Here is a 57,671-nt window from a genome sequence, read left to right as displayed (position 1 = left end):
GCAGGGGAAGCTCGAGTTCAAGGCTAACGGCGGGATCGAGAGTGCGCCCGAAGGCTACTTTCCGTGGTTCGACATCCCTACGCGCAAGACCATCGATACGACGATCGTGTTCGGGCATTGGGCCGCGCTCGGGCTTCAGATCCGCGACAACCTGTGTGCGCTCGACAGCGGATGCGTATGGGGCAACCGGCTCAGCGCGCTGCGTCTTGCGCCCGATCCAGAGCAGCGCGAACTGATCCAGGTCAAATGCGGCGACGGGTGCTAAGGGTGGCGTCGCTATAATCCGATGATGTCGGGCGTCGAACGCGCGCCATCAACGGCCGCCAAGCGTCATTGAGCCTGACCCTGCGACGATGCCCGGGCAGCTCGATGCCGGAATTTCGCCATATACCTAGACCAGGAAAGCGCTTTTGCGATTCATCCCTCAAGAAGCAGAGAGCTGGCTACGCCGCGTGCTCGACGCGAAGCAGGCGCGGTATCTGATCGTCGGCGCCGGCAACACCGCCTTCGGCTACGGCGTCACGGTTGGCCTTTACTATTTGCTGGTACATCGTCTGCATATCGTCGCGATCAGCCTGATCGCCAACGTAATATCGATCACCTTCTCGTTCGTGACGTATAAGGTGTTCGTCTTCAGAACACACGGGAAGTGGCTTCAGGAATACTTGCGCGCGTATGTCGTGTACGGTTTCGCGGCGCTTCTAAGCACCGCGCTTCTATGGCTACTCGTCAATTTTGCCGGCATCCCGATGTGGATTGCGCAAGGCGTAGTCATTCTTCTCGTCGTGATTCTGTCCTACCTGGGACACAACTTTTTTACTTTTTCGCGAAAGCAATAACTAGCGGGACTCACGGTGAGCGGCCCTTCGAAGGCGGCAATCCATCAGGGGCTGCAATACCGGTGGGACAAACCGAAGCGCGCGATGCAAACGCGATCGCACGAGCACTCCGAATAGTCCTCGCACAGCGGCTGAACGACGGTGTGCAAATTCGGTGTCGAACACCATCCGTTCGGCAGTTTCCACCAGTAGCTTCGAATTAAATTCCACGCGAAAGCCCGGCAGGCCTCGAGCAATTGAAGCGACCTGGGCGACAGTGATCCAATTTAGAGACTTCCAGGTACCCGTCGGGTCAGGCATGTTCCCAGCGTTAAAAATCCTCCGATGCATGACCTTCTCAGTCAACTTCTTCGAGAACAGCGTCGGAATGTTGAAATGCGGCTCGTAGGGAAAAAGATAGTTTGCACACGTGAATCGATAGCTTGCTCCATCATCGAGACTGCGGCCTATGTTGCGCATCACGCTTGCCACATCGTTCACGTGTTCCATGACGTTTACTGAGAACGCGTATGCAAAGCGCCCAGCCTCGGAAAAAGCTTCGGCCGTCGAGTCAACAATTCTCGGGAGGCACTCTGACGCCTCCGCGAGTTCCATGACCACTTGGCGCATTCGATCGAAATGCGAAAAGCCAACGCCGATAGGCTCCAACGCGGTAACGGTGAACCCCTCTCTGACCAGCTGGCAGCTAAGCAACAGCGACCCGGCACCGACTTCAAGCACTTGAGCTGCCGCCTGTAGTTGCGCAAGGTCGGCCGCAATATAGCGTCGGCCAAAAATCGCCTCGGCAGCGTAGGTCTCGAACAGGGGCAGCAGGTCCGGGGCGTCGCCGGTAAACTTCGTTCGAACCTCGCCCAGCCAACTTTCGAAAGAAAGCGAAGCTAAATTCTCACTCATTGACACTCACCCCGACTGCTGTCGCCTCGCCCAGCTCCCGCACCGCCGACTCCGGATCTCGCCCCTCTCGCATCGCCGTCAACGCCGCGCCAATCACCCCTTCCACCTTCGCCGACAACGCTCTTCGCTCCGTCCCCGGCGCAATCCCTTCACCGACATACAGATGCACCTGCAGCGGCTTCGCATCAAGCATCGCGTTGAGCGTATCGAGCAGACTCATATCACCGATATAAGCCGGCGCGAGCGTGTGCTTGCCCTGCGCATCGAGATACACCATCGCAACAGGCTGCACCGGCGCACCCGCCGACACTGCAGCCTGAAACAGATTCGAATGGAACGGCAACAACCCGCTGCCATCCCCCGTGGTCCCCTCAGGGAACACAAACACGTTCTTGCCCGCGGTCATCTGTGCCGCGAGCTGATGCATGATCCGCCGCGCATCGCCGCGCTTCTCGCGCTCGATAAAGATCGTGTCGATCGTTTTCGCCAGCCAGCCAATCACCGGCCACTTTGCGATCTCCGACTTCGCGACAAACGGTGTCGGCCGCCACGCATTCACGACGTAAATATCGATCCACGACACATGATTCCCGACAACGAGCGCGCCCGTATCGATGGTGTGCTCATTGCCATGCACGACGATCTTCATGCCGCACAGCGCAAGCAACTGCTGTGACCACTTGCGGATCATCGCCTGCTTCTTGGCCGCATTCGCAGCCTGGAAGATCGTGGCGGCAAGCAGCACGCCCTTGCCGATATGCAGAAAAATGCGCGCCTTGCGCAGACTGTGACTCATACGATCAAAACGGTGGCAGGCCTGACGAGGGGGTTCGGATAGACCAAGGGCGCCGAGACCGGTCGAAACCGGCATCAGGGCGCCCTTTGGACGGTGCGTGGCGGAACACTTTACACGATCATGCCCGCGTCGCCATCGACCACGGTGCCAACGGCACCATGGCGTGCCACGCTCGCCACAGCGCTGCGCGCTTCAAGATGGGTGTCCGTATGCGGGCTGTAAGGCAACGCATAGGCAGGACGACGGCCGTCAGCCTGGAGGCTGCGGCGATGCTGCGCCTGCACGTTGGTCCGCCCTGCACGCGAAATCACCACGAGTGCGGGGTTGCGCGGGTGCCGGACTCGCGAACCTTCATTCGCTGAAGCGTCAGTCGCCGAAACCTCGCTCGTCGCGCCTGCGGGCGCAGCGGTGCCCGCAGCAATCTTCAACACGTACCACAACCGAGCCATTTCTTTACGGATCGTCATCTTCATTTGGCCTCGTATGCGATGTGGCCGGCCACGATCGTGGTTTTCACGCGCGCCGGCAGTTCATATCCCAGGAACGGAGTGTTGTGCCCCTGGCTCTTCAGCACCCGAGGCTCGACCATCCACTGTACTGCGGGGTCGACAATGGCTATGTCGGCTACCGCACCCGCCAAAATTCTTCCCGCCTGCAAGCCGAGCACATCGGCCGATGCGGTCGTCGCCTTGGCCAGGGCCTTGGCAAGCGGCACTCTCGACTCGTTGGCCCACTTCACAATCAACGACATCAGCAACTCAAGCCCGGTCGCGCCCGGCGATGCCTCGGCGAACGGCAACAGCTTCTCGTCATCGTCGACGGGCGTGTGATCGGAGCAGATCGCATCGATGGTGCCATCGAGCAGGCCCGCACGAATCGCGTCGCGATCGCGCTGGGTCCGCAGCGGCGGATCGAGGCGCATCTGCGAATCGAAGTAACCGATATCCATATCGGTCAGATGCAGGTGATTGATCGTGACGTCGCTCGTGATCCGCAGCCCTTCCTTGCGCGCTTCACGCACGAGATCGATGCCGGGAGCCGACGACAGATGCGACAGGTGCACGCGCGCGCCGGTCATGCGCACGAGCTCGATGATGGTGTGCAGTGCGACTGTTTCGGCCGCAGCAGGCACGCCCGGCAAACCGAGACGCGATGCGATCGGACCGCTCGCGGCCACGCCGCCTGCCGACAGATACGCATCTTGCGGGCGCAGCCAGACGGTAAAGCCGTGGGTCGTCGCGTATTGCAACGCACGCAGTAACACTTGGGTGTCGATCACCGGAGTATCGGCCTGCGAAAACCCGATGCAGCCCGACTCGGTCAGCTCGACCATCTCGGTGATGACCTTGCCCTTGAGGCCGATCGTCAGTGCGCCCAGCGGATACACATGCGCCTGGTTCAGGTTGCGCGCACGGAACTTGAGCATTTCGACGAGGCCCGGCTCGTCGAGCACAGGGTCGGTGTCGGGCGGGCAGACCAGGCTCGTCACGCCGCCTGCGAGTGCGGCGTTCATCTCCGACTCGAGCGTGGCCTTGTATTCGTAGCCGGGTTCGCGCAGGCGCGCCGACAGGTCGACCAGACCCGGCACGACGATCAAGCCGCTCGCGTCGATCGTCCGGTTAGCGTTGAAATCGGCAGGCGCGGTACCGATCGCGCAGACCTTGCCTGCAGCGATAAATACGTCGGCCACCTGCTCGGTGCCGGCGGCCGGATCGATGACGCGGCCGCCCTTGATATGAATCTTCATTGCGTGTGTTCTCTCGCGCCTCAGTCGTTGTTTGCCGCAACGATGCCCATCACGGCCATACGCACGGCAATGCCGAAGGTCACCTGGTTCAGGATCACCGACTGCGGACCGTCGGCCACGGCGGAATCGATCTCGACGCCACGGTTCATCGGACCGGGGTGCATCACGATTGCGTCGGGCTTGGCAAGCGCCAGGCGCTCGGGGGTCAGGCCATAGCTCTTGAAATACTCTTGCGCCGAAGGCAGCAGCGCGCCGCTCATGCGCTCGTTCTGCAGGCGCAGGCACATCACGACGTCGACGCCCTTCAGGCCTTCTTCGATATTGTTGAACACGCGCACACCCATCTGCTCGAGACCGCCGGGCAACAGCGTTGCCGGACCGATCGCACGCACTTCGGGCACGCCGAGCGTGGTCAGCGCGTGAATATCGGAGCGCGCGACACGCGAGTGCAGGATGTCGCCCACAATAGCCACGGTCAGCTGGCGGAAGTCTTTCTTGAAGTGCCGGATCGTGTACATATCGAGCAGGCCCTGCGTCGGGTGCGCGTGGCGCCCGTCACCGGCATTGATCACGTGCACGTGCGGTGCGCAATGCTGGGCGATCAGGTAGGGCGCACCGCTCGAGGCATGGCGCACGACAAACAGGTCGGCATGCATGGCCGACAGGTTGTTGATCGTGTCGAGCAACGACTCGCCCTTGCTTGTCGACGACGCATTGATGTTCAGATTGATCACGTCGGCCGACAGGCGCTTCGCGGCAATCTCGAACGTCGTGCGCGTACGCGTCGAGTTCTCGAAGAACAGATTGAAGACGGACTTGCCGCGCAGCAGCGGGACTTTCTTGACCTCACGATCCGTCACGCTGACGAACTGGTCGGCGGTGTCGAGGATCTGCGTGACGATGGCGCGCGGCAGGCCTTCGATGGTCAGCAAATGCTTGAGCTCGCCATTGCGCGTGAGCTGCGGGTTGGCTCGAAGAAAGCCCGGTCGACCGACCTGGATGCCGGCTCCCGTAATGGGTCCCGTAGCGGGTTGTGCGCTCGCGCCCGGCGCGGGCTGGGATGCGGTACTCATGACGATTCCTGCTCGAATGAGGGGGTGTGCCTGCGCGACGCGTCAGGCACGGGTTGCTTCAGTGCCGAACGTCAGACGGCCGGCCGGACCGGCCTCGTCGCGCTCGAGCACCAGGGTTGTGCCTGCCGGCACGCTGTCGACGACGGTGCCGACAAATCGTGCGGAGTAAGGCAATTCGCGGCCGCCCCGATCGACGAGCACGGCGAGTTCGACTGCCGCCGGGCGGCCGAAGTCGTACAGCTCGTTGATCGCGGCGCGGATGGTACGGCCGGTGTTCAGCACGTCGTCGACGAGGACGACGCGCCGGCCTTCGATCGCAAACGGCAACTGCGTCGAGCGCGCTTCGGCCTGCAGGCCGCGTCGCGAATAGTCGTCGCGGTGCAGTGCCACGCTGATCGTGCCGAACTGGGTCACGCCCAGGTCAGCGGCAAGGCGCTCGGCGATCCATGCGCCACCGGTGTGAATGCCCGCCAGCACGGGGCTGTCGGCCTGGGTCCAGTCAGGATAGGCAGCGCGAATCTGCTCGCGCAGCGCCGCGTAGAGCGCTTCTGCGTCAAACGAGGTCATGGCTGGTCGAAAAACTGTTGGAGGATGATGCGGGCGGCTTCGGCGTCGATATCTTGATCGCGCCCGAGCGCATCCGCGGCGGCAGCCGACGAATACCGTTCGTCGACCCACGTGACCGGCAGGGAAAACCGGCCGTTGAGCTGATTGCCAAATCGCTTGCACAACTGCGTGCGCTCGTGCGCCGTGCCGTCGGGGTGCAGCGGCAGGCCGACAACCAGCGCCTGCGGCTTCCACTCGTCGATCAGTTTGCCGACGGCTTCGAATCGGTACTCTTTGTTGCGGTTCTGGATGATCGTCAGCGCACGCGCCTGCCCGAGCAGGGTATTGCCCACGGCCACACCGATCCGCTTCTCGCCGTAATCGAAGGCGAGCAGCGTCGCGGCATCGCTCACGTGTGCCCTCGCATGCGATCTGTAACCAGCGCAGTCGCAGCGGCGGGCATTGCCGCAATCGCCCGATCAGGCATGACCCGCTTCACCGGACAACATCGAGGGGCTGATGCCGAGCAGCGACAGGGCCGCCGACAGACGATCTTCGGCAGGCACGTCGAAGATGACCGACGGATCGGCGGCGACGCTGAGCCAGCCGTTCTTCGCGAGTTCTTCCTCGAGCTGGCCGGCGCCCCAGCCTGCATGGCCGAGGGTCAGCAGGAAACGGCTCGGGCCCGTGCCGCTTGCAACGGCTTCGAGCACGTCTTTGGACGTGGTCATCTCGAGGCCGCCAGGCACGGACATCGACGACGTGTACGTGGTGCCCTCGATGGGCTCGTGCAGCACAAAGCCGCGCTCGGTCTGCACGGGGCCACCGAAGTAGACGGGCAGATGCAGCAACGGCTCGATTTCGAGCTTGAGGTCGATACGGTTGAACAGCGACTGAAGGTCGATGTCGGTAGGACGATTGATCACGAGACCCAGCGCGCCGCGCTCGCTGTGGTCGCAGAGATAGACGACCGTTCCTGAAAACGTCGGATCCACCATGTTCGGCATGGCGATCAGGAACTGATTCGTAAGATTGATGCGCTCTGAGGTCTTGGACATAATCCAGATTTTAGCAAACAGACGACATGTCCGATTTCACCTGCGGGCTCGTATGGTTCAGGCGCGATCTGCGAGTCGCAGATCATGCTGCACTTTATCACGCACTGAGCCGCTGCCAGCGGGTGGTATGTGCTTTCGTCTTCGACACGACCATTCTCGATCCGTTGCCTCCGGACGACCGGCGTGTCCCCTTTATCCACTCAAGTGTCGTCGAACTCGATTCCACATTACGGGAGTCGGGCGGCGGACTCACGGTCCTCCACGGCGACCCGGTTTCGCTGATCCCCGCGCTGGCCAAGGATATTGGCGCCGAGGCGGTCTTTGCGAATCACGACTACGAGCCAGCGGCGATCGAGCGTGACGAGCGTGTCAGCGAAGCGCTGACCGTACAGTCGATTGCGTTCTTCAGCTTCAAGGATCAGGTCATCTTCGAGAAAGATGAGCTGCTGACAGGGCAAAAACGACCTTACACGGTGTTCACGCCCTATAAACGTGCATGGCTCGCGGCGGTCACGCCCGGCGCGCTCGCGCCTTACGCGGTCGACGACTATCTTCATACGCTTGCGCGGCCGCCGATGCTCGGCGGGCACTGGTTCGATCCGGATGGGCCATTGGCGCAGCGCTCGCGTCATGTCGATCCGGAACGGGACGATCATGCGAGTCATGGCGACCCTGCCGGCGCGGCGCGCAATGCACATACCCGTTCTTCGGACGCAGTTGGCCGCTCACACACGAACGACGATCCGCATGGCGCTCGCAGCGGACGCGCGCGCGCGAGTGCGCACTCGCATCACACGAACGCCCTCCCCGACCAGTCGCGCACGCCGGGCATCCCGTCGCTCGCCGATCTCGGCTTTGCCGATGCACAAGCGCCCGCCCTGCCCGCGGGCAGCACGGGCGCCTACCAATTGCTCGACGATTTCCGTAACCGGATCGACGACTACCAGGCGCAGCGCGATTTCCCGGCGATCAAGGGGCCGAGCTATCTGTCGGTCCATTTGCGCTTCGGCACGATTTCGATCCGCGCGCTCGCACGAGAGGCGCATGACGCGATGCGGCTGGGTAACAAAGGCGCGGAGACCTGGCTGTCGGAGCTGATCTGGCGCGACTTCTACTTTCAGATCCTGTATCACGCCCCGCGCGTGGGGATGCCGGGGGCGCATGAGGCGTTCCGGCCGGCTTTCGACGCGATCGAGTGGGAAACCGGACCCGCGGCGGACGCAAACTTTGCGGCGTGGTGTGAAGGCCGCACCGGCTATCCGCTCGTCGATGCGGCCATGCGGCAGATCAATGCGAGCGGCTATATGCATAACCGCTTACGCATGGTCGTCGCGAGTTTCCTCGTCAAGGACCTCGGGCTCGACTGGCGGCTCGGTGAGGCGTATTTCGAAGCGAAGCTCAACGACTTCGATTTGTCAGCCAACAACGGTGGCTGGCAATGGGCGGCCTCGACTGGCTGCGATGCGCAACCGTGGTTCCGCATCTTCAATCCCGTCACGCAATCGGAGAAGTTCGATCCGCGCGGCAAATTCATTCGTCACTACGTCCCCGAGGTCGCGAAGCTGTCGGACAAGGATATTCATGCGCCATGGCGTGCAAAACCTGAGGCGTTGAGCGCGGCCGGTATTTCACTGGGCAGCGACTATCCGTTGCCGGTTGTCGATCACGACGTGGCCCGCAAGCGCACGCTTGAGCGCTTTAGTGTCGTCAAGGACGCGGGCGTCGATGCGAAGCGGCCTGAGAGGGATGAGGACGATTGATGGGTCCGATTGCCGGGTAGTTGCGTGTTCGACGCGTAGCGTGGGCTGAGCGTGGTCTTTTTGCTCTTCGTGTCAGACTTGGGCTCGAGTTCTCGCTCGGGCCTGGACGCAAACTTTTTCCCACTCATTGACTAAAACAAACCGGTACGGCCCTTGCCGAGGGCTGCCACCCCTCACCTCACCCCACTTCCCCGCCCAAACAACCCACTTTTTCGCGGAATTGCGTCTGCAGTTTTGCAATGAAAGTGGCGCGATTACCGCTCCAATTCGCATCAATCGCTTTCAAGCCCCGCCAGGCAAGGCTTCCCGCGAACGTTCCGATCTCGGGGACCGTATTCGACGCGCCACACCCAATATCGGGTGCACTGCAATTCGCTTACGACGCGCGTAATTTATGCGCTCATAGCGACGTCACTAACCGGCGTTTTGAACGGGTGCTCGGTCGGCACAAAGCCGCAGCCCGGTGGGTCCACCGTCGCTCGGACTGTCGCAGCTCGGTCTGTTGTGGGCCGTAGCGCGGCCTGGTGGGAAGCGGGACCGAAGGGGAAGAAACGATGCGCTGGGTCGTGCTCGTCATCTTTATCGTTTGCGGGTTGTATGTGCATTGGCGCGGGAAGGTCCGGCACGGCTTCTTTCGCCAGCTGACAGACCACTCGGCCCTGATGGCCCCGATCAACTGTTTTGCGTATCTCTTCTCGCGGGTCCCGACGACGCCTTATCTCTCGCTCTCGCATTTCGAGGAACTGTCGCTGCTGCGTGAGAACTGGGAGATGATCCGCGACGAAGCGCTCGCACTGCGTGATGCGAGTCAGATCCGCGCGGCCGCCGGCTATAACGACATCGGCTTCAATTCGTTCTTCCGCAACGGATGGAAGCGCTTTTATCTGAAGTGGTACAACGACGCGCACCCTTCCGCGGCTGCGCTATGCCCTCGCACCACGGCGTTGCTGCGTACCTTGCCTTCCGTCAAAGCAGCGATGTTTGCGCAGCTGCCGCCGGGCGGCAAGCTCAATCCGCATCGTGATCCGTATGCGGGATCGTTACGCTATCACCTCGGTCTCTCGACGCCGAACGATGACGGATGCTGGATCGAGGTGGATGGCACGCGCTACTCGTGGCGCGACGGGCAGGAAGTGATGTTCGACGAGACGTATCTGCACCGCGCCGCCAACGAAACCCAGACGGACCGGATCATCCTGTTCTGCGATATCGAACGCCCGATGAAATTCCGCTGGGCCGCATGGATCACGCACGGCGTTGGTGTGACGTTGATGAGAGCCGCGACTTCACCGAACGATGTCGGCGATCGCACCGGTGGCCTCAATCACGCGTTCCGCTATCTCTACGCAATCCGGCGCGTGGGCAAACGCCTGAAGGCGTGGAATCGCAAGGTCTACTACGTCGTGAAGTGGATGCTGTTCGGCGGCATCGCGGCGCTGATCTTTATTCATTGAGCGGCGCCATACGTCGAAGCAACGACAAAGGTAGGCGCGGCAGCAAGCTTGCGCGCGCCCTTTTCTCATCAATTCGCAGCCCGCCGATTCGACTTGGTCTGATCGTAGTGCGCGCGCTTCGACTCATACATCGCCAGGTCGGCACGCTTGAGCGTTTCCTCAAGCCGCTCCTTGCCGTCGCATGTCGCCGATCCCATCGAGAAGCTCAGCTTCGTGCCCGTGTAGAACTGGTTGTTGAGCTCGATGAGCTTTTCGATCTGTTCGACCATCTGCTCGCCGCCGCGCGCATCGACGCCCGGCAACAGCACGGCGAACTCATCGCCACCGATACGCGCCGCGTGATAACGCTTGTCGACGGCCTTGGTCAGCACCTCGCCCGCGCGCCGCAACAACTCGTCCCCTGCGGCATGACCAAGCTGGTCGTTGACCTTCTTGAGGTCATTGACGTCGATCATGATCGCCGTGACCGGGAACGGACCCTTGCGTTGCAGACGGTTGAGTTCGTCGACATAGAACGACCGATTCTTGAGCTTGGTCAGCACGTCGTGCTTGCCAAGGAACTCGAGGTAAGCCTCGGCCTTCTTGCGCGCAGTGATGTCGGTCAATGCAAGCAACACGAGATCCCAATGCCCCTCGTGCCCCGGAAATACCGAGAACTGCAGGTGGATATTGACGACTTCGCCATCGAGCGCGTAGTTGACGACTTCACGCGTATGAAACAGCTTGCCGTCCCAGAGATCGATCAGCTGTTCACGGAAGTGATGACGCATCTCGCCGCGAAACACCTCGGACAGCCGGCCCAGCAGCTCGGCCTTGTTCGGGGCCTTGAACATCTCGAGCGTATGGTGATTGACGTCGAGCACCTGGATCTCGGCCATGCAACGCTCGACGAATTCCGGGTGAACATCGGTGAACGTGCGCAAATCAGTGATGCCCCGATCGCGCAGTTCTTCGAGCAGGTCTTTGACGGCTTCGAAATCCTCGACCCACAGCGACACAGGCGCGTATTCGAAAATGCCGCGCGCATACGCCTCGCTCATCGCGGTGCGGCGACGTGCATCTTCAAGCTCGGTGATGTCGTCTACGGCGACCAGCACGCGATCCCACTTGTCTTCATGGCCGGGCAGGATCACGCCCTTGAGCAGGATATCGAGCCGCCGCCCGTCGAGCGCGTAGTTCACGCTCTTGCTCTGGAACGAAGGGCCGCCCTCCCACATCTGCACGAGTTCGTCGACATGCGCCTCAAGCATATCGTCGCGCAGCACATGATCGAGACGCGAAACGAGTTCGTCCTGGGACGTCGCGGCATAGAGCGAGAGCGTGCGCTGATTGACCTTGAGCACGCGAATGCAGGCCGAACACTCGGCCACGCGCCGCGTATCGTCTTCGAGAAAGCGACGCAGATCGGTCACGCCGTCGGCGCGCCAGCGCTCGAACAACGCGCGCAGCTCGCTATAGTCTTCGAGCCACAACGACGTCGGAGTGACGTCGAAAAAGTCGATGAGCTTGACGCCCATCGTGTCCATATTGCCTACGCTGCCGGTATCGCCTGACTGCATTGAGTGTCTCTTCGAGTGCGATGATCTGATACGTCTATTTGTTGTTTGTCGTGCCTCTACAGCAGCAACGGCGGCAGTCTGACAGCCGTCGTCAACCGACGCTGCAGCCTGCACGGCGCGCCCGGCAGCTCATCCTTCATTGGAACGCTCGCGGGTTTTGATGCCGTTTTTGTACCGCAATACATCGGATAACGACCTGTGACTCGCCAAACTCAGACCGGCGGACGGGACAAGTCGATCTTGCTCAAAGGCTGTTCCGAAGTGTGCCCCGATAACGCCTGATCGATCAATTCGAATCATTCAATTCGAATCGATCAGCTCCTGGAGCGTTGCGATCGATTGATCGAGCGGCAATGGCGGAATGCCGGCGGCGATCCGAAGCAGCGCGCCGCGCAGTGCATCGGTGCCCAGCGTCAAGGCGGTGTCGCCGATGCGGGAAGCCAGGATCGACTCGCGCGCTTCGGCCAGCGCCCGAGCTCGCATACGCCACGACAGCGCAAGCGCATCGGCCAGCAGGCCGACCTGCCCCAGGCCTAAAGCCGCCGACGCCGCGGCCATCCGGAACGCCGCCTCTGAAGCCTGGGCAGCATCCGAGGTGCGCATTGATGACAGGCGGCTTGCATCGCCGAGCGCGGCCATCGACGCGTCGGCCGTTGCCAGAAAGTCTTCGTACGCCCCTGCCGCGACAACGAGCGGGCCGATAAACCGTGAACGGTCCACGGCAAGCGCCTCGCCGGTCAATCCGCGCGCGATGCGCGACTGGATCTCGTCGCGCGTCGCGGCTTGCTCCCAAAGGGTTTCAGGTGAATCGACTGGCGACGGCGGACGGCCGACCGCAACGCCATAGTCGCGCAGCAAGCCGTCGTATTCGACAGGCCGTTCAGGCGTATCAGACGGCGGGATCGATGCGCGCCAGAGCAGTGCCACCGCGCTGCGCACCAGTTCGCGAGGCGCACGCGTCGCACCGCCTGCCTGATCGGCCAGCAGCATATTGAAGCCGGCCAGCAAACGACGGTCGTCGGGCAACTGGGGACCGTGCTCGCGCAGCAAATGCATGCAAGCACCCGCCAGACGCCAGATATCGAGCGGATCGGCACCCGCGAGCGCCGAGGCGCACCATTCGAGTTCGATCAACGCGGCTTCGCGGACAAGACGTTCGACACCGCCGCGCAAGGCGCCAAGCAAGGCCGTCTCGTAGCGCGTTCGAACCGCGCTCAAGTCCTTGTCGGACACGGCCGCGATCGTGGCATACGGCACAACGCGCCCGGCCATCGCAAACGTCTCGTAGCCGACATGTACGCCCTCGCCCTCAGCAGCGACGCGCAACGAGCGATATCGCTCAAAGAGACTCGCGGAACGTGTGAGCGCCGGCAAATTGCGCATTGCAACAGCGTGCGCAAGATCGGCGAGTGCGCCGTCGTAGAGGCGGCTCTGAATATGGGCGATCGGCGAACACGCGTCGATCGCTTCGGTGAACAGCACGGCCGGCATCCAGCCTGCCGAACGAAACGCGGCAGCCGCGCGGTGCACCCCGCTGAACGGGTCCGCGCCGGTGCGCACGGCCGCACGTGCGTCGGCGATCGCCTGCTCGGCATCCGGCAGTGCGCCCCCTAAAGGATTGAAGCCTATTTCGAATCGGATCGAGTGAGCATCCATCCAGGTCAGAGGGCCGCGGGCCGGTCGGTACGACTCAGGGAGTACGACTCAATGCGCTCAGTGAAATCTGACGCTCAGATCTGGACCATCTCGAAGTCTTCCTTACGCGCGCCGCATTCCGGGCAGGTCCAGTTGACGGGCACGTCTTCCCAACGCGTGCCGGCCACGATGCCCTCATCCGGCAGGCCGGCTTCTTCGTCGTAGATCCAGCCGCAAATCAGGCACATCCAGCTTTTGTATTCCATTCCTGTTGTCGCGTCCTTAGAAAGCGATCCGGAGCGGCAATCGGCCGTCCGGTCCGGTACGTGCCAAGGCGGTCGCAAGACACGTGCACGCCCCACCGCAACCTGCCGCAAGCAAGCTCAAACGCGCGAATTCGCCGCGCCGCCAGGCGTTTATTGTGGGCTGTCGGCCGAGGCCGATCCGTTACAATGCGAAGGCTTGATGTTACCGGTTTGCCGGAGGGCTGCCTAGCGCGCTTCCTCCGGCATTTGGCCTCTTATTGATCCGAATCACAGACTACATGGCCAACGACGCTCCGCCGATCGTGCTTTGCTTCGGCGTCTCCGATCCCACTTCCGCTTCCGGCATCCAGGCCGACCTGCTGACGCTCGCTAGTATGGGGTGCCACGGCGTCACCGTGCTCACCGGCTATGCCGTGCGCGATTCCGCAGGCGTTGATGAAATCACGGCGCTCGATCCCGATGCGGTCGCCAATCAGGCGCGTATGTTGCTCGAAGACATGCCCATCGCGGCCTTCAAGGTTGGCGCTACATTGCGTGCCGAGATCGCGAGCGCCATTGCCGAAGTTGTCGCTGACTACGACGACGTGCCGCTGATTCTCTCGCCCGACTTCGCGATCGACGACGAGCATGTGCTCTCCGCCGATGAACTGCGCGAATCGGTTGCCGAATTGCTCGCACCGCAGACGACGCTGCTCGTCGCCGATGCAAGCGCCATCGCGCAGCTTGCCCAGCCTGACCCCGATGCGGAATCACCGTCGCATGAGGACGCGATTGGTCATCTGCTGTCGCATGGATGCGAGTTCGTGCTGGCAACGGACACGTCGACGAACCAGATGATCAACACGCTTTACGGCGAAGACGGCCAGATTCGTCAGGACGCGTGGGAACGCATCCCGAACCGCGTGCTGGGCGTCAACGACACGCTGGCGGCCGCCGTGTGCGCCTTGCTCGCAAACGGCATCGAAGCCCCGGAAGCTGTGCGCGAGGCCCAGGAGTATCTGTTCCAGGCCTCGAAAAACGCGTTCCGCCCGGGCATGGGCGGCTACGTCCCCGATCGCTTCTTCTGGGCCAAGGCCGACGAGATGAAGGAAGAAGGCGAGAGCGACGATGCGGAAGGCGGTCACGAGCCGGATCCGGATCTTCGCGGACCCGAGCGCGATATCGGCAGCGGCGACGCGCTGCATTAAGGATTCGCCCTGTGGAAGTTCGCACTACGGGGTGCGAACTTCCACTTCCTGTCCGCTGCGCCGCACCTCGCACGCCGCGCCTTTCCATACCCGATTTCCGCTTTTCCCCACCGTTTTCCCGTACGTCTTTCGCTGGCCTCTTCCGCTGGCCTCTTTCAGTGCCTGATTTCGCGCACTGGTTTCGCTCTCTTCTTTCCGATAACTCTCCTGCCGCCGGAATATTTTCCGCTGACAGGTGTTGTCGTTCGTATCGGGGACAACGCCCTCTATGCGTTTATTCGGTGGGGAGAAGCGGTATGGCAATGGTGGTGGGAAGGCATGTGGCCTGGCGTTGGCAAGGCATGAAGGAGTGTTGCTGGCTGACCTGCATCGAGATGGTGATGCAGTACAAGTACGGCACGATCTACGGGATCGACGACCAGGGACAGCCGCGTCCGGCGCACAGCGCGCACGCCATGGCCGAATTCCGGAGAAACAGGGGCAGTCACATCGGCGCTCATGCTGATCACTACGGCCTGCGTGAGAATCACGCGCTGAATTCACCGGTCGCAGGCGTTGGCGAATGGCGCAACGCACTGTCGCGCGGCCCGGTGATTGCCGAAGGCAACTACGGCTGGTCACGCTTCGGGATCGGCTCGCATGTCATCGTGATCGTGGGTTTGAGCGGGTCTGACAATCTCATCTTCAAGAACCCGAATATCCACGGTGTGCTGCCACATCCGCGCAGCAAAGACAGCTACTTCACGATCGCAGACGCTTATCGCCTCGCCCATACGAATGCCGGTCAAGGACCGTTCTGGCAGCTTGACGAGGATCTGCCCGTTACCGGCATTCCAGCGACAGCGCCACGGGTGACGGTGCCCAACGCAGGCGCGGGGAGCCAACAATGGTCGCAGACATTGCAGAACACGGTTCGGCGAATCTGAGGGAACCAGGGTGCAGAAAGGACAAAGGACGACAAGACGCAAAAAACCCGCGTTTCCGCGGGTTTTTCGCTTTTGGCGATCCGTGAAGATCGCCGAGATGCTGCAGGGGTGAAGGCAGGTCGCCCTGCCTTCGGTCATGCATTGGCTTGCGCCAATTACATGTCCATGCCCATGCCGCCCATGCCGCCGGGCATGCCACCACCTGCCGGTGCGTCTTCCTTCGGCAGTTCAGCAACAGCGCAGTCCGTCGTCAGCAGCAGGCCAGCAACCGAAGCTGCGTTCTGCAGTGCCGTACGCGTGACCTTCGTCGGGTCCACAACACCGGCTTCGACCAGATCGACGTACTCGCCCGTTGCAGCGTTGTAGCCCAGGTTGCCCTTACCTTCGAGCACGCGCGCCACGACGACGCTAGCTTCTTCGCCACCGTTCGTCACGATCTGACGCAGCGGCTCTTCCATCGCGCGCAGCACGATCTTGATGCCAGCGTCCTGATCGGGGTTTGCACCCTTCACAGCCGACACTGCAGCACGTGCGCGGATCAGTGCAACACCGCCGCCAGGAACAATGCCTTCTTCCACAGCTGCGCGCGTTGCGTGCAGCGCGTCTTCGACACGTGCCTTCTTTTCCTTCATTTCGACTTCGGTCGCAGCACCGACCTTGATCACTGCAACGCCGCCGGCCAGCTTGGCCACGCGCTCTTGCAGCTTTTCACGGTCGTAGTCCGACGTCGCTTCTTCGATCTGCTTGCGGATCTGGCCAACGCGAGCCTGGATGTTCGTGGCTTCGCCCTTGCCGTCGATGATCGTCGTGTTTTCCTTGCCCACTTCGATACGGACTGCCTGGCCCAGTTCGGCCAGCGTTGCCTTCTCGAGCGTCAGGCCGGTTTCTTCAGCGATGACTTGACCACCGGTCAGGATCGCGATGTCTTCGAGCATCGCCTTGCGACGGTCGCCGAAGCCCGGAGCCTTGACGGCCGTGGTCTTCAGGATGCCGCGGATGTTGTTGACGACCAGCGTTGCGAGCGCTTCGCCTTCGACGTCTTCAGCGATGATCAGCAGCGGACGGCCAGCCTTCGCGACTTGTTCGAGCACCGGCAGCAGATCACGGATGTTCGAGATCTTCTTGTCGTGCAGCAGCACGAACGGGCTTTCCAGAACGGCGACTTGCTTGTCCGGGTTGTTGATGAAGTACGGCGACAGGTAGCCGCGGTCGAATTGCATGCCTTCGACGACGTCGAGTTCGTCGCTCAGCGATTTGCCGTCTTCAACCGTGATGACGCCTTCCTTGCCGACCTTGTCCATCGCTTCAGCGATACGATCGCCGATCGACGAGTCGCTGTTGGCCGAGATCGAGCCGACTTGCGCGATTTCCTTGTTCGTCGTGCAGGGCTTGCTGATCTTGCGCAGTTCTTCCACTGCAGCTGCGACGGCCTTGTCGATGCCGCGCTTCAGATCCATCGGGTTCATGCCCGATGCAACGTACTTCATGCCTTCGCGGACGATCGACTGGGCCAGAACCGTTGCCGTCGTCGTGCCGTCACCGGCGTTGTCGCTGGTCTTGGAAGCAACTTCCTTGACCATTTGCGCGCCCATGTTCTGGAGCTTGTCCTTGAGCTCGATTTCCTTCGCGACCGAGACACCGTCCTTGGTGACCGTCGGGCCGCCGAAGCTGCGTTCGAGCACAACGTTGCGACCCTTCGGGCCCAGCGTGACCTTGACTGCGTTGGCGAGAATGTTCACGCCTTCGACCATCTTTGCGCGGGCGATATCGCCGAACACGACGTCTTTAGCTGCCATTTGAGGCTCCTTGAAACTATTTGATTCGGGAATGAAGCGAGTGCCCGCTTACGTCGGACACGAGGCTTTGTAACCTTCTGAGCAAGTAGCCTGAGGCTTACTTTTGCACGACGGCCATGATGTCTTCTTCGCGCATCACGAGCAGTTCGTTGCCGTCGACCTTGACGGTCTGGCCTGCGTACTTGCCGAAGAGCACCTTGTCGCCGACCTTGACGTCGAGCGCAATCGGAGCGCCCTTGTCATCGCGCTTGCCCGGGCCGACGGCCAGGACTTCGCCCTGATCCGGCTTTTCAGCAGCGGCTTCGGGGATAACGATGCCCGAGGCGGTCTTCGTTTCTTGGTCCAGGCGCTTGACGATGACGCGATCGTGCAACGGACGAAGGTTCATACACACTCCTATTTGAGTTCGAAACAGAAACGCTTGATTGGGCCAACCAGCCGGGGGGCCAGTCGCCGGAAACCGGATGCGCAAGCCCGTGGTGTTAGCACTCCGGGCTGACGAGTGCTAAGTATAGGGACGGGGTGGGGGGTTTTCAAGTGGAAGTACGTCTTCCACTCAGCACCCAAGCCGTTCTGCGCCCCGTCCGATGCCCCTTCATGCGCCGCGAGGTCCGAAATGTAGATCTAGACACGCAAAACTGATAGCAGAAGCCTTGGACCAGCGGATGCGAACGACTCGAGGCATGACAGTGGTCTTCGCTGAGTGCTACTGCTTCGCGGAATCCCGCGTCGGCTCTATTGTTGCCCCGGCACCGTTCATGTTGTCAGCGTTCTGAGCAAACACATCGATCAACGACCTGCAATACACCGATTTAATCCATCGATACCGACTATCCCCATGCCCTAAATAACGACTTAGACGGACTAGCACCTCACGATTAGTCATGCCCTGCGAAAGCAACTCAATGGCTTTATCGCAGGCATATGCATATCGTAAAGTGTGCGGCGAATATTCGCCACGAAATCCGACGGACCGATATATTCGGCGCATCTTATACGCGCTAGTTTTTAAGTCACCGGGAATGCCAACTAATGCGCCATGCAACGTGTAAAACTCCATTGCCGCTGACACGGCTGCTTGAGTTTCAGTGACCCGCGAGAAAATAGGCTCTACTTCGCGATGACGCCCATTTTTTGTACCGCGCGTCACGTACAACGCGGTTACAGGACCTATTTCGAGCGCTCTTACCCAATCAAGAAGGCTCGGACCGCACATCAGAGCTTCCATAGTTCGAAGCCCGAGCAAACGAGAAAGCTTCGCGACGTGGTAAAGCCCCTCATTGGCTATTCGAAGCGCGTTCATTCGACTGATGTACGCGCTATCGCTAATTGGCTGGCGCTTGCCGGTTCGATCTCGAGGTGGTATTGATAAATCAGCGTTCGAGAAATCTTGTGTATCCCTGCCTGCATTGCGCAGGACTACCCTCAATGCAGACGCAATGTTGTGCAAGTGCCCCGGGGTATCCCCCTTCACAACGCGAACGCGGAAATACTCTTTTGCACACTGCTGATCCACATCTTTGATCCGATCCGGCAAAGAGCCGACCACTTGCAAATATGTTAGTAACGGTTGAATCAATTGATGGCGATTTTGCTGATGCCGCCGGCTGCCGCCACATCGCCGACTGATTACAACAGCCTCGTGCCTGAGTTTAGCTTTCTTTCCCATTCGTCTGCCTCGTTTTGATTTTCGTTGCACTGCCGTTTGAGAAACCTCGGATATCTGGGACAACTGCTACCGATCTTTTCTACTACCGCGTTTCTTTGTTACTTGGCACTTGCACGAGCGCGAATGAGCGAGTTGGGCACGTGGGTATGGTTGAGGTTTCGAATCGAGCGTTTGCGCGAAAGGACCCACATGATTTAAAGAAGACTAGATTTTTTTGGAAAAGTATGTGGCGGCAACATGCCTGCGCCACGAGAGGCCGAATGCAAAAAAAAGCATTGGTAGAAGATTGGTAGAAGACCGGTCGATGCTCTCGAGTGCGTTAAACCTGCGTCGGGAAACGCATCGCAAGATATGCGACGTCGCTTCAACAAACGACGCCGATATATAAAGCAAGACTTTTCACGGGTTCAATGTGGCCCGAACAAATTCCAAGCCATTGGACTACGTATCAATCGGATGCGATGGCGTGTGACGTGAGAGCTTGCTACGAATCTTGCCTAACACGCACCCCGCGGGGGTGACGCGTCATTGCGAAAGAAAGCGCTCCAGAACGCTCTCCCAAAAAACGAGGCGCTCCGCCATCACTTGCAATATTCGACGCTCGATCGGGCGCGAAAAAGGCTCAGGTTGGTGCCTCAAAAGCAGCACTCGTTAAAGCGAACAGCTAGGACAATAAATTGTCGAGTCGATGCGTCAGAGACGCGCAGGTGCAGTCACCATAGCGGGCGCGGCACCTCTAATCAATCGATTTTTTTGGATTTTAGCTAAAAGCCGACCATCCCCGAAAAGAGCGCATTTTTTCTCTTCTTATCGCGAATAGTTCCGTATTCTGATACGAGTTTGTGACCGGGACCTCGAACGTATCTGCAGATGCTGAACTCCGACATCGCTCTCGCGCACGGCGAGGGCTCGCAATCGTCGTGCGCGAGAACGGATCAATGATCCGTTGGTACGCCAGAATTTTCCGCCACGGCGTTCTATTGTTTTTCCAGGCTCCGATACGATCGGGCAGCGGGCACCAGGTCGACGGGGTTCTTTGGACGCAGATTTCGGACGCGGGCATTTCGTGGACGGACGGGTACATTGCCAACGCTACGGGGGTGAACAAACTGCGGCCCCACTTGCAACGTGCTGACCTTGCTCCCGCGCCTGTCCTGCCAATCCTTCCGTCGTCGCGGCGGTGCCCGCGAGCCCGTTCGAAATGATCCCTAACGCGCGACGCCGAATAAAATCCAATACACCCGATATTTCATACAATCAAATAGAAAGAAGCATGTTGCGGTTGAAACTACTAGAGACGCTCATTTTAATCGGAATCAATTTCGGCAAATCTCCATTCCAATTTGCGTCACATATAAAACCTTCAACGAGGTATTCGGCATTTCCGCGGATAAACAGGCACTATGTCGCTGCAAGGCGTTTTCCAGATTGTCGGTTTGAATGCCACATATCGACGGAAAGGCGAGCTTTACGACGCTCACGCCTATAAGGGCGACTGAGACCCTTTGTCGATTTTATCAACCGTCGCGACGCATTTCAGGGCACTCCCCTTTTTATTTTAAACCTTTTACGCGCAGGCCGATGCTCTGCTTCCCGGAAGCAAATTCATTTGCGCATGATGCGATGCCGATGCGCGGTTTGATCTTTCGCGCGGTTTTCATAAAAAATATTCAGCGTTCCGCGCTGACATGCCGATTGAAGCAGATGCCCTGGAAAACGCGAACTATATCTACCCAGACAATATCAAACCGATGGGTCGGCTCAGTTCGCTCAACTCTCTCGAACGCGAAGTAATGCTGAAGTCGGACCGTGAGCTCTATTACTACGCCGAACACCACGAGCAGCTGTAGCGCGCACGGAGTCAGCAAATCATCTGGCACTTTTCGGAGCGTCCAAATGACTTGCTGGTTATCGACCTCACGACGGAGTTCGACACGCGCAAAGTCGCCGAATCCCTCAATTTGCCCGAGTCTCTCGTGACGCGGATTCCACACGCAAACAAGACGTGAACGCCGTTTGCAAACCCACCATACGCAAGCACATCGGGTGATCGAGGGCTCGTCTCCCGAGAGGGCAGACCTGCCCATTTCGGGGCACGTCCCGAACGCAAACGGCGGCCTCAGCGTTCGATGTTCGTGTAGGCCGCCCTCCCTGATCTCCCGCGGCCCGGTCGAACCGGGCACTCACGTCAGCCCCGCCGACCGCCGTTCGCGCAACGGCCGTCACGGCCGACTTCATACAGTGTCGACACGATTTGTTCAACTACAACGGTGGACAAAATATCATCCTTTGTTCACGTTGAACTCGTCATTCCGAAACCTATACTCAGAAAGCAGCCTATTTTTCGAGGATGCACCAGGCGTGCCATGCGACTCATATAGCCGTCATAAGCCGTTTCAGTACGGCTACGCGTTCGCGCGCCCGTTCGTAGACTCACCACCACAACGAAGACCCTCGCGGTCTCTTTTTTGCGTCACACGATTTTTTGTCGTAGACAAACAAATATCAGGAGACGTTATGAAAGCCCTTCACCATGTCATTCTCGTGGCTCTCGGTTTACTGGCCTTATTCGGCCTGGCCTCGTGCGGCGGCGACGACACGCCGCTTACGTTCAACGCCAGCCTGCGTGTCGTGCATGCGTCGCCAAACGCGCCCAATGTCGATGTGCTTGTCGACAACAAGGTCGTGCTGACCAACGTGCCGTACTCCGCCGTGTCGTCGTATCTGACCGTCACAGCGGCCACGCATGAGATCAAGGTCAACGCGACCGGAACATCGACGACGGTGATCGACGTCACGCCCACGCTGGCGAAGGGCGCCGCGTACACCGTGCTCGCCGTCGGCTTCCTGAACAGCATCCAAGCCTTGATCGCGACCGATGATCTGACGGCACCGACTTCGGGCAACGCAAAGCTGCGCGTCATTCACGCAGCACCCGATGCCGGCAATGTCGACGTCCTCGTCAACGACAAGGTTGTCCTGTCCAACGTCCCGTTCCAGGCGATCTCCCAGTACCTGACCGTGCCGGCGGGCACCTATGACATCAAGGTCAATGCGACGGGGACTTCGACGACGGCCATCGAGACATCCGCCACGGTGGCGTCGGGCGGGATTTACACGGCTGTTGCGATCGGGTCTGTGGCCACTGCGTCGACCAATCCGCTTGCGCTGAAGATCCTGACGGATCTGTAGTTGTCGCGCCGTAACGGAATGAACGCGTAGCGCTGCGAGTCCGGGCAGCGTTCCCGGGCGAGATAAGTGTGCTGCAACGTTGCGAGCGTGGCGGCTGCGTAATGCGGATAGCCACGCGCCCCCTGCATCCATTCGGCCAGATGCTTCGTATCTGAATTCAGAAGCGACATGGAGCCGATATGCATCTCGCATCGACCCTTGCTGTCAGTTTTGCTGCGGTGGTGGTGACGTTCACCGCCACCTGGCTCGTTCAGCTGCGCACGCGCAACGCAGGCGTGATCGATCCCGTCTGGGCGGCGGCGCTCGGCGGTCTCGCCTTGCTCGCGGCCGCATCGGGCGAAGGTGCGGCCGTCAATCGCCTGTTCGTCGCGCTCGGTGGGGGTGTATGGGCGATACGGCTCGCCAGTCATTTATGGCGGCGCCAACGGGGTCAGCCCGAAGACGCTCGCTATCACGCCTTGCGCGAGCGCTGGGGCGATACATGTGCGCGAAACATGTTCTGGTTTTTCCAGCTGCAGGCACTGACCACCCTGATTCTTTCGATCTCGTTCTTCGTTCCCGCGTATTCCAGGCAGGTGCCGTCCATGCCTGCGCTCGCCGTCGCCATCGCGATCTGGTGCATCGCTGTCGCCGGCGAAGCGTCGTCTGATCGTCAGCTCAGGCGCTTCCTCGCCGATCCCGCCCATCACGGCGAAGTGTGTCGCATCGGCTGGTGGCGCTATTCGCGTCATCCCAACTACTTCTTCGAATGCCTGCATTGGCTCGCGTATGTGCCGCTGGTGTTCGGCACCTTGCCCGGCTGGCTGACGCTCGTTTCACCTGTCCTGATGGCGTGGCTCCTGATGAAGGTGTCGGGCATTCCGATCCTGGAGGCGCGGCTCGCGCAACGGCGCGCCGGCTACCGCGAATACATGCGCACCACGAGTGCGCTGGTGCCCTGGCCGCCGAAGGCCAGCGCGGACCGTACCCAATCCTGATACGCATGCATCGCCCGCCCACCCCCCATCCATCCCCATCGACCGCTGCGAGACACTCCGCCATGACCGGTACGACCGCACAGCCTACCCGTTCCTCCGCCACCTCCGGCGAGCCGTCCGACCACTGGCTGATCCGATGGTGTGAGCGCGGCTGGCTCCCCGATGCGCTCACTCGTGCCGGCATGCGCACGCTTGTACGACAACGCCTCGCCGAAGAGACTGCGCGATACGGACGCGATCGGTCGCACACCTTTGAAGCGCTGCTTAACGAACTCCGTGCCAGTCCGATCGCCATCGACACCCACGCTGCGAACGCACAGCACTACGAGATTCCCGGCGCGTTCTTCGAAGCCCACCTCGGCCCCCGGCTCAAATACTCGTGCGGATACTATCCGCGCGGCAACGAGACGCTTGCGCAAGCCGAAGACGCCATGCTGTCGCTCTATGCCCAACGCGCCGGGCTTGCAGACGGGCATCGCATACTCGACCTCGGATGCGGTTGGGGTTCGCTGTCGATCTGGCTTGCGGAGAAGTATCCGAACGCGCAGATCGTCGGCGTTTCCAATTCGCAGAGTCAGCGTCGTTTTATCGAGCAGCGGTGCGCCTCGCGCGGGTTGACGCGCGTCCGGATCATCACGGGCAATATCGCCGAGCTCGAACTGCCGCCGGAGATGACGGGATTCGACCGTGTGCTGTCGATCGAAATGTTCGAGCACATGAAGAACTACGGCGCCCTGCTCTCGAAGATCGCGCGATGGATGCAACACGACGGCAAGTTGTTTGTTCATCACTTCGCCCACCATCGGCTTGCCTATCACTTCGCTTCACGTGACACGTCGGACTGGATGTCGCGCCACTTCTTTACGGGCGGCACGATGCCAAGCGCCGACATGCTATCGCGCTTCGATGATGACCTCGTGGTCGAACGCGACTGGTGGGTCGACGGCACGCACTATGCGCGAACGGCGAACCGCTGGCTTGCTTCGCTCGACAGCTCACGCGAAATCGTCATGCCGGTCCTGCACGACATCTATCGTGCCGACGCCCGCGTCGCGTTTCAGCGTTGGCGCATGTTCTACATGGCCGTATCGGAGCTGTTCGGTTACGCGGCCGGGCGGGAATGGGGTGTCGCGCATGTGTTGCTTGGCAAGTCGTTGAAGTACGCGGCTACGGCTGCACGCACAGGCACAAGCACACCCGCTGTCACAAACGCTGCCACTGCTCCTGCCACTGCCGCTGTCGCAACGACAACTACACCCGCATCCACAACCACGCCCTCTGCCGCAGCCACGTCCATAGCCACAACCACAACTGTGGCTTCAACCGCAGCCACAGCCATAGCCCCGGCCACCACCACCACCGGTTCATCGTCCGCGAGGTCCAGCCAATGAACCCGGCACAGCACGCCATGCCGCCGAGCCAGCGCGTTGCCGTGGTGGGTTCGGGCATCGCCGGCCTGGCGAGCGCCTATTTTTTGTCGCGCCGGCATCGCGTCACGCTGTTTGAGTCTGCCGACTATCTCGGCGGCCATACGCATACCGTCGACGTCGAGCTCGAAGGGTCGCGTGCGGCCGTCGATACCGGGTTCCTCGTGTTCAACGATCGGACCTATCCGAATCTTGTTGCCCTGTTCGAAGAACTCGGCGTTGCGGCGTATCGCAGCGACATGTCGTTCTCTGTGTCGGTCGACGGCGGCGCGCTTGAATGGGCCGGCACCAACCTGAACACGGTCTTTGCCCAGCGGCGCAACGTCTTCTCACCGACGTTTCTCGGCATGCTCCGCGACATCCTCCGATTCAACAGCGCTGCTGCGATGCATCTCGACACAGCGACGCGCTCGGGATATTCCGTGGGCGAGCTACTCGCTACGGAGGGATACGGCGTGCCCTTCCAGCAGCACTATCTGCTGCCGATGGCCGCCGCGATCTGGTCGAGCTCGGCCGCCGACATCCTGCGCTTTCCCGCGGTGACGTTTCTGAGGTTTTGCATCAATCACGCTTTGCTGCAAGTCAACGGGCGTCCGCCGTGGAAAACAGTCGTCGGCGGAGGCCGCACGTATGTGGATCGTCTGTCGTCAAAGCTCGACGATATCCGTCTGCGTACTCCCGTGCGAAGTGTGCGGCGCGACGATGAAGGCGTCACTGTCACGACCGACCCTTTCGGCGCGCAGCGTTTCGACGCGGTCGTTCTTGCGAGTCACGCGCCGACAAGTCTTCGGCTGCTCGACGACGCGGACGCGCTCGCGCGCAAGACACTCGGTGCAATCCGCTTTCAGCGCAATGTGGCAGTACTGCACACAGACCCAGCCTTGTTGCCTCGCAGCCGACGCGTATGGTCGGCATGGAACTACCTGAGTCGGCGGGCCACGCACACAGTCGAAAGTGAAAACGAACGAGAAAGCGGTCATGCGCCGGTGTGCGTGAGTTATCTGCTCAATCAGCTTCAGCCACTGCCGTTCCGCACTCCGGTCATCGTCACATTGAATCCGCACGTCGATCCCAGCGATGACACCGTGCTCGGGCGATACGACTACGAACACCCGCTACTCGATCTCAACGCCATCGACGCTCAGCGCATGCTCCCCGAACTGCAGGGTCGTCGTCGCACCTGGTTTGCCGGCGCGTGGACGGGCTACGGATTTCACGAAGACGGACTGAAGTCGGCGCTGCGCGTCGCGGCGGATTTCGGTGTGGCGCCGGAATGGGCCGCGCTATGAACACGCACAACGTTGTTGACGCGAGCGCAGCACGGCTACTGACCGGATATGTGTCGCATGCGCGACTACGCCCCGTGCGTCACGCATTCAGATATCCCGTGTTTCAGGTGCTCTGCGATCTTGGTCGACTCGATGAACTGCCGCGCTGGTGGTTCGGGGTCGATCGCACGCGCTTAGTCTCGATTCACGCGAGCGATTTCGGACCACGCGATGGACGCCCGCTCGATGCATGGATGCGCGAACGTCTTGCCCAAGAAGGCATTCCGGCAAACGGAGCGATCTGGCTGCAGGCCATCCCGCGCATCGCGGGCTATGCGTTCAATCCCGTGTGCTTCTGGTATTGCCACGATACGGAGGGGCGATTGCGCGCCTTGTACGCGGACGTTCGCAACACCTTCGGCGAGCATCACGGTTATCTGCTCAGCGCGCCAGATCATGAGCCCATCACCGACGATAGCGTGCTGATGACCCGCAAGACCTTCCACGTGTCTCCGTTCTGTGACGTCGACGGGCACTATGCGTTTCGCGTCCGACGGGATGGACGCCGGCTCGTGGTGTGCATCGACTACGACGATGCAACGGGTCCCCTTTTGCGCACTGCGATCGGCATGCATATCGAGCCATTCGACGGCCGGCGCGTGTGCCGCGTTCTTCTCACGCAGCCGTTTGTTGCCGTCGGCGTCATGGCAAGAATCCACTGGCAAGCCTTGCGCCTGTGGATCAAGCGCGTGCCGTTTCACGGCACGACACCGCCGTCTGCTGCAAGCGGGAGCACGAGCGCGAGCGGCCGAGATGACGCGTTGCAATTGGCGCGCGACGCTGACGCTGCCCGGCGCGACGCCGTACATCGCGAATCAGACCCGAGCAGTCTCAACACCATCCATCACGATCACGGGGCACGTTCATGACCTTGCTACACGCGTTCGGCTCGCCTTCGGCGATGCCCCTGTCGGCCCGCGTGTTCTTCTCGCTGATGAGCCGTATCCGGCACGGACACGTCACGGTCATGACGCCGGACGGCATGTCATTCGTGTTTGGCGACCCGCATCAGCATCCGTCCGCAACGCTCGAGATCCGCGACTGGCGAGCGTGCGGCGCCATTCTTCGCGCGGGCGACATCGGATTCGCGGAGGCCTATCGCGAAGGGTGGATTGACTCAAACGACCTAGCCGCGGTGCTGATTGTCGCCATCCGCAATATCCGTGAACTCACGCCTGCAGTGACAGGCGCGCGCATTTCGCAGCTTTGGTACGCCCTGCGCCATCGGCTACGGATCAATTCAAAGGCCGGCAGCCGCCGGAACATTCACGCGCACTACGATATCGGCAATGCGTTTTACGCACTTTGGCTCGATCCGACATGGACCTACTCGAGCGCGTGGTTCAACGGCGATGCGACGCTGTCGCTCGAGGCTGCACAAAACGCGAAGTATCAGCGCATCATCGACACGCTCGGGCTGCGTGCAGGCATGCACGTGCTCGAAATCGGCTGTGGATGGGGTGGCTTTGCGGTGCACGCGGCACGTCAGGGCATCTACGTACACGCGCTCACGATCTCAAGCGCGCAGTTCGAATCGGCGTGCGCACGGGTTAGCGCAGAAGGCGTGTCGAAGTTTGTCGAGATCGAGTTGCGGGACTACCGCGATGTTGCCGGCGAGTACGACGCCATCGTGTCGATCGAAATGTTCGAAGCGGTGGGTGAAGCGTATTGGCCTATCTACTTCGGGACGCTAAGCCGCTGCCTTGCTCCTGGGGCCCGCGCGCTGATCCAGTCGATCACGATCGACGAGGCCCAATTCACCGCATATCGACATTCGAGCGACTTTATTCGCGAGTACATCTTCCCGGGAGGGATGTTGCCAAGCCCCGAGCGACTTATCGGCGCAGCGGAGCGCGCCGGCTTATGCGCGGAGACAACGCTGACTTTCGGCGTCGATTACGCACAGACACTGCGTCATTGGCACGCGGCGTTCGAGGCCAGGCTTGATGAAGTGAGAGCACTGGGATTCGACGAAAGGTTCGTGCGGACGTGGCGTCTGTATCTGAAGTATTGCGAAGCGGGGTTTGTCGAAGGACGGACGGACGTGGTGCATTGCGTTGTTCAAAGGCCGGCTCGATGAGTGACATGGCCAGACACTGACCACCCCTTGCCAGCCACCCGTCGCCGGTCAGCCGCCGGCAGCGCCCTACCCTTCGCCCCCAATATCTCCTAAAGTAGTCTGCGACAGCGGCTTCTCGCTTTCTCGTTACGTATCACTGCGAAGTCCCACCGAATCGGTTCCTGATCAACAAGGACGGGCGATGGACCACACCACGTACGAGGTTCATGTCACACAGGCGACTCACGCGGGCATTCCATGGCATGAGTTCATCCCGATCCTGCCGAGCCTGATCTGGCTGCTGATCGTGATCGTGCTGCTGTTCTGGCTCGGCGATTGGGGACTCAAGCAGTTTCTCTCACGGGCGACAAAAATCGGCGTGGCCGGACTTGAAATCGAACTGAGCACCGGCGTGCATGAAGCCGCGCTCGCTCAGGGCGTCGAACTGCCCGAACACGAGCGCGACAGGATCGTCCGGCGCCTTGAAAACGCCAAGCCCTATTTTGAACGGGCGCGCTTCTTATGGATCGACAGCGCGCCGGAGAACAACCGGAACGAAATCCAGGTTCTCATCTCGCTCGGATCCATCGTCGATCTCGCTATCAATGACCACATCGCGCTGCATCAACTGCAGACGGGCGTGTACGACGTCGTCCTGTCGAATATGTCGCGCGGAGGAAACCGTGACGCCGGGCTGGCTCTGATCACCCCGATTCGTACGGCGATGCTCGGGCCGACGCTGATCTTCTATGTCGGTGACCCGACACGCGTGCGGCCGCCAGGGGCATTCGGCATGACCACGGCACCCGACGAGCTGTTCCATCTGATCATCGATGCGCTCGAGCGGCGCAGGGTGTGAGCCATGATCATCCAGAAGTGCGTCAAGGGAATCGGCGGCGGATACGGCGGAATTACGCAGACTGGTGCGTTCGACCTCATACACAGCTCCATTGGCATTGTGGCCAACCGATGGCGAAACGGGCACGGTACATTCTCGACCGCCGACATCGCCGCTCATCTGACCGAGACTAACCTCGATCGTCACATTCACGATTTCCCGGCGTATGGGGGCCGCACGCCGTTTATTTCGCTTGCGAGCGGCGCGGTCAGGCGTGACACCGTCGCGTGGGACAACGAAGACTACTCGGCGATCGACACTGCGCTCGACTTTGCGACGGATAACTGGAGCCGGTCCGGCGCGCTGGTTTATTGCTGGGTGCTGACGGGCGTCAATGCTGCCGTCGAGAACCATATGGTCGCCGAGTCCGTTCGCGATCTGCTGATCTATCGTCGCTGGTCGAGATACCAGCTCGAAGGCGAGGTCACCGCAAAAGGCTGGGTACCGTCGAACCAGATCGAGCGCGTCGAGTGGTGGGACGGATCGATCGACACACGCGATCCCGTGGCGACCCTCTGGAACCCCGGATACACCGAGCCCGCACGGCTCTCCAATTTGAGGGACCTGTTCTGATGGAACCTCCGTTCGGATTCGACCCGGGTAAGTTGCGCAACCGACGCCGTTTCTTGTTGTCACGCGCACGCGCGCACCTCAGCGCTCCAGTCGGCGTGCGCGAGCGCGCGTTCGCGGCGACATTGTTACGGGATGCCGCGTATATGCGCCTGCTTATGGCTCGCGCACAAGATGCCGCAGCGGCGCGGCTAGCTTCAGTCGGGGACCGTTACCTCACTCTTGGCGTGTTTGGCGGTGCCGTGTTGCTTGCGCTCGCGGGCCGCTCAGACGACCTCTATCGTCATGACCGAAGGATGGCGGGACTCGCATCACCTCAGAATGAGCGCATCGACCCGCAGAGCGTAGGGCCCTACCCCTTTCTCTCGTCGTCACTGGCGTCGCCCGTGCAACATCTCGCCATTCTGCAAACACGTTGGCTGGCGCGGAGCCGCCGCGCGTCAACGCGAGATGGGTCCAGCGACACCGGCCGATGGTACGGGCGCCACGAGTTCGTTGAATTCGATCTTCAAAACGACTCCGGCGAATACGCCGCGCCAATCGGACGCGATAACGGCTCGCGCGATTCACCGCCATTCGGCTGGGCCGTCGAAACGATGGGAGGCGGATCCCCTTCGCCCAGACAGCGTCACGTGGTGCTTGAGCCGTCGGGGCTGACCGTCGCGGAGTATTGCCAGATCGCCCAGGCACTGGTCGAGCGCGACCACGATCGCATCGATCTGATCGCGCAAGGGTTTCAGACGATGGTGAACACGCGCCGCCAGCGCCTGATCGAGGCCATGGAAGACACGCATCACTGGCCCATGATGTTGCGCCCTGCAGCGCTCGTCGACATCGACGCCGTCGTGCTGATTGCCTTGTATCTGAACGCCGACCTTCCTCCCGGTCTCTATCCATACCTCTCTGATGACAGCGAGCCGGCGCTGCATGCTCCTCTCTATGTGGCCCAGCTCATGATGGGGGCGCCGCTCGTCCTTTAGCGAGTCGGGTGGCTTCCCTTCACCCCCATCCAAGCTTTTGTTCGCCCCTGAACAAGTCCGCCGAATTTCCTCTACCTACTCTTGCGCTGAAGCGATGCAACAAGGCCTACATGGGGTACGCCATTGACATTCGCCGCTCAGGAGTTTCGGGATGCACCTCACTCTCGTCGGACACGCACAGGGTTGGCTCGACAAAAGCGGCGTCGCGCGCCGCTCGCGCGAGCTTGTCGTCGGCGCGGCTTGTTTAGTCGCATTGCTGCTTTCGGGCCACGCGCACGCCGCGGGTGCACCGGCGCCAGCCGAATGCAAAGCGCTGCAAACCAAGTACCCAGCGCTCAAGGGCAAGACGCTCGTCAACGCAATCAACCCGCACACGCCCGGGTACGAAGCGCTTGACCCCAACGACCCCAGCAAATACATCGGCTTCGATATCGACCTCGGCGAATCCATTGCCAACTGTCTCGGCTTCACGATGACCTATAAGCCGGTCACGTTCGCAGCGCTGCTGACGACGCTGCAAAGCGGCCAGGCCGATATCGTGATTTCCGACATCTATGCGACTGAAGAACGCGCCAAAGCCGCGGACTTCATCACCTATTCGAAGGTGTTCGACGGGGTGCTCGTGGCCAAGGGCAATCCGAAGAAGATCTCGGGCATCAACGCTTCGATGTGCGGCACCACTGCGGCCGAAAACACCGGCTATGTCGAGGTGCCGCTGATTCAGAACCTCGCTCCGCAATGCAAGAGCGCAAGCAAGCCCGAAGCCTCGATACAGCTCTATGACAACAATGCGAACTGCATTCAGGCCATTCTCGCGGGCCGTGCTGACACGTATATCAACGACGTGAACACGGTCGATCAGGCGGTCAAGGCCTATCCCGACAAGCTCGAAAAGGCAACGGCCGTCACGCTGCCCTACTCGATCGGTATCGGCGTACCCAAGGACAAGCCCGAATTCCGCGCCGCCGTCATGGATGCCCTCCTGGCGATCCAGAAAGCCGGCATCCAGAACGACCTGCTGAAGAAGTGGTCCCTGGGCGCGGAAAACCTCGAAACGCCGAAGCTGATCGTCTCGAACTGATCGCCTCGGATTGATTGCCTCGAACTGATTGCCTCGAACTGACGGTGTCGACCTGATGGAATTGTTTCTGCACTATCTCGGGCTGCCGTATCTGCTGCGCGGCATTGGCTTCACGATCGCGGTGACGGTGCTCGGTCTCGCAGGCGGGCTCGTCATCGGGGTCGTCATCGCCGCCATGCAATTGAGCCGGGTCGGCCCGCTTGCTGCGATTGCCCGCAGCTACACAGTGATCTTTCGCGGCACGCCGCTGATCCTGCAGCTCGTCTTTGCGTACGACGCCCTTCCGCATATCGGGCTCAAGCTCAGCGCACTGGGCGCAGCGGGTCTTGCGCTCGCAGCGAACGAAGGGCCTTTTATTGCGGAGATCTTGCGCGCCGGGGTCCTCGGCGTCGATCGCGGACAGTTGCTTGCGGGGCAGGCGCTCGGCATGACGCCGTCCGTGCTGATGCGCCGGGTCATCGCGCCACAAGCCATTCGCACGATGGTGCCGGCGTTGGGCAATGAATCGGTGAGCGCGCTGAAGAATTCGTCGCTCGCGTCGGTCATCGCTGTTGACGAACTCACGTTGCGCAGCACACAGCTCGCCTCGTCGACGTTCGACTTCTTCTCGATCTTCTTCGCTTCAGGGCTGATGTATCTGTTGCTGACCGGCGCCATCGCTGCCATTCAGTTGGCCTTCGAGGCGGCGCTGGATCTTGACCGGAAAAGCTCCGGCCGGCTCTCGAGGTGGGTGCCGTGGCGACGTGTCGCTGCGGCGGCTGAGGTAACGGCCGAAGTAAAAGCTGACGTAGACGTTGACGTAAAGGCCGAAGCGCACACCGAAGTGCGACCGGACGAAGCAATGGAAGGTCTTTCTCCGGGCGCACGCCGTGCCCCGGCGTCACCGCTGCGACCCGACCGCGCGGCCCGCGAGGCCGAACTCTCTCGCCATGCACCTGCCGTGCAGATCACCGGACTGCAGAAGTCGTATGGCAAGCAAACCGTGCTCGAAGGCTTTGACATGACGGTGCGCACCGGTGAGGTGGTCGTGCTGCTCGGTCCAAGCGGCTCCGGCAAGAGCACGCTGTTGCGCTGTATCAATCACCTCGAGCAATGGGACGCGGGCGAGATTCGGGTCGACGGCCGGCGGCTCGGCATTCGCGTCGACGGCAGGCCGATGACCCCGCACGACATCGCTAACGAACGTGCGAGCGTCGGTGTCGGCATGGTGTTTCAGCACTTCAATCTGTTCAGCCACCTGACGGCCTGCGAAAACATTGCGGGGCCATTGCGCTGGGTGTTCGGCGTCGCACCGGCCGAGGCCGACCGGCGCGCGCGAGCGTTGCTCGAACGCGTCGGACTTAGTCATCGCGCCGATGCGTTGCCGCGTCATCTGTCCGGCGGGCAGCAGCAGCGCGTGGCGATCGCGCGTGCCCTCGCACCCAATCCGCGTGTGCTGCTGCTTGACGAGCCGACCTCGGCACTCGATCCGGAACTGGTCGGCGAAGTGCTTGACGTGATCGAGCGTCTCGCGGTCGAAGACGGTCTGACCATGATCATCTCGACGCACCAGTTGCGATTTGCCAATCAGGTCGCGGATCGCGTCGTGTTCATGAGCGGCGGCAAGGTCGTCGAGCAAGGGCATGCGCACGATGTGCTCACGCGGCCACGCCATCCGCTGACGATGCGCTTTCTGAGCGTGATGGGCGCCGACGAACGGCTTGAGGGTTCGACGTGACGGACGCAACAACCGTGACAGGCATGACGGGCATGACGCATCGGCCTGCTCCCGCGTCCTGAGCAAGGCAAATCGGCTCCGTCCGCACACCGTCAGAACGAGCTTGAACATACCTCCCGCCATCCCAACGCCGGGCGGGAGCCTTCGACAAGGTTCCAATCGATATGAAGCACCACACTCTTCCCGTGTCTCCCAAGACCATGCATTGGGGCTACTTCAGCAAGGCTGTCGCACCCACCCTGGTCATCCAGTCTGGCGATCGCGTCACAATCGAAACGCTCACGCACCACGCCAACGACGATCACGAGCGCATGGTCGCGGGCGACCCCGGGGCGGAAAGCGTCTTTCACTGGACACGTGAACACAAAGCCATGTCGCGTCGTGGCGCGGGGTCTGCCGATGCGCCCTTCAAGCTCGGCGCTGGAGAAGGTGTCGGCGTCCATCTGCTCACCGGACCGGTCGCAATCGAAGGCGCGGAACCCGGCGACGTACTCGAAGTGCGGATCCTCGACGTACGTCCGCGTCCGAGCTGCAACGCGTGCTATCAGGGACGCTGCTTCGGATCGAATGTCGCTGCGTCGTGGGGCTTTCAGTATCACGACCTGATCGAAGAACCGAAGCCACGCGAAGTGGTAACAATCTTCGAACTCGACACGCAAGGCGAGCCGTTCGCGCGCGCGGTCTACAACTATGTCTGGACGCCACAGACCGATCCTGACGGCGTCGTCCACAACACGATCGACTATCCGGGCGTCAAGGTCGATCACACACTAGTGAGCAAGCGCGAAGACATACTGACTGACGTCAAGGTGCCTGCTCGTCTGCACTTCGGCACCATGGGCGTCGCGCCCGCCGAAGCAGACTTCGTCAGCTCGATCCCGCCCGGCCACACGGGCGGCAATATCGACGACTGGCGTGTCGGCAAGGGCGCCCGCATGTACTACCCCGTCGCCGTCGACGGTGCCTTGTTTTCGGTGGGTGACCCTCACGCGGCGCAAGGCGACAGTGAGCTCGGCGGAACGGCAATCGAAACGTCATTGACCGGCGACTTCGAATTCGTGCTGCACAAAAAGAACGATCTCGGCGGCACGATCCTCGAAGGCCTTACGCATCCGATGCTCGAGACCGACGATCAGTGGTCAGTCTATGGCTTTACGTTCGCGAACTATCTCGCGGAACTGGGCCCGAACGCACAACTCGAGGTGGCGCAGCACGCGAGTCTCGACAAGGCCATGCGGGACGCCTTTCGCAAGCTGCGCCGCTTTCTGATGACCGTGCACCGGTTAAGCGAGGACGAAGCCATTGCGCTGATGTCCGTCGCCGCGGACTTCGGTGTTACGCAGGTCGTCGACGGTAATTGGGGCGTGCACGGTTCGATACGGAAGAACATGTTCGCCGGGCGGCGCACGGTTTGAGGCCTCCCCGATTCTCCGTGCTCCGCCGCGGTGCATGCCTGAGTGCTACATGTCCAGCGCTCGCGGCGCGCTCGACGCCTGTCGCCCGCGTCGCGCCTCGATACACGGCAACGGTACGGTGTGTGTGCGGTCACCGGCCATGTAATGGCATAAAGGTTGCTTCGAGGGTGCTTCGATGACGGGCCCGGCTCAACGATTTCGCGACGATCGATACCAGGCCCCGCTCGAGGCGCATGGAGACGCACGTGCGTCGTTATCCATGGCCTCGGAGCTGGCGTTGGACTTACTGCGCTTTACCACCGAATCGTATCCGCAGATCGAGCGCCATCGTTCGTGGAGAGACGCGCTCGACCGCATCGGCTTACGCGCCGGAGCGTTCCCGGCCCGTGGCGAACTCAACGGCACGCTGCACTCGCGCACATCGATCGGTGGCTTCGACCTGAGTGTGCTCGCGTCGGTTGCACAGACGCTCGAGCTCAATACGTCGGGTGTCGACAGCTTGCTGATCGTGCTGAATCTCGACGGGGCCGCCACGTTGACTGCCAATGGTCGGCAAGCGCGTGTTGCTGTCCATGATCTCGTCTACTTGCCTTCACGCGAGCATGCGGCGCTGACTTTCTCGACGGATTTCCGCGCATTGGTCATCCGCGTGCCGCGTGAAGCGATCAGCGGGAGGCTACTCGCGCCGGCAGCGATTCGCGCGGGGCACATTGCAGGTGACGCGGGCATCGGTCACGTGTTCGCGGGATTTCTCGCATCGATCGCAGAAAGCATCGAGACGCTATCCGTCACGCATCTGCGACCTCTCGAACTCGCACTCGCCGAGTTCATGGTCGCGAGTCTTTCTGCGCATCAACTCGATGAAAACATCGGCGCGCTGACGACGTCGCAAGCTGCAATCTTTGCGCGCGTCTGTCGTGGCATCGATGCGCAGCTCGGCGATTCGAACCTGAGCGTGGCATCGCTTGCCAAGCAGGAAGGCGTGTCGCCGCGGTATCTGCAGAAGCTGTTCGAGGCGGTCGGACAAAGCTTCTCGACGTATCTGCGCATTCGTCGGCTCGAGCGTTGCCGCGCGGAACTGATCGACCCGCTGTATATGAAGATGTCGATCTCAAACATCTGCTTCCGCTGGGGCTTCAATGATCCGGCGCACTTCAGCCGGGCGTTTCGCGAGCAATACCATACGTCGCCGCGCGCGTTTCGGCACGAAGCGAATCTCGAACTCGCGAGACATCTCGTCAGGCGTATTTCGCGCGGACTGCCTTTCAGTGCTGAGAGCCTGATCGCCCACGCGCAAGGTGCCGCCGCTGTCGGCCGGCCGCCTGCGCGTGCTCCCCTCGACGATGCGGAAACGCTCGTCGAGAAGGCTCCGGCCACAAGCCGCGGGGAAGGCGGAAAATCTGCTGCTCGTCGCGCGGGCAAGCCACGTCATCACCTGCTGCGCGTGTCGGCGAACACGGTCCATTGGGGCTATTTCTCGCATGACCTCAAGCCTGTGCTCGAGGTCGACAGCGGCGATACCGTAACGATCGAGACACTGACCCAACACGCCTCGGACGACTGGGCACGCATGGTCGCCGACGATCCTGGCGCAGAGAGCGTGTTTCACTGGACGGCGGAACGCAAGAACGTCAATCGACGCGGCGCAGGGCCGATCGACGCATCGATCTATGGGCGCGGTGCGGGTGAGGGCTTCGGCGTGCATATCTGCACAGGTCCGGTGGCTGTGCGCGGCGCTGAACCTGGCGACGTGCTCGAAGTCAGGATCCTCGACGTACACCCTCGCCGATGCGCCAATCCGCGCTTCAGCGGGCGGGCGTTCGGCAGTAACGCGGCGGCCTGGTGGGGGTTTCACTATCGGGAGCTACTGACCGAACCCAAGCCGCGCGAAGTCATCACGATTTATGAGCTTGATGCAGAGCGACCGAAAGACGGTCCCGCGTACGCACGAGCGGTCTACAACTACCGCTGGACGCCGCAGCGCGATCCGTTCGGTGTCGTGCATCCGACGATCGACTATCCCGGTGTGCCGGTCGATCATTCAACGGTTGTCGAAAATCACGAGATTCTGAAGAACGTCAGGATTCCGGTGCGACCGCACTTCGGCCTGATTGCAGTCGCGCCCCAGCAAAACGGCCTGATCGACTCGATTCCGCCATCGACATTCGGCGGCAATCTCGACAATTGGCGTGTCGCGCAGGGTGCCAGCGTCTATCTGCCCGTTGGCGTGCCGGGCGCGTTGTTGTCGGTCGGCGACCCGCATGCGTCGCAGGGCGATTCGGAATTGTGCGGCACGGCGATCGAGTGTTCGCTCACGGGCGACTTCCAGTTGATCCTCCATAAGAAGGCATCACTGGATGCTCAGCCGTTCGCCGACCTGACCTATCCGCTCGTCGAGACAGCCGACGAGTGGGTATTGCATGGCTTCAGTCATGCGAACTATCTCGCCGAATTCGGTGCACAGGCGCAAAGCAAGGTCTACGAGAAATCGACGCTCGACCTCGCGATGCGTGATGCATTTATCAAAACGCGACGCTTCCTGATGACGACCAAGGGACTGAGCGAGGATGAAGCGATCTCGCTGATGTCGGTCGCCGTCGACTTCGGCGTCACGCAGGTTGTCGACGGCAACTGGGGGGTGCACGCCATCATTCGCAAAGCACTGTTTGGCACGTAGCGTATCCGGCAGACTGCACCGCAATCGCCGGTGCCCGGATGCGCCCTTCCCGACAATCGACCTCATCCACACGGTACACACTGATGGCATCATCACCGCAATTCAAGATGATCGAAGGCGCGCCGACGCCTGTCGCCCCGTTTTCCCACGCCGCCGAACAGGACGGATGGGTGTTCCTGACCGGGCAAATGCCGACGTGGCCCGACGATGACAGTGCGCCGCTGCCCGAAGGTGTCGCTGCGCAGACTCAGCGCGTGATGGACAACCTCATCATCGTGCTCCAAGGACTTGGACTCGGGCTGGAGAACGTGTTGTCCGCCCGCATCTTCCTGACGGAATTCAAGCGCGACTACGCAGCAATGAACGCCGTCTATGCCGCGTATTTTCCGGCGGGACGTTTGCCAGCGCGCACGTGTATCGGCGTAACTGGGCTGGCGCGCGACGCGCTGGTGGAGATTGACTTCGTCGCCAGGCGGCCGAGCTGAATTCGTTTGCCCGCTCTTCGATAACTCTCGCGACATCGATACCCGCAACAATCCTCCCCTTTCGTCACACGAACTGACACATCTCCGCCTCACACTATCTGTCGAGGCTTTCTGCAGCGCCTGTCTTAGCGATACCCGTCCACAACAAGAGTCTCACTCTTTCAGGAGCGCGCTATGAAATCGGTTGCCTTTTCGAACAACGATATCGCCGTCGTAGCCTGGAGCTTCGACGGTACGATCAAGGACTGTCTGGGCTTTGCGATTTACCGGATCGATACGGCGACCGGCACGCAAACCTGCTTGCCCGCGCTCGCGACGTTCAAGGGCCAGGATCCGACGGCACATCGCACGACCGAGCAGGATCCGGTGCAGAAGTTCTTCTGGAAAGACCTCACGGCCAAACGCGGTGGCTCGTATCAGTACAAGATCGTTCCGATGGGCGGTGCCCCCGGAAGCCTGCAGCCCTTGCTGATCGCTCCGCTCACTTCGAATATCGTCAAGATTTCCCCGGACTACGGAACACTGTCGGCCTACTTCAATCGCGGCATCCTCGCGACACAGGCGACGGCCAGGGCCCTGCATGACGACGATGACCTCACGAAGATGGCGCAGGAAGTGACGCAGCGGATCGCCAACCTCGATGATCCGCTCCGGGCCAATCTTGCCGGCGACATGATTGAAGCGATGACTGCATTGCCGACGGAGGCGGCGCAGCACAACGGCAAGGTGTATTGCGCTCTGTATGAGTTCGAAGACACGCAACTGATCGGCGCACTCACACCGCTCGCGGGCAACGCGAACGTGATCCTGTCCAATATGCCCGGCAAGGTCGATGATGCGAGCACTAACGATGTGTACGCGCCCGAGCGTGCCCAGGCGCATCAGGCAGGCGTCAACGTGACGGACCGTATGATGCCGGGCGGACATATCGGCCATAACAAGTTCACAATTCTCGACGTCAACGGTCCGGCCGCGGTGCAGTTCGGTTCGACGAACTGGACGGATCGCGCTTTGTGCGCGCAGTCGAATAACTCGATCATCGCGCGCTCGCCGAAGATGGCAGCCGCGTACATGGACTACTGGAACCGGCTAAAGGCAGATACAGACGCAGCCGGTGGCAAAGGCAAGCAGGCTGCCACGCTGCGCGATGCCGACGCGAACGGCCCGGTCAGCATTGAGCTTGAAGACGGTAGCGGCACCGTCGATCTCTGGTTCTCTCCGAACACTGAGCATGTCCGCGCAAAAAAGCACGATGGCGAAGCCGTGCCTCCCGATCTCGCCGAAGTGTTTGCGTTGATTGCTGCGGCCAAGCAGGCGATTCTGTTTGTCGCTTTCGAACCCGGTTCGCCGAGCATCATCGAAGAGATCGCCAAGGCGCAGAATGCGAACGCGGACCTGTTTGTGCGCGGTACGGTGACCGTTTCAAAGGCCGCCGACGCCTTCGCCGTCGCCATCAAGAGCGATGCAGCCAAGGGCGATAAAACCGGTTCTGACCTTCCGCAAGAAAAGGTGCCCGAGGACTATCGGGTCATCCCCGCGACAGGCGTCAAGGATCCGATCGGTGTCTGGGAAAGAGAACTCAACAAGATCGGCTTTGCCGTCACGCATAGCAAACTGATTGTGATCGATCCGTTCTCCGATAACTGCGTGGTCGTGACCGGAAGCCACAACCTCGGGTATCAGGCGTCGTACAACAACGACGAAAACATGGCGATCATCAAAGGCCATCGTGCGCTGGCACAGGCTTATGCCGCTAACGCGCTGGACATCTACGATCACTATGCATGGCGCTGGTGGCTCGCGAAGAATGCGAATGACGCCTGGACTTCGCTGGCAAGCGACGATTCATGGCAGGACCACTACTTCGACAAGCAAGGCAACCCGGTGTCGGCGGAGCTGAAGTTCTGGCTGGCTGCTTCGGACTCGCTGGTCGTCGACGCGTGAATCGATCCGGGCTCCCAGGCGTAGAGTCGATCAACGACTGAAGAGAGGATCATCGAACTGTGGTTCGACGGACGAGGTGCGACGGGGATCGGGCGGTAGACGGGGTCGCCGATACGGACGGGTTCGTTCGACAACGCGCATGCGCCGGGTCGGCGCGCTACGCCCTCGCGCCAGGTCTGCTCAAGGTATCGGCATGCGGTCGCGTCGGCCCACGATACGGTGATCGTGATTGGGCTGGCTCGTCCGTGGACGATGACGGTAGCGGCGGGCGGCAACCCCTCCGCTGAACTTGAACCTGAACCTGCACCGGCGTGTGCGGCAGCAGGGCGACCGTTGAACGACGGAGAAACGGGCATCAACGTGGCGTCGCCCGTCAATGAGCCGACGATTTGCTGCCATACCTGCTTGTCGAACGAACCGATGCTCATCAGGAGTCCTCTTGGATAGGTCGAGAAAACCAGCTGACACCCCGCGTGGCGGTGTCGCCGCCTTGCGAGGGGGAATGACACGCAAACGATTCACTACACGCGCCACTTTTAGCGCGACGACGCCCTCAATTTGAGCGCCACGTCCAGCTTCGATACCCAACCGGCGTCGTCGAGTGACGCGCCCAAAATGCTTTCGATCCGGTCAAGCCGGTAATTGAGCGTGTTGGGATGAATACCCAATTCGCTTGCCGTCGATTTGCGGCGCTGTAACTGTGCGAAATACATTTCGAGTGTCGTGAGCAACTCGGGCTCATTCGCCAATTGTTCGATCAGCGACACCAGATAGCGCAGCGCGTTCTTCGTGCCGCGCACGCTCTCTTCGACGATGATGTCCGAGTACATCCGGACCTTGCCTTCGCCCTGGCGGCCGCGACCGAAACTCAAGGCTCGCCCCGATTCGGTCGCAGACATCGCCCAGCCCGAGGCGCCCTCGCCCATCAGGCCCACACCAATGGCACGGATCTCGGGAAGCACTTCAATGACCGCGCCGACTCGCAACGCGACATCGCGATCGCTCATGCCCATCAGATCGCCGCGCCTGCACGGCACCCACAGCATCAGCAAATCGCGATGCCAGCACTCGAAGACGTCGTCGACGGAGAAACGCATACGGCGTGCAATGGTGGCAACCACCCGATCGATCTCGCTGTCGAAACCGACGGACTCGACGTCGATGCCCTCGATATCGATCGCCAGTGCAATGCGCGGCACGGTGGCATCGAGTCCGAGTGCGGCGGTCGTCTTCGTAAAGCCTTCGATATCGTCCGGAAAATTGAACACCATGCTGTGCAACTGGTGCTGTAGCGATTCGCGCCACCGCGCCTGCTTGTACTGTTCTTCCATGTACGCCTGTGAAATCAACTGCGCCATCTCGTCGAAGTACTGCATCAGGTACGGCGAGATTTTGAAGAGCAACTCCTGTTGCAAACCATCGTGGTTGCGCACGTCTTCGATGCACGCACACCAGAGCTCGCGCGAGCCAAGCCGGAATGCACGCAGCAAGGACTGCAGCGGCACGCCCTGATAAATGCGCCGGCGCCCGAATTCCTGAAACGCAGACAGATCGTTCGCCGTGGGCTCGACGCCGGTGAGCAGCGTCTTGAACCAAAGCTCCGCGGAAAACGCAATCGACTCACGCAAGTCGAGCCGTGTCGCGGCATCAAGCGCATCGTAAGGGCCGACGTGCGTCAGCATCTCGAACACGCGGTCGATGATGCGTACGCGCTCGCCCGATATCTTCTCTGTCCATGCGCGCAGTGGCGCGGAAATTTCCGGAACGTTGTTGTTCATGGTCAATGTGTTCGCTGAGTCATCACAGAGCGATCCGCACCTTGTCCGGACATCTCCCCGATGTCGGTTCCGGTCGGCGCAATCATAGGTACAAACAATAAGCTTGAATAGCATTCGGTCTTGTGACGTTGCACAAGGTTTTTGTGGGTTTTTCCACAGGCCGCACCGAATCAGGGCTCATTGCTTCGAGTGTCGCGCGCCCCACGACGGAACGCAGACCGTGAATTGCGCCCCTCGGGCGGTGCAAGTGCCCCCTTATGGCGACCACCCCCAGCCCTGAAGCGTCGGCATCGAATTGTGCTTCTGCACAAAACCGTTGGTCGTTTTTCCAAAAGACATCTGAACGGCTCGTTGATACAGTTCGCCGTCTCGCGATCGGCGCGTGGTCAGGTCGTCAGGTCGGCCGATGGCCAATCTGGTGCACCACTGTGACAACAAGATTGCATCCGTGAGGCATGCAGACTATTGTCAAATCGGTAGCGCACGCTCTAACGCCGAAGACGTCCGGTCACTCTCCAGGCACGCCATGCGCGACTTCAATATGCCACGCACGCGTTATCACGTAGTCATCGCCGCCTTGGCGGCCGCGCTCAACCTGTTCACGAGCGGGTGCGCAAATTCGCCGTCGATCAATGTACTCGGCGCTTACTTCCCGGAATGGATGTTCTGCATCGTCGGCGGCGTGCTGCTTACAGTTGCCCTGCATGCAGCCTTCGGACGGACACGTTTCGCTGTGTGGCTGCGCCCCACTGCCGTGGTATATCCGGCGGCATTGCTGATGTTCGCGCTGCTGATCTGGCTGATTTCCTTTCAACGCTAAGCATTCGACGGATCCGACGCAATGGCCATGGCAAGCGCCAACTCCAGCCCCGCCAAAACCGAGGGCGGCAAACCTCCGAAGAAACTCGTCGCCTTTGCGGTCGTCGTGGTTGCGCTGATTCTGCTGGTCGTCGTGATTCGCATGGTCGATCAAGCACCGCGAACGGATGACGCTTTTGTCTACGCTGACACCGTCGACGTCGTACCGGAGGTCAACGGTCGCATCGTCGATCTGCCGGTGCATGACAATCAGGCGGTCAAACAAGGCGATCTGCTCTTTCAGATCGACCCGCGGCCCTATAACGACGCGCTCACACGCGCCAGAGCGTCACTCGTTGCGCTGAACAAGCAGATCGAACTGACGCAGCGCTCGGTCAACGCCCAGCAATACAACGCGGAAGCCGCGCGCGCGGCGGTCGAACGCGCTCGCGCCGCGTCGGAACAGGCGAATGACACACTGCGCCGCACCGAACCGCTGCTGACCAACGGCTTCGTGTCGGCAGAGGAAGTCGATCGCGCGCGGACGGCAAGCCGCTCCGCACGGGCCGAACTTGCGGCGGCGCAATTGCAGGCGCAGCAAGCAGCAGCGGCCGTCAGCGGTGTCGACGCGCTCGTTGCCCAACGCGCGGTGATTGAAGCCGAGATTGCGACGGCAGAGCTCAATCTGGAGTTCGCGACGGTGCGCGCGCCGTTCGACGGCCGGGTCGTCGCACTCAAGACCGCGACAGGCCAGTTCGCTTCGGCGCTCAAACCCATCTTCACGCTGATCGATACGCGCCATTGGTATGTGGTCGCCAACTTCCGTGAAACGGAACTCAAGGGCATGCTACCCGGCACGCCTGCTACGGTGTATCTGATGAGTGATACGGGGCAGCGATTCAAAGGGCGTATCGACTCAATCGGCTTCGGCATCGCCTCAGACGAAGGCGGCCTCGCGCTTCCGGGCGGCTTGCCGCACATCCAGCGCAGCCTGAACTGGGTGCACGTCTCGCAACGATTCCCCGTCAAGATCCTTGTCGAGAATCCGAATCCGGATTTGTTCCGCGTCGGCACGTCAGCTGTCGTGGTGTTGCATCCCGGGCAAGACGGCCATGACGACCACGATGACCATGACGCCAATCGTCATCCTGAGTGAGCACCTGCGATGAGCACGGTCGATCACGCATCGCCCCGGGGTTTCGATCTCGTTCACTACCTGCGGACGGAACTCGCGCCCTTTCCGGGGCGACTTAACGTTCTCATGCGCTGTGTCGTGGCGAGCGCGATCGTGATCGTCATCGCGCAGACGCTCGAAGTGCCCGAGCTTGCGTTGTCGTTGCTCGTTGTCTTCTATGTGACGCAGTCGAACGTCGTTGTCACGCGCCTCGTCGGTGCGATGTTTATCGTCGGCTCGACCCTTGCGATCGGTACGTCGATTGTGCTGCTCAAGTACACGTATGACGTGCCGCTCGTGCGCATCGTCGTCGCCAGCGGCTTGTTCTTCGCTTCGGTGTACCTGATGCGTGTGCTGAAGATCGGCATCGTGTTTTTTATCGTCGCGATCGTGGTGATCTACTCGCAGACGTTTGTCGATCGCACCGATCAGGCAGAAACACTGGTGCGTGCGGTGCTCTGGGTCTGGGTCGCGGTCAACTATCCGATACTCCTGACGCTGTTGATCAATGCGTGGCTGTTGCCGGTGGAACCCGGTGCTCAACTTCGCGCTGAATTGATCCGGAAACTCAAAGCGGTCGAGATGACACTCGGGCAATGGGCGGGCGAAGCGTCGGCCGAGCCTATTGACGTCACGCCGGCGGCGGCACGGCAGAGTGCCGTAGCGTTACCCAAGCTTTTGAAGTTCCAGGCGATGCGAGAGCATTTGAGTCGCGATGAACAGGCCTATGCGTTGGCGCTTGTTGCAACGGTTTCGCGAATCTATCGGGTCGCCAGTGAGTTGCCGGCAGCGATGTCTTTATCCAGTGCCGAGAACTCACGAGCGATCTTCGAACTCAGGGCGCACTGCGAAGCGCTGATCCAGGCCATCGGTGCGCAACGGCGATATTCAGCGACTCCCGTTGTGCCCGGTACGCTTGCCGCTCCCGGCACGCATGAAGCACACGTCGTACACGACGCCGGCATCACCCCGGTCCTTGCAGAAATGCAAACCGCATTTCGTGCACTCGCCGAATATCGCAGCCTCCCCGAAGAAGTAGCGCGTGAGTCTGCTCGCGAACCCTTCATTGCGCCTGATGCCTGGACCAACCCGGCTTATGCGCGCTTCTCGCTCAAAACGCTGCTGGCTGTCCTGCTCTGCTACGTGTTCTATAACTCAACCGACTGGCAGGGCGCACATACGATCATGCTGACCTGTCTGATCGTCGCCTTGCCCAGTCTCGGCGCATCGGCCGAGCGCGCGTTGCTCCGTGTCGGCGGTGCGGCGATCGGCAGTCTCATCGCGCTGCTTCTCGTGGTGTTCGTCATCCCGCAGCTCGAGAGCATTACCGGTCTGCTACTAGCCGTGCTTCCCGTCATCGCATTCGGCTCATGGATTGCGGCGGGCTCGGAACGCATTGGTTATGCGGGCGTGCAGATCGTGTTCACGTGCTCGCTCGCGTTGTTTGAACATTTCGGTCCGACGATCGACCTTACGGAGATTCGCGATCGCATGATGGGTATCGCGCTGGGTGTCATCGTTGCGACGATCATTCAGATGTCGTTCTGGCGTGAGGGAGAAAGTGACGCGTTGCACGGCAAACTCGCAAAGCTGCAGAAAGCCGTGGGCGCGTTGGTGGATGCCGGTCATGCGACACCGCAAACCGATCCATCGCCGACTGTCGTCGAGTCGCAGGAACATTTGAATGCATGGTCTGCGATTGCGGACTGCGAAGCCACGCTCGCTCGCATTGCATTCGAACCCAGCTGGCAGGAAGGCGAGCAGGATCAGTTGATCCTTGACGCTCAGGCGGTCATTGCTCAAGCCCGCGATCGTCTCACGCCCGCTCCTCAGGGGGCCACATAACAATGAACAAGTCCGACCGTGATTTCCTGCGTGCACTGCGCCTCATCAAACCGTTCGGTCGCGCCGCCGGCGCCTCGTGGCTCGCGTACGAACTGGTGTACGGACTTGTGTATGCGCTCGTGTGTGTTTTTGTCTTTGTCTTTCTCCTCGCCGGCTGCGCGTTGATCCATCACGACAGCGCACCCGACACGCTGATCCCCGCCTCAGACATTCGCGTCGCCGATGACATCCCCAGGGACATCGGCACCTGGCCCGATGCGCAGTGGTGGACGGCATATCACGATCCGCAGCTCGATGCCCTGATCACGCGCGCTCTCGCTGACGCACCCACGATGAAGATTGCACGGATGCGCGTGGCGCAGGCCAAATCGGACGTCGAACTGGTCGAAGCGGGTTCAAACCTGCAGGTGGTCGGTATCGGCCTGGTCGATCGCACGCATGTGTCGGCGCATGGCTTTCTGGGTCCGTTCGCCGAAAACGAACCGGCGGCAGGACTCACCGGCCCGTGGTACACGAGCGGGCTGGTGGGCCTCGGCGCGGACTACAAGATCGATATCTGGGGCGAACAACGCTCGCAGATCGCCGCTGCCGCAGGGGTGCATAACGCGCGTCTCGCGGAAACGGCCGCCGTGGAACTCGAAGTGTCGACGGACGTTGCCCAGCTTTACTACAGTATTCAGACGCGATATCGGCTTATCGATCTGTTACAGCAATCCGAACAGATATCGGCGTTCTCGGTCAAGACGCATCAGGCTCGATCGGATCGCGGTCTCGAGTCGGTGTCGTTCGTTGACACGGCTCAAGCGTCCGAATTCAGCGCGCAGCGGCAGATCGCCGCAATGCAGGCGCAAATCACCGCACTTCGGGAAACGCTGCGTGCCTTGATCGGCGCGGGGGCGTCGGACATGCCCGACATCAAGCCAACGTCGGTGCCACAAACGCAAGCCGGCATTCCCGCCACGCTGTCGTACGAGTTGCTTGCGCGACGCCCGGATCTTCAGGCCATGCGCTGGTACGTCGAATCGTCGTTCGACCGTATCGATGCCGCGAAGGCCGCGTTCTATCCGAGCTTCGACATCAAGGCCTTCTTCGGCGTCAATGCGATCCATCTGAGCGAACTGTTCACACGGTCGAGCCAGCAGCTCAACGTGATTCCCGGCCTGTATCTGCCGATCTTCGACGGCGGGCGCCTGAACGCCAACCTCGGCGGCGCACGGTCGGGCAGCAACTTGCTGATCGAGCAATACAACGCGTCGGTGCTCGACGCGGTACGGGACGTCGCCCAGACGGGAAACACATTGCAGAGCCTCGACACGCAGGCGGCGCTCGAACGCCAGGCGGTCGAACGCCTCGCGCAAGCGCATGACAGCGCACAAGCCCACTATCAACGCGGGCTCGCCAGCCAATATGAGGCGATCGAAAGCCAGTTGCCCGTCGTCGTCGAGCGCATCGTGCTCGTCGATATCGAGGGACACCGGATCAGCGAGCAGATTGCACTGATCAAGGCGCTGGGCGGCGGATACGACGCGCAAAACCCGGTCGAACCCAAGCCTCGCTGATCGGACTCGACCGCAGGCGGGCCAACGGACGGGTCGACGGCCCGCTCAGGAACGAGCGTTGCCAACCCCGTCGGACGTCTCTCCCCGGGCTACCAGGTAACCACCTCGTCCGCTGCGGTTGTTCACATTTTAAGAATCTTGGGCACTTCGTCTCGTCAAATCGCTGACGATTTTCTACCGCATTAACGAAGTTGCATCTAAATATTACAGCCGCGACGCCGTTAAAACGGCTGCCAGCCGTGCCAGTAAGGCTTCCGGCGCGGTTGGCGATCTGTCACCGTCCGATGCATCCATCCTGAAAGTGTTGCCCGCTAGTAATCAAAAAACGGGCAGGTTCGGTATAGTCGAGCCCGCTTTTAGGTATTTCCGGCGAGAAAGGAAAAATGAAAACTAAGTTGTTCGTGGGTCTGGGCGCCGCCCTTGCGGCATTGGCAGCCTCGCAAGCCGCATCTGCTGGCGTGCATGTGGGCATCAACGTTGGCGTCCCCGCGCCGGTCTATGTCGCTCCCGCACCGGTTTATGTCGCGCCGCCTCCGCCGCCCGTCGTCTATGCACCGGCTCCGGCCGTGGTCTACGGCGGCCCGGCAGTCGTGATCGGCTGGCACAACGACCGCTACTGGGACGGTCGCCGTTGGTGGGGTCGTCGCGACTACTACTACCATCACCCGCACTATCGCCGCTACTAATCCGGCGCGATAGGACCGCGCGCCGCCAGCAGCCCCCGTTATGCGGCGGCTCGGAGGCGCCGGTCGATTCAGCCGGTCGATTCAGTCGGTCGATGCAACGCGTGTACCATTCGACGCTGATCGATCGAATGTCCGTGTATCCCCCATGAGTCACGCTTGCCAATCCTGCGGCGCCTGCTGCGCGAGCTTTCGCGTCTCGTTCTACTGGGGCGAAACCGACGCGCATGAAGGCGGCACTGTCCCCTCTGAACTGACCCTGCCCGTTACACCGCACCACGTCGCCATGCGCGGCACGGACGTGAAGCCCGTGCATTGCATCGCGCTCGAAGGCACGGTGGGTTGCTCGGTGTCATGCAGCATCTATCACGCACGATCGAGCACGTGCCGCGAGTTCGAAGAAGGCACGCCCGAATGCGCAAAAGCGCGCGCGATTCACGGGCTCCCGCCGCTCGAAACCGCTACGGTCGCATCCGACTCCCGTTGATCTGTACGCACCCCGATTGCACTTCGTCCGATCGATCGTGCAAGCCGGACCCGCTTCGCGCGCAAACGGGTTGTGCCAACTTTACGTGCCCCTACCTAATACGCGGGTAAAACGTACTGCATCTCGAACGTAGACCGGTTGATCGCACCCCGTCTAGCAGAAACCAGATGTAAATCTTCCTGCGCGCCGCATCGCGCACGCCTACATTTAAGTACCCGTGTGCAATTGGTGGAGCGTTCAATGACGACGAAGCACCCCGTGACAGGCAGCGAGCAAACCCATCCCACAGGCGCGAAATGCATCGGTGCGTGCGACCCCGAGCAGCGCATTGAAGTCATCGTGATGCTCAGGCGCAAGGACGAAGCAGGATTCCAGAAGTTGATGGAGCAGATCAATGCGGGCGACGCACCGCCCGTCCCTGTTTCACGCGATGAATTCGATCAGCGATTCGGCGCGTCGGAAGCCGACATCGAGGCGACCCGTCGCTTCGCGCGCGCGCACGGCCTCGAGGTCTCACGTGCCAATGCGGCGCAGCGATCGGTGGTGCTGTCCGGCACGATTGCGCAATTCGAGCGTGCCTTTGACGTCAAGCTCGAACGCTACGAACATGCGGGCATCGGTGAATATCGTGGCCGCCAGGGTGCCGTGCATCTGCCTGAAGACATTCACCCGCTTGTGAAGGCGGTGCTCGGACTCGACAGCCGCCCTCAGGCGCGTCCGCATTTCCGTATTCGCCCGCCGTTCCGGCCGGCCGCGAGCGATCAACAAGCGCAGTCGTTCACGCCGCTGGATCTCGCAACGCTCTACAACTTTCCGCAAGGCGATGGTTCGGGCCAGTGCATCGCATTGATCGAGCTCGGCGGCGGCTACGCAAGCTCCGACGTCACGCAGTATTTCTCGAACCTCGGCGTGGGCCAGCCGAACGTGATCGATGTCAGTGTCGACGGCACGACCAATAGTCCGACGGGCGACCCCAACGGCCCGGATGGCGAAGTCACGCTCGACGTCGAGATTGCCGGCGCGATCGCGCCCGGAGCGACCATCGCGGTCTACTTCTCGCAGAACAGCGACTCGGGTTTTGTCGATGCGCTCAATCAGGCCATCCACGATACGACGAACAAGCCGTCGGTCGTCTCGATCAGCTGGGGCAGCCCGGAGTCGAACTGGACGTCGCAGTCGATCAATGCGTTCAACGACGTGTTGCAAAGCGCTGCGGCACTCGGCGTGACTATCTGTGCGGCCTCCGGCGACAGCGGCTCGAGCGATGGCAGCACCGACAACGCCAACGCGGTCGATTTCCCGGCGTCGAGTCCCTATGTCCTCGCTTGCGGCGGCACACATGTCTCGGCGAGCGGCACATCGATCTCGAGCGAGACGGTGTGGAACGACGGCGCCCAGGGCGGCGCGGGAGGTGGCGGCATCAGCACGGTGTTCGCGCTGCCGGCATGGCAGCAGGGCCTGTCGGCCAAGCTCACGCAGGGCGGGCGGACCGTCGCGCTGACGCACCGTGGCGTACCTGATGTCGCGGCCGATGCATCGCCGCAATCGGGCTATCAGGTGCTGTTCGACGGGCAGTCGACGGTCGTCGGCGGCACGAGTGCGGTGGCGCCGCTCTGGGCCGGCCTGATCGCGCGCATCAATGGCGCGAACGGCGGCGCGGCGGGCCTGATCAACGCGAAGATCTACGCAGCGAAATCGGTCGGCCACGACATCACGCGCGGCAATAACGGTGCGTATGAGGCGACGACCGGATGGGACGCGTGCACAGGCCTGGGCAGTCCCGATGGCACGACGGTCGCCGCAGCGTTGTCGGCGACGGTGTCGGGATAACACTGCCGGGTGCCGGGGCCGGCCGATACGAGGGCCGAATAGTTTTGCCGGGTAGCCAGGCCGGATATCTTTCCCGGATATCTATGCCCGGTGCGTATGCCGGGTACCTGTGCCGAGCAGCTGGGGCGAGTAGTCAGGTTAAGTAGCACAACGTTTAACGCGCATCTGAAAACATCTGAGGTTTTTCATCACGTAGCGACGGACATTCCAACAACTTCATCGACTGTCGGAGCCATCATGGTCACCTCCTCTTCCGTTCAAGGAAACTCCAGGCATGCTGTGGATCAGCCGTTTTTCGACCCCGTCGCGTACGGCAACGGGCCCGACGATTCGGTCACGGACGCCACGGAAGCGGCGGCGATCACACATCACACCGCGGTGATCGGCGGCAAGACGATTCACTACACCGCGACAGCGGGCCACCTGGTCACGGTCGATCCGAGCAGCTCGCAGCCCGACGCGAAGATGTTCTACGTCGCGTTCACGCAGGACGGGCAAACCGAAGAATCGCGCGCAGTCACGTTCTTCTATAACGGCGGGCCGGGCTCGTCGTCCGTGTTCGTCCTGCTCGGATCGTTCGCGCCGCGGCGCATCAAGACGTCGATGCCAAGTTTCACGCCGCCCGCGCCGTATTCGATGGAAGACAACCCCGACAGCCTGCTCGATCACAGCGACCTCGTGTTTATCAATCCGGTCGGCACGGGGTATTCGGCGGCCATCGCGCCTCGCAAGAATCGCGACTTCTGGGGCGTCGATCAGGATGCCGATTCGATCAAGCAATTTATCAAGCGGTTTCTGACGAAGAACAACCGCTGGAATTCTCCGAAGTTCCTGTACGGCGAATCGTATGGAACGGCACGCAGCTGCGTGCTCGCGTACCGGCTGCATGAAGACGGCGTCGACCTGAACGGTGTGACCTTGCAGTCGTCGATCCTCGACTACACACAGGCGGGCAACCCCGTCGGTGCGTTGCCGACCGCGGCCGCGGATGCCTGGTATCACAAGAAGCTCGGTGTGAAGCCCGCGCCGGCCAATCTCGGAGACTTTGCCGAAACTGTTGCCGACTTCGCGCGGACCGACTACCTCACGGCGCTGCGCAAGTATCCGCATCAGGACGATGCCACCGTCGAGAAGCTGTCGGAGTACACGGGAATCGACAAGCCGACGCTGCTCGCATGGGGCCTCGATATCGCCGCTTACGACAGCCGCGGCAATTCCCTGTTCCTGACGACGCTGCTGACCTCACGCGGCCTGTCGCTGGGGTCGTACGACGGACGCGTCACGGCGATCGGCACAGGCATCGCGGGCAAGATCGACCCGAACTCCGGCGGTAACGATCCGACGATGACGGCGGTGACGGGTGTCTACACGAGCATGTGGAACACGTATCTCAACGAACAGCTCAAGTACACGTCGAACTCGTCCTTCACGGATCTGAACGATCAGGCCTTTCTGAACTGGGATTTTGGCCACATTGATCCGACCGGTGCGCAAAAGGGCAAGGACGCGCAGGGCAACGTCATTCTCTACACCGCAGGCGACCTGGCCGCCGTGATGGCGCTCAATGTCGATCTCAAGGTGTTGTCGGCGAACGGGTACTACGACTTCGTCACACCCTTCTATCAGACGGTGCTCGATCTCCAGCAGATGCCGCTGATCGACAAGACGGTGCGCGAGAATTTATCGGCGCGTTTCTATCCGTCGGGACATATGGTGTATCTCGACGGCGGCTCGCGCACGCAGCTCAAAGCCGACCTTGCCAAGATGTACGAAGCGGCGACATCGAATCATCCGGCGATGACGCGAATCCGTGCGCTGCAGCAAAGAAAGGCCTAGTAAGGCCCAGGGTGAGCTTCTGTACGCGCCCGAGTCACAAATCCGACACAAGGATTCTGTAAGGTTACGCCCGGCATTGCTAATGCCGACACCTCAGAATCCGCAAGACCATGATGGTCCCGGCGCGCGCGAATCGCCGGTCCGTCTCTTGAATGCCGGCTTACGCCGGCTTTTTTTTGGCTACTGCTGCGCCGTTCTCGGCAGCGACACCTCGAAGCGCGTGCGATTGCGCGCGGTCGACGAATCGACGTGAATCTCGCCGTCGTGCAGGCGAACGATCTCGTGAGCGATATAGAGTCCAAGCCCGAGGCCCGTGCTCCGCCCGCGGTTCTGGTTATCGGAAAAGAACGGCTCGAAGATATTGCGCGCCACCGCTTCCGGTATCGCGCCGCCGCTCTCGACCGACACGCGTACGGCATGCGCGGCATCGCCGTCGAGATCGACTTCGATCGGCACGCTGGGGTCACCGTGCTGAAGCGCGTTGCCCACCAGATTCGACCAGACTTGACCGAGTCGATCGACGTCCCAGTAGCCCGCCGTATCGCCCCGGCTCCGATAGATGATGCGCGGCGTCTCGCTTTCGAGCGGCCGGTCGAACTCGGCCACGATGCGAGCGCACACCGGCGTCATATCGGCAAAGCTCCTCGACAGCGTCATCTGGCCCGCTCGCATGCGTGCGATGTCCACGAGCTGCTCGACCATGCGCGTCATGCGCGTGCCGCTATTGAGGATGCGCTGCGCCGAGGTCGTAAGCCGGTTGTCGTCCGAGAGCCGTGCGATCAGTTCGGCGCTCGCCATGATCGACGCGAGCGGATTGCGCAGATCGTGTCCGAGCACGGCCATGAACATCTCGTTCATGCGAATCGACTGTTCAAGCTCTTCGAGCTGCTTGCCAAGCTGCCTGCGCTGCGTATAGAGCTCGACGAACACCTCGACCTTGCTGCGCAGAATATGCGGGTCGAACGGCTTGTAGAGGAAATCGACGGCGCCGGATTCGTAGCCGCGAAAGGTACGCACCGCGCTTCGATCCGTCGCTGTCAGAAAGATGATCGGCACATGGCGCGTGCGGACCGAGCCCCGCATATATTCAGCGAGTTCGAAGCCATCCATGCCCGGCATCTGTACGTCGATCAGCGCGAGCGCAAAGTCGTGCTGCAGCAGCAGTTCGAGCGCGTCGGCCCCCGACCGCGCGCGCAGGGTCTCGATCTGCGGCTCATCGAGCAAGGCCTCGAGGGCAACGAGGTTCTGCTCGATATCGTCGACCAGTAACACTTTGACTCGGCTACTCATGGCGGTGGCTTGCCCCTTTGGATTGTTCTGTGGTCCCTGCGCGTGCATCGGGATGCGGCGGGATATTGTTATCGGTCAAATCAGGTGTCGCACACAGATGCGCGAGACGGTGCGCGATATCGTCGGGCGTCAGCACTTCGTCGACGACGCCGCGCGAGATGGCGCTCAACGGCATCGTGACCGAACGCGCGGTCGACGGCAGTTGCGCCCAGGTCGCGCCCCCGGCGTTGCGGATCGCAGTCATACCCGCCGCGCCGTCATCGCTTGCCCCCGTCAGCAAGATGCCCAGCACGCGCGACCGATAGGCCCACGCCGCAGATTCGAAGAGCACGTCGATCGACGGGCGCGAATACTGCACGGGGTCGTCGACCGACAAGGCGCAGGTCATATCGGCCTCGACGAGCAGGTGGTAGTCGGGCGGCGCGAAGTACACGGTGCCCGCTTCGATCGGCTGCTTGTCGGCTGCCTCGCACACGCGGATCGCGCAGCGTGGCGCATAGAGCTCGTATAACGCACGCGTGCTCGCGCGCAGGTGCTGCACGATCAGGACCGCCGAAGGAAACGCCGCGGGCAGGCGCGGAAGCAAGGCGCCCAGCAACTCGACACCGCCGGCCGATGCGCCAATCACGACGGCATCGAAGGGCCAGTCCGTCCTCGTTGACACGCTCTCGCTGTCGCTCATGGCGCTATCGTTTTTGAAACACGCGCTGCGTCGCATCCACTTCGCCAAATGCGTCGGCATGCGCGCAAAAGCGAAGACTCTCCTTGCTGCCCAACCCCAGAAACCCGCGCCGCACGAGCGAATCGTGGATCAGCCCGATCGCGCGATCCTGCAAACCGCGATTGAAATAGATCAGTACGTTGCGGCACGACACCAGATGCATCTCGGAGAACACGCTGTCGGTCGCCAGGCTGTGGTCGGCGAACATGACCTGCGTGCGCAGCGATCGCGCGAAACTCGCATTGCCATAGGCGGCATGGTAATAGTCGGCCAGCGCGCGCGTGCCGCCCGAAGCCAGGTAGTTCTTTTCGAAGCCCGCGATCCGGTCGAGCGAATACACCGCCGATTGCGCGACGCGAAGCGCATCGGGGTTGATATCGGTCGCGTACAACAACGTGCGGTCAGCCAGACCCGACTCTTCGAACAGGATCGCGAGCGACCAGACCTCTTCGCCGGTTGCACATCCCGCGACCCACACCTTGATCGACGGATAGGTGTGCAACACGGGTACGACATGCTCACGCAGCGCCCGAAAATATTCGGGGTCGCGAAACATGTCACTGACCTGCACCGTCAGGTACTGCAACAGCCGCGCAAACACACCCTCGTCGCGAAGCACGCGATCCTGAAGCTGCGAGAGCGTCTCGACACGCATATCGCCTAGCGCAAGCGTCAGCCGGCGCCGCAGCGACGCGAGCGAGTAGCTGCGGAAATCGTGGTGATATTTCCTGTAGATCGCCTCGAGCAGCAGCGGGAGTTCGATTTCGAAATCTTCGGAGGCGGTCACCATGCGTGCGCGATAGGGGTCGACGAGCCGCGATTATCGCGCACCGCCGGCCTGAGTTCTGGCCATCTGTATCTGGATAGCAATCCGCGTGCCTGCCCCCCCGGCGTGCCGATTCGCGCCAGGCGACAAGATCCCCGCACGCCCATCGACGCGCAACCGCTATGTCGCTTGCCACGGGCGCGGGCGCTCGCTCTGCGTTAAAGCGGCCCGATCGGTCGTGGTGGAACGCCGGGGCGCCAATGCAAAAAGGGAGCCGAAGCTCCCTTTTGTTCCTGCATGAATACGACTGCCGCAGACCGGTTCGCGCGAAGCGAACCGGCCTGGGCCGGTCTGCGTCGCTTAGAAGCGAGCGCGGATACCCGTCGTGATCGCGACTTGGTTCGGCGTCGTCGATTGGGTTTCGCCCGTGATCGAAGCGACAGCCTTCGAGCCCGTCGAGTCGATACCGCTTGCGTGTTGGTACACGCCAAGCAGGTACACGTCGGTGCGCTTCGAGAGCAGGTAGTCGACGCCCAGGTTGAACTGGTTGTACGTCGCGCCCGTTTCGACGCCCTTGGCCGTCGTGATCGACTGGCCCTTCGTGTAGTTGTACGAGAAGCCCAGGACAACCGACGGCGTCAGCGTGTACTTCACGTTCGCTTCGATGTCGTTGAACGTAGCCGAATCGCCGTTGTGGAACGCGTTGGTCACGCCAGCTGCGTTGCCCAGGTTGAAGAACTTGACGTTCGAGTACACGAGACCCAGCGTTGCCGGTCCGATTGCGTAGTTGCCTGCGACGTCGATGATCTGCTCGCTGCCAGCCGAAGCGAAGCCCGAGTAAGCCGTGTGCGTGCCGCCGAAGTTGCTGCCCGACGTGACTGCGTTCGGGTTCGCTGCGAAGAAGCCGTAGTTCGGGTTCTTGGCGAACAGGTAGTTCGCTGCAACGATTGCCGGGCCGTTGGCGTATTGAGCGCCGAACGACATCAGGCCGTTACGCGATGCATCGCCAGCGACGCCGCCGAGGCTGTACATGCCCGTTGCCTTGAAGCCGGCGAACGTCGGGCTGACGTACTTGATCGTGTTGTTGACGCGGTTCAGGTTGCCGATGTTGTCGATGTCGCCAGCGTGAGCCGTCAGGTTGCCCCACGTGCCGTAGGCTGCGAGCGGCTGAATCAGGTCGACGCCCGTGTCGTATTGACGACCGAGAGTGATCGTACCGTACGACGTGTTCGACAGACCGACGAACGCTTGACGGCCGAAGAAGTCGCCGCCCTGGCCCGAAGCGCCCGTGTTGTAGTTGAAGCCGCTTTCGAGCACGAAGATGGCCTTGCTGCCGCCACCCAGATCTTCCGTGCCACGCAGGCCCCAACGGCTGCCCGACAGACCGGCGTTCGCGCCGTCTTGTTCTTGAATCAGCGAATGGCCAGCGCCAGTCGACGTCTTGTTGCTATTCGTATAGACCAGGCCTGCATCGATAAGGCCGTACAGCGTGACGCTGCTTTGAGCTTGAGCGACCGACGCGAGCGAGCCGAGGGCTGCCAGCGCGATAAGCGACTTTTTCATTTGTTGAATATTCTCGATCTAAGGTGTGGTGAGCAGCTGCATATGGAAGCGCTACAACCCCGGCCCCCATAAAAGCTGCGCGAAGAGTACCAACCTTGCCGTGACAATTCATTTGCTCGAACAACGATTGTCGACACGCGTCGCGCGTGCACAACGAGATGGCATACCGACAATTCGCTCTTCCTTCATGTCATGAGCCTGACATGTTTCGTTGCGGCATACCAAACAAAAAGGCGCTCTGCAGAGCGCCTTTTTTAAGGGGTTTTCTGAAATACTCAGTAAACAAATAAACGGTAAACGTACGTAAGACAGATACGTTCCCGACGCAGTTTCATTTGCGCCATCCGTGCTCGATAAACACCGCGCACAGTGCTTCCATGCCGGCGCGATCGTCGTCACCGAAGCGGGCGACGTTCGGACTGTCCACATCCCAGACGCCGATCAATGAACCATCGGCAGCGATCAGCGGCACGACGATTTCCGATTGCGACGCGGCATCGCACGCGATGTGACCGGGGAAATCATGCACGTCGCCCACGACTTGCGTTTCACGCGTCTGCGCCGCCGTGCCGCAGACACCGCGGCCGAGTGCGATGCGGACGCACGCAGGCTTGCCCTGGAACGGACCGACGACGAGCTCGGTGCCGTCGAACAGATAGAAGCCCGCCCAGTTCAGATCGGGCAACGCGTTGTAGACGAGCGCCGAGAAATTGGCCGCATTCGCGATGCGGTCCGTTTCGTCCGCAAGCAGCGAACGCGCTTGTTCGACGAGTTCCGCGTAGAGCGCGGGCTTGGACAAACTGGAGTCAATCGTTGCAGAAAACATCTTCGATACACGCATCAAATAGGGAAGCGGGCACTCACGGCCCGCGATATCCGCATCTTACCGTGGCGAGCGGTCAGGTGCTGATGGCACGGTGACGCTGTGGTCGTTCACGGCGACAAGCACTGCATCTCGCTCGACAGCTCCATGGCCACCGATGTCCCCCGTTCACGCCACATCCGGCGGGCCGCCCCGTAAAACAGGCATACTGTTACGTCTGTATCGACGCGACAGCGGCCGTCATCTCTCGCCGCACTGACCGAACGCAGCGTTCGCGCCGGTTTCATCTGTTTTATCCGTGACCATGCAGCACCTAAAATATTTGGGCGCTTATCCAGCCCAGCTACTCGATCAGGTTCGCGCGATGATTCGCGACGACCGCCTTGGCGCCTATCTCGAGAAGAAATATCCCGAGCGCCACGTCGTGCAGACGGACAAGGCGCTTTATCAGTACACGAATGATCTGCGCGTGCAGTTTCTCCGCAGCGCGCCCATGATCGACAAGGTGCTCTACGACGCAAAGCTCGACGTGCTGCACAACGCACTCGGCCACCATCGCGCGA

The 57,671-nt window shown here is 61.2% G+C and carries 48 protein-coding genes and 5 pseudogenes (2 of these 53 only partly in view); 32 read left to right on the top strand and 21 right to left on the bottom strand.

Features of this window, described 5'->3' with window-relative positions; genetic code table 11:
* Together ACMFWR_RS04925 and ACMFWR_RS04920 are read left to right on the top strand one after the other, a co-directional pair.
* Positions 1–265 carry the final stretch of a symmetrical bis(5'-nucleosyl)-tetraphosphatase gene (locus ACMFWR_RS04925; RefSeq protein WP_413193895.1) on the top strand. Its footprint begins 575 nt before the window's first position, so the window shows 265 of its 840 coding nt (coding positions 576–840); its start codon lies beyond the left edge, outside the window; the stop codon is at positions 263–265.
* A 145-nt stretch (positions 266–410) separates the two neighbouring features.
* On the top strand, positions 411–839 hold the full coding sequence (locus ACMFWR_RS04920; RefSeq protein WP_413193894.1) for a GtrA family protein: 429 nt from the start codon (positions 411–413) through the stop codon (positions 837–839).
* Here ACMFWR_RS04920 and ACMFWR_RS04915 read toward each other — a convergent pair whose 3' ends face one another.
* From ACMFWR_RS04915 to ACMFWR_RS04880, 8 genes and pseudogenes are all read right to left on the bottom strand, one after another.
* A complete protein-coding gene (locus ACMFWR_RS04915; protein WP_413193893.1) occupies positions 840–1,733 on the bottom strand; it encodes a class I SAM-dependent methyltransferase in 894 nt (297 codons plus the stop codon). It lies immediately after the preceding gene.
* Positions 1,726–2,529: a lysophospholipid acyltransferase family protein gene (locus ACMFWR_RS04910; protein ID WP_413193892.1), complete on the bottom strand. Its 804-nt coding sequence runs from the start codon at positions 2,527–2,529 to the stop codon at positions 1,726–1,728. Before ACMFWR_RS04910 ends, ACMFWR_RS04915 begins: the two co-directional genes overlap by 8 nt.
* 110 nt (positions 2,530–2,639) lie before the next feature.
* Positions 2,640–3,002 carry a hypothetical protein gene (locus ACMFWR_RS04905; RefSeq protein WP_413193891.1) on the bottom strand — a complete coding sequence of 121 codons (363 nt, stop codon included), beginning with the start codon at positions 3,000–3,002 and terminating at the stop codon, positions 2,640–2,642.
* Complete coding sequence (locus ACMFWR_RS04900; protein ID WP_413193890.1) at positions 2,999–4,276, bottom strand: dihydroorotase; 1,278 nt, start codon at positions 4,274–4,276, stop codon at positions 2,999–3,001. The genes ACMFWR_RS04905 and ACMFWR_RS04900 overlap by 4 nt, the downstream gene beginning before the upstream one ends.
* Before the next feature lie 20 nt (positions 4,277–4,296).
* A pseudogene (locus ACMFWR_RS04895) lies at positions 4,297–5,265 on the bottom strand (aspartate carbamoyltransferase catalytic subunit); the annotation flags it as partial.
* Between the two features lie 126 nt (positions 5,266–5,391).
* Positions 5,392–5,916, bottom strand: a complete 525-nt coding sequence (gene pyrR, locus ACMFWR_RS04890; protein ID WP_413193889.1) for a bifunctional pyr operon transcriptional regulator/uracil phosphoribosyltransferase PyrR — start codon at positions 5,914–5,916, stop codon at positions 5,392–5,394.
* The gene (ruvX, locus tag ACMFWR_RS04885; protein ID WP_413193888.1) at positions 5,913–6,308 is read right to left on the bottom strand and encodes a Holliday junction resolvase RuvX; all 396 of its coding nucleotides are present in this window, start codon (positions 6,306–6,308) and stop codon (positions 5,913–5,915) included. The genes pyrR and ruvX overlap by 4 nt, the downstream gene beginning before the upstream one ends.
* A 66-nt stretch (positions 6,309–6,374) precedes the next feature.
* Entirely contained in the window at positions 6,375–6,953 is a 579-nt protein-coding gene (locus ACMFWR_RS04880) for a YqgE/AlgH family protein (RefSeq protein ID WP_121083570.1), read from the bottom strand.
* Between the two features lie 26 nt (positions 6,954–6,979).
* Between ACMFWR_RS04880 and ACMFWR_RS04875 the strand changes: the two genes are divergently transcribed.
* On the top strand, positions 6,980–8,713 hold the full coding sequence (locus ACMFWR_RS04875) for an FAD-binding domain-containing protein (RefSeq protein ID WP_413193887.1): 1,734 nt from the start codon (positions 6,980–6,982) through the stop codon (positions 8,711–8,713).
* A 554-nt stretch (positions 8,714–9,267) separates the two neighbouring features.
* Complete coding sequence (gene lpxO, locus ACMFWR_RS04870; protein WP_413193886.1) at positions 9,268–10,167, top strand: lipid A hydroxylase LpxO; 900 nt, start codon at positions 9,268–9,270, stop codon at positions 10,165–10,167.
* Between the two features lie 68 nt (positions 10,168–10,235).
* Here lpxO and ACMFWR_RS04865 read toward each other — a convergent pair whose 3' ends face one another.
* The 3 genes from ACMFWR_RS04865 to ACMFWR_RS04855 form a co-directional block, all read right to left on the bottom strand.
* On the bottom strand, positions 10,236–11,726 hold the full coding sequence (locus ACMFWR_RS04865) for a diguanylate cyclase domain-containing protein (RefSeq protein WP_413193885.1): 1,491 nt from the start codon (positions 11,724–11,726) through the stop codon (positions 10,236–10,238).
* Between the two features lie 300 nt (positions 11,727–12,026).
* A complete protein-coding gene (locus ACMFWR_RS04860; protein ID WP_413193884.1) occupies positions 12,027–13,382 on the bottom strand; it encodes a hypothetical protein in 1,356 nt (451 codons plus the stop codon).
* A gap of 74 nt (positions 13,383–13,456) precedes the next feature.
* On the bottom strand, positions 13,457–13,627 hold the full coding sequence (locus ACMFWR_RS04855; RefSeq protein ID WP_413193883.1) for a rubredoxin: 171 nt from the start codon (positions 13,625–13,627) through the stop codon (positions 13,457–13,459).
* A gap of 278 nt (positions 13,628–13,905) precedes the next feature.
* On the opposite strand from ACMFWR_RS04855, the gene thiD reads away from it, so the two are divergent.
* Positions 13,906–14,814 carry a bifunctional hydroxymethylpyrimidine kinase/phosphomethylpyrimidine kinase gene (gene thiD, locus ACMFWR_RS04850; RefSeq protein WP_413193882.1) on the top strand — a complete coding sequence of 303 codons (909 nt, stop codon included), beginning with the start codon at positions 13,906–13,908 and terminating at the stop codon, positions 14,812–14,814.
* A 296-nt stretch (positions 14,815–15,110) separates the two neighbouring features.
* Positions 15,111–15,740 (top strand): hypothetical protein, encoded by a 630-nt coding sequence (locus tag ACMFWR_RS04845; RefSeq protein WP_413193881.1) that lies wholly within the window; start codon positions 15,111–15,113, stop codon positions 15,738–15,740.
* A gap of 155 nt (positions 15,741–15,895) precedes the next feature.
* On the opposite strand, the gene groL is transcribed toward ACMFWR_RS04845, so the two are convergent.
* The 3 genes from groL to ACMFWR_RS04830 form a co-directional block, all read right to left on the bottom strand.
* Positions 15,896–17,536 (bottom strand): chaperonin GroEL, encoded by a 1,641-nt coding sequence (gene groL, locus ACMFWR_RS04840; protein ID WP_413193880.1) that lies wholly within the window; start codon positions 17,534–17,536, stop codon positions 15,896–15,898.
* Positions 17,537–17,633: 97 nt separating this feature from the next.
* Positions 17,634–17,924: a co-chaperone GroES gene (groES, locus tag ACMFWR_RS04835; RefSeq protein ID WP_413193879.1), complete on the bottom strand. Its 291-nt coding sequence runs from the start codon at positions 17,922–17,924 to the stop codon at positions 17,634–17,636.
* Positions 17,925–18,242: 318 nt separating this feature from the next.
* Complete coding sequence (locus ACMFWR_RS04830) at positions 18,243–19,205, bottom strand: integrase domain-containing protein (RefSeq protein ID WP_413193878.1); 963 nt, start codon at positions 19,203–19,205, stop codon at positions 18,243–18,245.
* Between the two features lie 1,688 nt (positions 19,206–20,893).
* Between ACMFWR_RS04830 and ACMFWR_RS04825 the strand changes: the two genes are divergently transcribed.
* The 17 genes and pseudogenes from ACMFWR_RS04825 (at position 20,894) to ACMFWR_RS04745 (ending at position 39,955) form a co-directional block, all read left to right on the top strand.
* Positions 20,894–21,055 (top strand): hypothetical protein, encoded by a 162-nt coding sequence (locus tag ACMFWR_RS04825; protein WP_413193877.1) that lies wholly within the window; start codon positions 20,894–20,896, stop codon positions 21,053–21,055.
* 667 nt (positions 21,056–21,722) lie between these two features.
* Positions 21,723–22,397, top strand: coding sequence for a DUF4397 domain-containing protein (locus ACMFWR_RS04820; protein WP_413193876.1), 675 nt, complete (start codon positions 21,723–21,725; stop codon positions 22,395–22,397).
* 179 nt (positions 22,398–22,576) lie between these two features.
* The gene (locus tag ACMFWR_RS04815; RefSeq protein WP_413193875.1) at positions 22,577–23,374 is read left to right on the top strand and encodes a DUF1295 domain-containing protein; all 798 of its coding nucleotides are present in this window, start codon (positions 22,577–22,579) and stop codon (positions 23,372–23,374) included.
* 62 nt (positions 23,375–23,436) lie between these two features.
* Positions 23,437–24,525: pseudogene (locus ACMFWR_RS04810) on the top strand (SAM-dependent methyltransferase); the annotation flags it as partial.
* A gap of 236 nt (positions 24,526–24,761) precedes the next feature.
* Positions 24,762–26,090 (top strand): NAD(P)/FAD-dependent oxidoreductase, encoded by a 1,329-nt coding sequence (locus ACMFWR_RS04805; protein WP_413193874.1) that lies wholly within the window; start codon positions 24,762–24,764, stop codon positions 26,088–26,090.
* Positions 26,087–26,998 (top strand): DUF1365 domain-containing protein, encoded by a 912-nt coding sequence (locus tag ACMFWR_RS04800; protein WP_413193873.1) that lies wholly within the window; start codon positions 26,087–26,089, stop codon positions 26,996–26,998. The genes ACMFWR_RS04805 and ACMFWR_RS04800 overlap by 4 nt, the downstream gene beginning before the upstream one ends.
* Positions 26,995–28,209, top strand: a complete 1,215-nt coding sequence (locus tag ACMFWR_RS04795; RefSeq protein WP_413193872.1) for a class I SAM-dependent methyltransferase — start codon at positions 26,995–26,997, stop codon at positions 28,207–28,209. Before ACMFWR_RS04800 ends, ACMFWR_RS04795 begins: the two co-directional genes overlap by 4 nt.
* A 181-nt stretch (positions 28,210–28,390) precedes the next feature.
* Positions 28,391–29,047, top strand: coding sequence for a hypothetical protein (locus tag ACMFWR_RS04790; RefSeq protein ID WP_413193871.1), 657 nt, complete (start codon positions 28,391–28,393; stop codon positions 29,045–29,047).
* A gap of 3 nt (positions 29,048–29,050) precedes the next feature.
* A complete protein-coding gene (locus ACMFWR_RS04785; protein ID WP_413193870.1) occupies positions 29,051–29,659 on the top strand; it encodes a hypothetical protein in 609 nt (202 codons plus the stop codon).
* Entirely contained in the window at positions 29,659–30,636 is a 978-nt protein-coding gene (locus ACMFWR_RS04780) for a hypothetical protein (RefSeq protein WP_413193869.1), read from the top strand. Before ACMFWR_RS04785 ends, ACMFWR_RS04780 begins: the two co-directional genes overlap by 1 nt.
* A gap of 151 nt (positions 30,637–30,787) precedes the next feature.
* Positions 30,788–31,717, top strand: a complete 930-nt coding sequence (locus tag ACMFWR_RS04775) for an ABC transporter substrate-binding protein (protein WP_413193868.1) — start codon at positions 30,788–30,790, stop codon at positions 31,715–31,717.
* 55 nt (positions 31,718–31,772) lie between these two features.
* Positions 31,773–33,434, top strand: a complete 1,662-nt coding sequence (locus ACMFWR_RS04770; RefSeq protein ID WP_413193867.1) for an amino acid ABC transporter permease/ATP-binding protein — start codon at positions 31,773–31,775, stop codon at positions 33,432–33,434.
* A 119-nt stretch (positions 33,435–33,553) separates the two neighbouring features.
* A pseudogene (locus ACMFWR_RS04765) lies at positions 33,554–34,849 on the top strand (acetamidase/formamidase family protein); the annotation flags it as partial.
* A 277-nt stretch (positions 34,850–35,126) separates the two neighbouring features.
* Positions 35,127–36,153 (top strand): annotated as a pseudogene (locus ACMFWR_RS04760) (AraC family transcriptional regulator); the annotation flags it as partial.
* A gap of 104 nt (positions 36,154–36,257) precedes the next feature.
* Positions 36,258–37,526, top strand: a pseudogene (locus ACMFWR_RS04755) (acetamidase/formamidase family protein); the annotation flags it as partial.
* A gap of 83 nt (positions 37,527–37,609) precedes the next feature.
* A complete protein-coding gene (locus ACMFWR_RS04750) occupies positions 37,610–38,011 on the top strand; it encodes a RidA family protein (RefSeq protein ID WP_413193866.1) in 402 nt (133 codons plus the stop codon).
* Between the two features lie 174 nt (positions 38,012–38,185).
* Positions 38,186–39,955, top strand: coding sequence for a phospholipase D-like domain-containing protein (locus ACMFWR_RS04745; protein WP_413193865.1), 1,770 nt, complete (start codon positions 38,186–38,188; stop codon positions 39,953–39,955).
* Here ACMFWR_RS04745 and ACMFWR_RS04740 read toward each other — a convergent pair.
* Positions 39,871–40,311: a DUF3331 domain-containing protein gene (locus ACMFWR_RS04740; protein ID WP_413194785.1), complete on the bottom strand. Its 441-nt coding sequence runs from the start codon at positions 40,309–40,311 to the stop codon at positions 39,871–39,873. The genes ACMFWR_RS04745 and ACMFWR_RS04740 overlap by 85 nt on opposite strands.
* Before the next feature lie 180 nt (positions 40,312–40,491).
* Positions 40,492–41,733 carry a PucR family transcriptional regulator gene (locus ACMFWR_RS04735; protein ID WP_413193864.1) on the bottom strand — a complete coding sequence of 414 codons (1,242 nt, stop codon included), beginning with the start codon at positions 41,731–41,733 and terminating at the stop codon, positions 40,492–40,494.
* Between the two features lie 406 nt (positions 41,734–42,139).
* Between ACMFWR_RS04735 and ACMFWR_RS04730 the strand changes: the two genes are divergently transcribed.
* The 8 genes from ACMFWR_RS04730 to ACMFWR_RS04695 all read left to right on the top strand — a co-directional run bounded on the left by ACMFWR_RS04730 (position 42,140) and on the right by ACMFWR_RS04695 (position 51,945).
* Entirely contained in the window at positions 42,140–42,553 is a 414-nt protein-coding gene (locus ACMFWR_RS04730) for a YtcA family lipoprotein (RefSeq protein WP_413193863.1), read from the top strand.
* A gap of 21 nt (positions 42,554–42,574) precedes the next feature.
* Complete coding sequence (mdtN, locus tag ACMFWR_RS04725) at positions 42,575–43,687, top strand: multidrug transporter subunit MdtN (RefSeq protein ID WP_413193862.1); 1,113 nt, start codon at positions 42,575–42,577, stop codon at positions 43,685–43,687.
* A 9-nt stretch (positions 43,688–43,696) separates the two neighbouring features.
* A complete protein-coding gene (locus ACMFWR_RS04720) occupies positions 43,697–45,550 on the top strand; it encodes an FUSC family protein (RefSeq protein WP_413193861.1) in 1,854 nt (617 codons plus the stop codon).
* Between the two features lie 2 nt (positions 45,551–45,552).
* On the top strand, positions 45,553–47,109 hold the full coding sequence (locus ACMFWR_RS04715; RefSeq protein ID WP_413193860.1) for an MdtP family multidrug efflux transporter outer membrane subunit: 1,557 nt from the start codon (positions 45,553–45,555) through the stop codon (positions 47,107–47,109).
* A 383-nt stretch (positions 47,110–47,492) separates the two neighbouring features.
* Complete coding sequence (locus ACMFWR_RS04710; RefSeq protein WP_413193859.1) at positions 47,493–47,795, top strand: hypothetical protein; 303 nt, start codon at positions 47,493–47,495, stop codon at positions 47,793–47,795.
* 145 nt (positions 47,796–47,940) lie between these two features.
* Entirely contained in the window at positions 47,941–48,279 is a 339-nt protein-coding gene (locus ACMFWR_RS04705; RefSeq protein ID WP_413193858.1) for a YkgJ family cysteine cluster protein, read from the top strand.
* A gap of 240 nt (positions 48,280–48,519) precedes the next feature.
* On the top strand, positions 48,520–50,109 hold the full coding sequence (locus tag ACMFWR_RS04700) for a protease pro-enzyme activation domain-containing protein (protein WP_413193857.1): 1,590 nt from the start codon (positions 48,520–48,522) through the stop codon (positions 50,107–50,109).
* 237 nt (positions 50,110–50,346) lie between these two features.
* Positions 50,347–51,945, top strand: coding sequence for a S10 family peptidase (locus tag ACMFWR_RS04695; protein WP_413193856.1), 1,599 nt, complete (start codon positions 50,347–50,349; stop codon positions 51,943–51,945).
* A gap of 180 nt (positions 51,946–52,125) precedes the next feature.
* Here the strand turns inward: ACMFWR_RS04695 and ACMFWR_RS04690 are convergent, their stop codons facing one another.
* The 5 genes from ACMFWR_RS04690 to ACMFWR_RS04670 all read right to left on the bottom strand — a co-directional run bounded on the left by ACMFWR_RS04690 (position 52,126) and on the right by ACMFWR_RS04670 (position 57,111).
* On the bottom strand, positions 52,126–53,235 hold the full coding sequence (locus ACMFWR_RS04690; protein WP_413193855.1) for a response regulator: 1,110 nt from the start codon (positions 53,233–53,235) through the stop codon (positions 52,126–52,128).
* Positions 53,228–53,917, bottom strand: coding sequence for a chemotaxis protein CheB (locus ACMFWR_RS04685; protein ID WP_413193854.1), 690 nt, complete (start codon positions 53,915–53,917; stop codon positions 53,228–53,230). The genes ACMFWR_RS04690 and ACMFWR_RS04685 overlap by 8 nt, the downstream gene beginning before the upstream one ends.
* 4 nt (positions 53,918–53,921) lie before the next feature.
* Positions 53,922–54,746 (bottom strand): CheR family methyltransferase, encoded by an 825-nt coding sequence (locus ACMFWR_RS04680; protein WP_413193853.1) that lies wholly within the window; start codon positions 54,744–54,746, stop codon positions 53,922–53,924.
* Between the two features lie 336 nt (positions 54,747–55,082).
* On the bottom strand, positions 55,083–56,285 hold the full coding sequence (locus ACMFWR_RS04675; protein WP_413193852.1) for a porin: 1,203 nt from the start codon (positions 56,283–56,285) through the stop codon (positions 55,083–55,085).
* 331 nt (positions 56,286–56,616) lie between these two features.
* Positions 56,617–57,111: a GAF domain-containing protein gene (locus tag ACMFWR_RS04670; protein WP_413193851.1), complete on the bottom strand. Its 495-nt coding sequence runs from the start codon at positions 57,109–57,111 to the stop codon at positions 56,617–56,619.
* Between the two features lie 301 nt (positions 57,112–57,412).
* On the opposite strand from ACMFWR_RS04670, the gene ACMFWR_RS04665 reads away from it, so the two are divergent.
* A protein-coding gene (locus ACMFWR_RS04665) for a YgjP-like metallopeptidase domain-containing protein (RefSeq protein ID WP_413193850.1) crosses the window boundary here: on the top strand, positions 57,413–57,671 show its start. Its footprint extends 281 nt past the window's final position; only the first 259 of its 540 coding nucleotides appear in the window; its start codon is at positions 57,413–57,415; the stop codon falls past the right edge of the window.

Source organism: Pararobbsia alpina (assembly GCF_965118125.1).
Lineage (GTDB): Bacteria > Pseudomonadota > Gammaproteobacteria > Burkholderiales > Burkholderiaceae > Pararobbsia > Pararobbsia alpina_A.
This window is presented reverse-complemented; position numbering and strand designations above follow the sequence as displayed.

Coding starts and splice junctions, on each gene's coding strand:
- lpxO (WP_413193886.1), top strand. CDS start 9,268: ATGCGCTGGGTCGTGCTCGTCATCTTTATCGTTTGCGGGTTGTATGTG.
- ACMFWR_RS04720 (WP_413193861.1), top strand. CDS start 43,697: ATGAGCACGGTCGATCACGCATCGCCCCGGGGTTTCGATCTCGTTCAC.
- ACMFWR_RS04795 (WP_413193872.1), top strand. CDS start 26,995: ATGACCTTGCTACACGCGTTCGGCTCGCCTTCGGCGATGCCCCTGTCG.
- ACMFWR_RS04710 (WP_413193859.1), top strand. CDS start 47,493: ATGAAAACTAAGTTGTTCGTGGGTCTGGGCGCCGCCCTTGCGGCATTG.
- ACMFWR_RS04770 (WP_413193867.1), top strand. CDS start 31,773: ATGGAATTGTTTCTGCACTATCTCGGGCTGCCGTATCTGCTGCGCGGC.
- ACMFWR_RS04900 (WP_413193890.1), bottom strand. CDS start 4,276: ATGAAGATTCATATCAAGGGCGGCCGCGTCATCGATCCGGCCGCCGGC.
- ACMFWR_RS04780 (WP_413193869.1), top strand. CDS start 29,659: ATGGAACCTCCGTTCGGATTCGACCCGGGTAAGTTGCGCAACCGACGC.
- ACMFWR_RS04805 (WP_413193874.1), top strand. CDS start 24,762: ATGAACCCGGCACAGCACGCCATGCCGCCGAGCCAGCGCGTTGCCGTG.
- ACMFWR_RS04680 (WP_413193853.1), bottom strand. CDS start 54,746: ATGGTGACCGCCTCCGAAGATTTCGAAATCGAACTCCCGCTGCTGCTC.
- ACMFWR_RS04800 (WP_413193873.1), top strand. CDS start 26,087: ATGAACACGCACAACGTTGTTGACGCGAGCGCAGCACGGCTACTGACC.
- pyrR (WP_413193889.1), bottom strand. CDS start 5,916: ATGACCTCGTTTGACGCAGAAGCGCTCTACGCGGCGCTGCGCGAGCAG.
- ACMFWR_RS04735 (WP_413193864.1), bottom strand. CDS start 41,733: ATGAACAACAACGTTCCGGAAATTTCCGCGCCACTGCGCGCATGGACA.
- ACMFWR_RS04855 (WP_413193883.1), bottom strand. CDS start 13,627: ATGGAATACAAAAGCTGGATGTGCCTGATTTGCGGCTGGATCTACGAC.
- ACMFWR_RS04845 (WP_413193881.1), top strand. CDS start 15,111: ATGGCAATGGTGGTGGGAAGGCATGTGGCCTGGCGTTGGCAAGGCATG.
- ACMFWR_RS04715 (WP_413193860.1), top strand. CDS start 45,553: ATGAACAAGTCCGACCGTGATTTCCTGCGTGCACTGCGCCTCATCAAA.
- ACMFWR_RS04875 (WP_413193887.1), top strand. CDS start 6,980: ATGTCCGATTTCACCTGCGGGCTCGTATGGTTCAGGCGCGATCTGCGA.
- ACMFWR_RS04690 (WP_413193855.1), bottom strand. CDS start 53,235: ATGAGTAGCCGAGTCAAAGTGTTACTGGTCGACGATATCGAGCAGAAC.
- ACMFWR_RS04750 (WP_413193866.1), top strand. CDS start 37,610: ATGGCATCATCACCGCAATTCAAGATGATCGAAGGCGCGCCGACGCCT.
- ACMFWR_RS04775 (WP_413193868.1), top strand. CDS start 30,788: ATGCACCTCACTCTCGTCGGACACGCACAGGGTTGGCTCGACAAAAGC.
- ACMFWR_RS04880 (WP_121083570.1), bottom strand. CDS start 6,953: ATGTCCAAGACCTCAGAGCGCATCAATCTTACGAATCAGTTCCTGATC.
- ACMFWR_RS04825 (WP_413193877.1), top strand. CDS start 20,894: ATGCCGATTGAAGCAGATGCCCTGGAAAACGCGAACTATATCTACCCA.
- ACMFWR_RS04695 (WP_413193856.1), top strand. CDS start 50,347: ATGGTCACCTCCTCTTCCGTTCAAGGAAACTCCAGGCATGCTGTGGAT.
- ACMFWR_RS04790 (WP_413193871.1), top strand. CDS start 28,391: ATGGACCACACCACGTACGAGGTTCATGTCACACAGGCGACTCACGCG.
- ACMFWR_RS04905 (WP_413193891.1), bottom strand. CDS start 3,002: ATGAAGATGACGATCCGTAAAGAAATGGCTCGGTTGTGGTACGTGTTG.
- ACMFWR_RS04705 (WP_413193858.1), top strand. CDS start 47,941: ATGAGTCACGCTTGCCAATCCTGCGGCGCCTGCTGCGCGAGCTTTCGC.
- groL (WP_413193880.1), bottom strand. CDS start 17,536: ATGGCAGCTAAAGACGTCGTGTTCGGCGATATCGCCCGCGCAAAGATG.
- ACMFWR_RS04860 (WP_413193884.1), bottom strand. CDS start 13,382: ATGGATGCTCACTCGATCCGATTCGAAATAGGCTTCAATCCTTTAGGG.
- ACMFWR_RS04830 (WP_413193878.1), bottom strand. CDS start 19,205: ATGGGAAAGAAAGCTAAACTCAGGCACGAGGCTGTTGTAATCAGTCGG.
- ACMFWR_RS04820 (WP_413193876.1), top strand. CDS start 21,723: ATGAAAGCCCTTCACCATGTCATTCTCGTGGCTCTCGGTTTACTGGCC.
- ACMFWR_RS04910 (WP_413193892.1), bottom strand. CDS start 2,529: ATGAGTCACAGTCTGCGCAAGGCGCGCATTTTTCTGCATATCGGCAAG.
- ACMFWR_RS04815 (WP_413193875.1), top strand. CDS start 22,577: ATGCATCTCGCATCGACCCTTGCTGTCAGTTTTGCTGCGGTGGTGGTG.
- ACMFWR_RS04785 (WP_413193870.1), top strand. CDS start 29,051: ATGATCATCCAGAAGTGCGTCAAGGGAATCGGCGGCGGATACGGCGGA.
- ACMFWR_RS04675 (WP_413193852.1), bottom strand. CDS start 56,285: ATGAAAAAGTCGCTTATCGCGCTGGCAGCCCTCGGCTCGCTCGCGTCG.
- mdtN (WP_413193862.1), top strand. CDS start 42,575: ATGGCCATGGCAAGCGCCAACTCCAGCCCCGCCAAAACCGAGGGCGGC.
- ACMFWR_RS04670 (WP_413193851.1), bottom strand. CDS start 57,111: ATGTTTTCTGCAACGATTGACTCCAGTTTGTCCAAGCCCGCGCTCTAC.
- ACMFWR_RS04915 (WP_413193893.1), bottom strand. CDS start 1,733: ATGAGTGAGAATTTAGCTTCGCTTTCTTTCGAAAGTTGGCTGGGCGAG.
- thiD (WP_413193882.1), top strand. CDS start 13,906: ATGGCCAACGACGCTCCGCCGATCGTGCTTTGCTTCGGCGTCTCCGAT.
- ACMFWR_RS04700 (WP_413193857.1), top strand. CDS start 48,520: ATGACGACGAAGCACCCCGTGACAGGCAGCGAGCAAACCCATCCCACA.
- ACMFWR_RS04865 (WP_413193885.1), bottom strand. CDS start 11,726: ATGCAGTCAGGCGATACCGGCAGCGTAGGCAATATGGACACGATGGGC.
- ACMFWR_RS04730 (WP_413193863.1), top strand. CDS start 42,140: ATGGCCAATCTGGTGCACCACTGTGACAACAAGATTGCATCCGTGAGG.
- ACMFWR_RS04685 (WP_413193854.1), bottom strand. CDS start 53,917: ATGAGCGACAGCGAGAGCGTGTCAACGAGGACGGACTGGCCCTTCGAT.
- ACMFWR_RS04740 (WP_413194785.1), bottom strand. CDS start 40,311: ATGCCCGTTTCTCCGTCGTTCAACGGTCGCCCTGCTGCCGCACACGCC.
- ACMFWR_RS04745 (WP_413193865.1), top strand. CDS start 38,186: ATGAAATCGGTTGCCTTTTCGAACAACGATATCGCCGTCGTAGCCTGG.
- groES (WP_413193879.1), bottom strand. CDS start 17,924: ATGAACCTTCGTCCGTTGCACGATCGCGTCATCGTCAAGCGCCTGGAC.